The organism is Cognatishimia maritima (assembly GCF_900129685.1).
Classification (GTDB): domain Bacteria; phylum Pseudomonadota; class Alphaproteobacteria; order Rhodobacterales; family Rhodobacteraceae; genus Cognatishimia; species Cognatishimia maritima.
The window spans coordinates 481,656-537,691 of sequence record NZ_FQWM01000002.1; the positions used below are offsets into that span (position 1 = coordinate 481,656).

Annotated in this window: 57 protein-coding genes (2 of these 57 cut by a window edge); 19 read left to right on the forward strand and 38 right to left on the reverse strand. The window is 56.5% G+C overall.

Translation table 11 applies throughout. The annotated features are described in order from the left end of the window. Positions 1-774: the 3' portion of a bifunctional glutamate N-acetyltransferase/amino-acid acetyltransferase ArgJ gene (argJ, locus tag BUA39_RS07805; RefSeq protein ID WP_072792492.1), read on the forward strand. It extends 456 nt beyond the left edge of the window; 774 of the gene's 1,230 nt are visible here — the last part of the coding sequence; its start codon lies off the left edge, out of view; the stop codon is at positions 772-774. A 9-nt stretch (positions 775-783) separates the two neighbouring features. Then, positions 784-1,182 (forward strand): (deoxy)nucleoside triphosphate pyrophosphohydrolase, encoded by a 399-nt coding sequence (locus tag BUA39_RS07810; RefSeq protein ID WP_072792494.1) that lies wholly within the window; start codon positions 784-786, stop codon positions 1,180-1,182. A 422-nt stretch (positions 1,183-1,604) separates the two neighbouring features. Here BUA39_RS07810 and infB read toward each other — a convergent pair whose 3' ends face one another. From infB to rimP, 4 genes are read right to left on the reverse strand one after another with little or no spacing between them, the layout of a single operon-like run. Continuing rightward, on the reverse strand, positions 1,605-4,100 hold the full coding sequence (infB, locus tag BUA39_RS07815) for a translation initiation factor IF-2 (protein WP_072792495.1): 2,496 nt from the start codon (positions 4,098-4,100) through the stop codon (positions 1,605-1,607). After that, positions 4,097-4,729 carry an RNA-binding protein gene (locus BUA39_RS07820; protein ID WP_072792496.1) on the reverse strand — a complete coding sequence of 211 codons (633 nt, stop codon included), beginning with the start codon at positions 4,727-4,729 and terminating at the stop codon, positions 4,097-4,099. Before BUA39_RS07820 ends, infB begins: the two co-directional genes overlap by 4 nt. Positions 4,730-4,753: 24 nt before the next feature. Next, a complete protein-coding gene (gene nusA, locus BUA39_RS07825; RefSeq protein WP_072792497.1) occupies positions 4,754-6,379 on the reverse strand; it encodes a transcription termination factor NusA in 1,626 nt (541 codons plus the stop codon). A 4-nt stretch (positions 6,380-6,383) separates the two neighbouring features. After that, positions 6,384-6,971 carry a ribosome maturation factor RimP gene (gene rimP, locus BUA39_RS07830; RefSeq protein ID WP_072792498.1) on the reverse strand — a complete coding sequence of 196 codons (588 nt, stop codon included), beginning with the start codon at positions 6,969-6,971 and terminating at the stop codon, positions 6,384-6,386. 147 nt (positions 6,972-7,118) lie between these two features. Between rimP and BUA39_RS07835 the strand changes: the two genes are divergently transcribed. Next, positions 7,119-7,931, forward strand: coding sequence for a hypothetical protein (locus tag BUA39_RS07835; RefSeq protein ID WP_131814578.1), 813 nt, complete (start codon positions 7,119-7,121; stop codon positions 7,929-7,931). Here BUA39_RS07835 and BUA39_RS07840 read toward each other — a convergent pair. The 3 genes from BUA39_RS07840 to pip form a co-directional block, all read right to left on the reverse strand. After that, positions 7,880-8,506, reverse strand: a complete 627-nt coding sequence (locus tag BUA39_RS07840) for a CDGSH iron-sulfur domain-containing protein (RefSeq protein ID WP_072792500.1) — start codon at positions 8,504-8,506, stop codon at positions 7,880-7,882. The genes BUA39_RS07835 and BUA39_RS07840 overlap by 52 nt on opposite strands. Before the next feature lie 75 nt (positions 8,507-8,581). Further along, positions 8,582-10,093 carry an ABC transporter substrate-binding protein gene (locus BUA39_RS07845; protein ID WP_072792501.1) on the reverse strand — a complete coding sequence of 504 codons (1,512 nt, stop codon included), beginning with the start codon at positions 10,091-10,093 and terminating at the stop codon, positions 8,582-8,584. Between the two features lie 78 nt (positions 10,094-10,171). Beyond that, positions 10,172-11,143, reverse strand: a complete 972-nt coding sequence (pip, locus tag BUA39_RS07850) for a prolyl aminopeptidase (protein ID WP_072792502.1) — start codon at positions 11,141-11,143, stop codon at positions 10,172-10,174. A 49-nt stretch (positions 11,144-11,192) separates the two neighbouring features. Between pip and ubiG the strand changes: the two genes are divergently transcribed. Further along, positions 11,193-11,939, forward strand: a complete 747-nt coding sequence (gene ubiG, locus BUA39_RS07855; protein WP_072792503.1) for a bifunctional 2-polyprenyl-6-hydroxyphenol methylase/3-demethylubiquinol 3-O-methyltransferase UbiG — start codon at positions 11,193-11,195, stop codon at positions 11,937-11,939. A 29-nt stretch (positions 11,940-11,968) separates the two neighbouring features. Here the strand turns inward: ubiG and BUA39_RS07860 are convergent, their stop codons facing one another. The 7 genes from BUA39_RS07860 to BUA39_RS07885 all read right to left on the reverse strand — a co-directional run bounded on the left by BUA39_RS07860 (position 11,969) and on the right by BUA39_RS07885 (position 15,306). Then, on the reverse strand, positions 11,969-12,346 hold the full coding sequence (locus tag BUA39_RS07860; RefSeq protein WP_072792504.1) for a helix-turn-helix domain-containing protein: 378 nt from the start codon (positions 12,344-12,346) through the stop codon (positions 11,969-11,971). An 11-nt stretch (positions 12,347-12,357) separates the two neighbouring features. Continuing rightward, the gene (locus tag BUA39_RS07865) at positions 12,358-12,660 is read right to left on the reverse strand and encodes a type II toxin-antitoxin system HigB family toxin (protein ID WP_072792505.1); all 303 of its coding nucleotides are present in this window, start codon (positions 12,658-12,660) and stop codon (positions 12,358-12,360) included. Positions 12,661-12,850: 190 nt separating this feature from the next. Further along, positions 12,851-13,009, reverse strand: coding sequence for a hypothetical protein (locus BUA39_RS16785; protein ID WP_165610498.1), 159 nt, complete (start codon positions 13,007-13,009; stop codon positions 12,851-12,853). Continuing rightward, positions 13,006-13,458 (reverse strand): MarR family winged helix-turn-helix transcriptional regulator, encoded by a 453-nt coding sequence (locus BUA39_RS07870; protein ID WP_072792506.1) that lies wholly within the window; start codon positions 13,456-13,458, stop codon positions 13,006-13,008. The genes BUA39_RS16785 and BUA39_RS07870 overlap by 4 nt, the downstream gene beginning before the upstream one ends. Then, positions 13,439-14,278 (reverse strand): carbon-nitrogen hydrolase family protein, encoded by an 840-nt coding sequence (locus tag BUA39_RS07875; RefSeq protein WP_072792507.1) that lies wholly within the window; start codon positions 14,276-14,278, stop codon positions 13,439-13,441. The genes BUA39_RS07870 and BUA39_RS07875 overlap by 20 nt, the downstream gene beginning before the upstream one ends. Continuing rightward, on the reverse strand, positions 14,278-14,535 hold the full coding sequence (grxC, locus tag BUA39_RS07880; RefSeq protein WP_072792508.1) for a glutaredoxin 3: 258 nt from the start codon (positions 14,533-14,535) through the stop codon (positions 14,278-14,280). Before grxC ends, BUA39_RS07875 begins: the two co-directional genes overlap by 1 nt. A 36-nt stretch (positions 14,536-14,571) precedes the next feature. Further along, complete coding sequence (locus BUA39_RS07885; protein WP_341349541.1) at positions 14,572-15,306, reverse strand: ComF family protein; 735 nt, start codon at positions 15,304-15,306, stop codon at positions 14,572-14,574. Positions 15,307-15,318: 12 nt separating this feature from the next. Between BUA39_RS07885 and BUA39_RS07890 the strand changes: the two genes are divergently transcribed. Continuing rightward, positions 15,319-16,140 carry a methyltransferase domain-containing protein gene (locus tag BUA39_RS07890; protein ID WP_072792762.1) on the forward strand — a complete coding sequence of 274 codons (822 nt, stop codon included), beginning with the start codon at positions 15,319-15,321 and terminating at the stop codon, positions 16,138-16,140. A gap of 85 nt (positions 16,141-16,225) precedes the next feature. Further along, complete coding sequence (gene hemH, locus BUA39_RS07895) at positions 16,226-17,272, forward strand: ferrochelatase (protein WP_072792509.1); 1,047 nt, start codon at positions 16,226-16,228, stop codon at positions 17,270-17,272. A gap of 88 nt (positions 17,273-17,360) precedes the next feature. On the opposite strand, the gene BUA39_RS07900 is transcribed toward hemH, so the two are convergent. Both BUA39_RS07900 and BUA39_RS07905 read right to left on the reverse strand, forming a co-directional pair. Beyond that, positions 17,361-17,540 (reverse strand): hypothetical protein, encoded by a 180-nt coding sequence (locus BUA39_RS07900; RefSeq protein ID WP_072792510.1) that lies wholly within the window; start codon positions 17,538-17,540, stop codon positions 17,361-17,363. Between the two features lie 143 nt (positions 17,541-17,683). After that, on the reverse strand, positions 17,684-18,283 hold the full coding sequence (locus BUA39_RS07905) for a L,D-transpeptidase (protein ID WP_072792511.1): 600 nt from the start codon (positions 18,281-18,283) through the stop codon (positions 17,684-17,686). 154 nt (positions 18,284-18,437) lie between these two features. On the opposite strand from BUA39_RS07905, the gene dalA reads away from it, so the two are divergent. Further along, entirely contained in the window at positions 18,438-19,025 is a 588-nt protein-coding gene (dalA, locus tag BUA39_RS07910) for a divisome-associated lipoprotein DalA (protein WP_341349542.1), read from the forward strand. A 53-nt stretch (positions 19,026-19,078) separates the two neighbouring features. Here dalA and BUA39_RS07915 read toward each other — a convergent pair whose 3' ends face one another. From BUA39_RS07915 to hslO, 7 genes are all read right to left on the reverse strand, one after another. Beyond that, on the reverse strand, positions 19,079-19,570 hold the full coding sequence (locus tag BUA39_RS07915) for a L,D-transpeptidase family protein (RefSeq protein WP_072792512.1): 492 nt from the start codon (positions 19,568-19,570) through the stop codon (positions 19,079-19,081). Between the two features lie 75 nt (positions 19,571-19,645). Then, on the reverse strand, positions 19,646-20,860 hold the full coding sequence (locus tag BUA39_RS07920) for a class I SAM-dependent RNA methyltransferase (protein ID WP_072792767.1): 1,215 nt from the start codon (positions 20,858-20,860) through the stop codon (positions 19,646-19,648). A gap of 37 nt (positions 20,861-20,897) precedes the next feature. Further along, on the reverse strand, positions 20,898-22,754 hold the full coding sequence (locus BUA39_RS07925; protein ID WP_072792513.1) for an ABC transporter ATP-binding protein: 1,857 nt from the start codon (positions 22,752-22,754) through the stop codon (positions 20,898-20,900). Beyond that, positions 22,751-24,595, reverse strand: coding sequence for an ABC transporter ATP-binding protein (locus BUA39_RS07930; RefSeq protein WP_072792514.1), 1,845 nt, complete (start codon positions 24,593-24,595; stop codon positions 22,751-22,753). Before BUA39_RS07930 ends, BUA39_RS07925 begins: the two co-directional genes overlap by 4 nt. Positions 24,596-24,800: 205 nt before the next feature. Further along, positions 24,801-25,964 carry a CCA tRNA nucleotidyltransferase gene (locus BUA39_RS07935; protein WP_072792515.1) on the reverse strand — a complete coding sequence of 388 codons (1,164 nt, stop codon included), beginning with the start codon at positions 25,962-25,964 and terminating at the stop codon, positions 24,801-24,803. After that, entirely contained in the window at positions 25,961-26,557 is a 597-nt protein-coding gene (locus BUA39_RS07940) for a CoA pyrophosphatase (RefSeq protein WP_072792516.1), read from the reverse strand. Before BUA39_RS07940 ends, BUA39_RS07935 begins: the two co-directional genes overlap by 4 nt. Continuing rightward, positions 26,554-27,543: an Hsp33 family molecular chaperone HslO gene (hslO, locus tag BUA39_RS07945; RefSeq protein ID WP_072792517.1), complete on the reverse strand. Its 990-nt coding sequence runs from the start codon at positions 27,541-27,543 to the stop codon at positions 26,554-26,556. Before hslO ends, BUA39_RS07940 begins: the two co-directional genes overlap by 4 nt. A gap of 79 nt (positions 27,544-27,622) precedes the next feature. Between hslO and BUA39_RS07950 the strand changes: the two genes are divergently transcribed. After that, positions 27,623-28,072, forward strand: a complete 450-nt coding sequence (locus BUA39_RS07950; protein ID WP_072792518.1) for an NUDIX hydrolase — start codon at positions 27,623-27,625, stop codon at positions 28,070-28,072. Here the strand turns inward: BUA39_RS07950 and BUA39_RS07955 are convergent. Next, complete coding sequence (locus BUA39_RS07955; protein WP_242648556.1) at positions 28,053-29,345, reverse strand: PP2C family protein-serine/threonine phosphatase; 1,293 nt, start codon at positions 29,343-29,345, stop codon at positions 28,053-28,055. The two genes, BUA39_RS07950 and BUA39_RS07955, sit on opposite strands and share 20 nt — an antisense overlap. Before the next feature lie 148 nt (positions 29,346-29,493). Here BUA39_RS07955 and BUA39_RS07960 point away from each other — a divergent pair, with 148 nt between their 5' ends. Then, positions 29,494-29,814, forward strand: coding sequence for an Hpt domain-containing protein (locus tag BUA39_RS07960; RefSeq protein WP_072792519.1), 321 nt, complete (start codon positions 29,494-29,496; stop codon positions 29,812-29,814). 15 nt (positions 29,815-29,829) lie between these two features. Here BUA39_RS07960 and ilvA read toward each other — a convergent pair whose 3' ends face one another. Then, complete coding sequence (gene ilvA / locus BUA39_RS07965) at positions 29,830-31,068, reverse strand: threonine ammonia-lyase IlvA (protein ID WP_072792520.1); 1,239 nt, start codon at positions 31,066-31,068, stop codon at positions 29,830-29,832. A gap of 139 nt (positions 31,069-31,207) precedes the next feature. Between ilvA and BUA39_RS07970 the strand changes: the two genes are divergently transcribed. Continuing rightward, the gene (locus tag BUA39_RS07970; RefSeq protein WP_131814579.1) at positions 31,208-32,134 is read left to right on the forward strand and encodes a hypothetical protein; all 927 of its coding nucleotides are present in this window, start codon (positions 31,208-31,210) and stop codon (positions 32,132-32,134) included. A 56-nt stretch (positions 32,135-32,190) separates the two neighbouring features. Here BUA39_RS07970 and BUA39_RS07975 read toward each other — a convergent pair whose 3' ends face one another. Further along, positions 32,191-32,817 carry a hypothetical protein gene (locus tag BUA39_RS07975; RefSeq protein WP_131814580.1) on the reverse strand — a complete coding sequence of 209 codons (627 nt, stop codon included), beginning with the start codon at positions 32,815-32,817 and terminating at the stop codon, positions 32,191-32,193. Positions 32,818-33,079: 262 nt separating this feature from the next. Here BUA39_RS07975 and BUA39_RS07980 point away from each other — a divergent pair, with 262 nt between their 5' ends. Then, the gene (locus BUA39_RS07980; protein WP_072792523.1) at positions 33,080-34,309 is read left to right on the forward strand and encodes an argininosuccinate synthase; all 1,230 of its coding nucleotides are present in this window, start codon (positions 33,080-33,082) and stop codon (positions 34,307-34,309) included. Positions 34,310-34,587: 278 nt separating this feature from the next. Continuing rightward, positions 34,588-35,205: a peptide-methionine (S)-S-oxide reductase MsrA gene (gene msrA / locus BUA39_RS07985; protein ID WP_242648564.1), complete on the forward strand. Its 618-nt coding sequence runs from the start codon at positions 34,588-34,590 to the stop codon at positions 35,203-35,205. An 8-nt stretch (positions 35,206-35,213) separates the two neighbouring features. On the opposite strand, the gene BUA39_RS07990 is transcribed toward msrA, so the two are convergent. Both BUA39_RS07990 and BUA39_RS07995 read right to left on the reverse strand, forming a co-directional pair. Further along, entirely contained in the window at positions 35,214-36,089 is an 876-nt protein-coding gene (locus tag BUA39_RS07990; RefSeq protein ID WP_072792773.1) for a ribokinase, read from the reverse strand. Positions 36,090-36,167: 78 nt separating this feature from the next. Further along, complete coding sequence (locus tag BUA39_RS07995; RefSeq protein WP_072792525.1) at positions 36,168-38,423, reverse strand: NADP-dependent malic enzyme; 2,256 nt, start codon at positions 38,421-38,423, stop codon at positions 36,168-36,170. Between the two features lie 177 nt (positions 38,424-38,600). Between BUA39_RS07995 and mutS the strand changes: the two genes are divergently transcribed. Further along, entirely contained in the window at positions 38,601-41,225 is a 2,625-nt protein-coding gene (mutS, locus tag BUA39_RS08000) for a DNA mismatch repair protein MutS (protein WP_072792526.1), read from the forward strand. A 2-nt stretch (positions 41,226-41,227) separates the two neighbouring features. Here mutS and BUA39_RS08005 read toward each other — a convergent pair whose 3' ends face one another. Genes BUA39_RS08005 through hrcA form a run of 3 tightly spaced genes read right to left on the reverse strand, consistent with a single transcriptional unit; the run spans position 41,228 to position 43,962 of the window. Next, complete coding sequence (locus BUA39_RS08005; RefSeq protein ID WP_084604818.1) at positions 41,228-42,274, reverse strand: TPM domain-containing protein; 1,047 nt, start codon at positions 42,272-42,274, stop codon at positions 41,228-41,230. A 59-nt stretch (positions 42,275-42,333) separates the two neighbouring features. After that, positions 42,334-42,888: a nucleotide exchange factor GrpE gene (locus BUA39_RS08010; protein WP_072792528.1), complete on the reverse strand. Its 555-nt coding sequence runs from the start codon at positions 42,886-42,888 to the stop codon at positions 42,334-42,336. Between the two features lie 9 nt (positions 42,889-42,897). Continuing rightward, positions 42,898-43,962, reverse strand: coding sequence for a heat-inducible transcriptional repressor HrcA (hrcA, locus tag BUA39_RS08015; RefSeq protein ID WP_072792776.1), 1,065 nt, complete (start codon positions 43,960-43,962; stop codon positions 42,898-42,900). 123 nt (positions 43,963-44,085) lie between these two features. On the opposite strand from hrcA, the gene rph reads away from it, so the two are divergent. From rph to BUA39_RS08035, 4 genes are read left to right on the forward strand one after another with little or no spacing between them, the layout of a single operon-like run. Next, positions 44,086-44,799: a ribonuclease PH gene (gene rph / locus BUA39_RS08020; RefSeq protein ID WP_072792529.1), complete on the forward strand. Its 714-nt coding sequence runs from the start codon at positions 44,086-44,088 to the stop codon at positions 44,797-44,799. Continuing rightward, positions 44,796-45,407 (forward strand): RdgB/HAM1 family non-canonical purine NTP pyrophosphatase, encoded by a 612-nt coding sequence (gene rdgB / locus BUA39_RS08025; RefSeq protein WP_072792530.1) that lies wholly within the window; start codon positions 44,796-44,798, stop codon positions 45,405-45,407. Before rph ends, rdgB begins: the two co-directional genes overlap by 4 nt. Positions 45,408-45,414: 7 nt before the next feature. Continuing rightward, positions 45,415-46,572: a radical SAM family heme chaperone HemW gene (gene hemW, locus BUA39_RS08030; protein WP_072792779.1), complete on the forward strand. Its 1,158-nt coding sequence runs from the start codon at positions 45,415-45,417 to the stop codon at positions 46,570-46,572. Positions 46,573-46,576: 4 nt separating this feature from the next. Beyond that, positions 46,577-46,930 carry a YbaN family protein gene (locus BUA39_RS08035; RefSeq protein ID WP_072792531.1) on the forward strand — a complete coding sequence of 118 codons (354 nt, stop codon included), beginning with the start codon at positions 46,577-46,579 and terminating at the stop codon, positions 46,928-46,930. Positions 46,931-46,951: 21 nt separating this feature from the next. Here BUA39_RS08035 and BUA39_RS08040 read toward each other — a convergent pair whose 3' ends face one another. From BUA39_RS08040 to hemJ, 7 genes are all read right to left on the reverse strand, one after another. Further along, positions 46,952-47,842, reverse strand: a complete 891-nt coding sequence (locus BUA39_RS08040) for a ParB/RepB/Spo0J family partition protein (protein ID WP_072792532.1) — start codon at positions 47,840-47,842, stop codon at positions 46,952-46,954. 23 nt (positions 47,843-47,865) lie between these two features. Beyond that, entirely contained in the window at positions 47,866-48,669 is an 804-nt protein-coding gene (locus BUA39_RS08045; RefSeq protein ID WP_072792533.1) for a ParA family protein, read from the reverse strand. After that, positions 48,662-49,285, reverse strand: a complete 624-nt coding sequence (gene rsmG, locus BUA39_RS08050; RefSeq protein ID WP_072792534.1) for a 16S rRNA (guanine(527)-N(7))-methyltransferase RsmG — start codon at positions 49,283-49,285, stop codon at positions 48,662-48,664. The genes BUA39_RS08045 and rsmG overlap by 8 nt, the downstream gene beginning before the upstream one ends. Further along, positions 49,282-51,147 carry a tRNA uridine-5-carboxymethylaminomethyl(34) synthesis enzyme MnmG gene (mnmG, locus tag BUA39_RS08055; RefSeq protein WP_072792780.1) on the reverse strand — a complete coding sequence of 622 codons (1,866 nt, stop codon included), beginning with the start codon at positions 51,145-51,147 and terminating at the stop codon, positions 49,282-49,284. Before mnmG ends, rsmG begins: the two co-directional genes overlap by 4 nt. Positions 51,148-51,159: 12 nt before the next feature. After that, entirely contained in the window at positions 51,160-52,464 is a 1,305-nt protein-coding gene (mnmE, locus tag BUA39_RS08060) for a tRNA uridine-5-carboxymethylaminomethyl(34) synthesis GTPase MnmE (protein ID WP_072792535.1), read from the reverse strand. Between the two features lie 6 nt (positions 52,465-52,470). Beyond that, positions 52,471-53,742, reverse strand: a complete 1,272-nt coding sequence (gene rho / locus BUA39_RS08065) for a transcription termination factor Rho (RefSeq protein ID WP_072792536.1) — start codon at positions 53,740-53,742, stop codon at positions 52,471-52,473. 120 nt (positions 53,743-53,862) lie between these two features. Continuing rightward, the gene (hemJ, locus tag BUA39_RS08070) at positions 53,863-54,312 is read right to left on the reverse strand and encodes a protoporphyrinogen oxidase HemJ (protein WP_072792537.1); all 450 of its coding nucleotides are present in this window, start codon (positions 54,310-54,312) and stop codon (positions 53,863-53,865) included. Positions 54,313-54,729: 417 nt separating this feature from the next. Between hemJ and BUA39_RS08075 the strand changes: the two genes are divergently transcribed. After that, complete coding sequence (locus BUA39_RS08075; RefSeq protein WP_072792538.1) at positions 54,730-55,329, forward strand: Maf family protein; 600 nt, start codon at positions 54,730-54,732, stop codon at positions 55,327-55,329. After that, a protein-coding gene (locus tag BUA39_RS08080) for a shikimate dehydrogenase (protein ID WP_072792539.1) crosses the window boundary here: on the forward strand, positions 55,326-56,036 show its 5' portion. 123 nt of this gene lie beyond the right edge of the window; the window shows 711 of its 834 coding nt (coding positions 1-711); its start codon is at positions 55,326-55,328; its stop codon lies off the right edge, out of view. Before BUA39_RS08075 ends, BUA39_RS08080 begins: the two co-directional genes overlap by 4 nt.

Here is a 56,036-nt window from a genome sequence, read left to right on the forward strand (position 1 = left end):
ATCGAAGGCGCGGCGCAAGCGATCCGCACCACGGATACCTTTGCCAAAGCCTCTGCCCGGACCTTAGAGGTCGGTGGCAAATCTGTGAAAATCGCAGGCATCGCCAAGGGGTCAGGCATGATTGCGCCGGATATGGCGACGATGCTGGTTTATATCTTTACGGACGCAAAAGTCTCCCAGCCGTTGCTGCAGCAAATCCTGTCTGAACTGACCGATGTGACCTTCAATTGCATCACGGTTGATAGCGATACCTCGACCTCTGACACCCTGTTGCTGGGCGCGACCGGCACATCCGGTGTGGAGATCACAGAAAGCCGTGGGCCTTTCCGCGACGCCCTTGAAGCGGTCATGCTGGAGCTTGCGCATCTGGTCGTGAAAGACGGCGAAGGGGCCACCAAGTTCGTCGAAGTCCAGATCACCGGAGCCGTGAATGACGCGGATGCCAAAACCCATGGTCTGGCCATTGCCAATTCGCCCTTGGTGAAAACCGCCGTTGCAGGTGAGGACGCCAACTGGGGCCGTGTTGTCATGGCCATCGGAAAATCCGGCGCGGCGGCGGACCGTGATCTTTTGTCGATCCGGTTCGGCGATATCATTGTTGCCGAAAAGGGCTGGGTCGCGGAAAGCTATTCCGAGGACGCAGGCGCCGCCTATATGAAGCAGGATCACCTTGTCATTGGTGTCGATCTGGGGCTGGGTGACGGCAAGGCCACTGTGTGGACCTGTGACCTGACCCATGGCTACATCTCGATCAACGCCGACTATCGGTCTTAGGTGTCTGGCATGAAAACCGTTCTTGTCTCTGCTGTTGCCCTCATTGACCCTGACGGGCGCGTGCTGCTTGCGCAACGCCCCGAAGGCAAATCCATGGCGGGGCTGTGGGAGTTTCCCGGCGGCAAGATCGAACCAGGCGAAACGCCTGAGGCGGCGCTGATCCGTGAATTGCATGAGGAGCTGGGCATCAACACTTGGGCCAGCTGCCTCGCCCCGCTGACTTTTGCGAGCCACAGCTATGACGATTTTCATCTGCTGATGCCGCTCTTTGCCTGCCGCAAATGGGAGGGCACACCGCGCGCTAAAGAGGGACAGATCCTAAAATGGGTGATGCCCAAAAACTTGCGAGACTACCCGATGCCTGCCGCTGATGTCCCCCTGATCCCGATTCTGCGCGATTGGCTGTAAGCGCTTTCAATCCCAAATTGTAAATTGACACTTAAGGTTAGAAACCGCTGATTTTTCTTGGAAATCAGCGGTTTTTGCTTAACGTAACAGCAATGTGACAGAAAACTGGGCTGTCCATTAACGCTACACGACCTAAATTATCTATATGTCAATCAATCTGGGGGATTGGACATGTTAAGAACAATCATGGTTGGCAGCTGCATTTCGGTGCAGGGCCTATTCGTCAAAACCCTACCCAACGGGCGAATTGTTGTGCGCGTCGGCAGCCAGACATTTCAGGGACGGCCTGTTTAGGCCTTCACATCCTAACACACTCTTGGAGGGCGCTTTCGTTGTTGCGAAAGCGCCCTTTTCATTGCGAGTTCCAAATGAAAAAGCCCGCCAATTTGGCGGGCTTCGTTTTTCGTCATTGAGGCTTTGTTTTAGTCGAGCGTGCGCTCGACCTCTTCGCGCTCAAAGATCTCGATCACGTCGCCTGCGCGAATGTCATCGTAGTTTTCAAACGCCATACCGCATTCCTGACCAGAAATCACTTCGGCGACTTCGTCTTTGAAGCGCTTCAATGTCTTCAGCGTGCCTTCGTGGATCACCACGTTGTCGCGCAGCAGGCGCACACCTGCAGACCGACGCGCCACACCTTCGGTGACCAGACAGCCAGCAACCTTACCAACGTTGGACACTTTGAAGACGTCCTTGATGGTCGCATAACCGATGAAGTTCTCTTTGATTTCCGCAGAGAGCAGACCAGAGGCCGCCGCTTTCACATCATCAACGAGGTCATAGATAACCGAGTAGTACCGGATCTCGACGCCTTTTTGGTTCGCGGTGTTGCGCGCAGAGGCATTCGCACGGACGTTAAAGCCCATGATCGGCGCACCGGAGGCTTCGGCCAGACCAACGTCGGTTTCGGTGATCGCGCCCACACCATGGTGCAGCACGCGCACGCGAACCTCGTCGTTGCCGATTTTCTCCATCGCCTGAACGATCGCTTCGGCAGAACCCTGAACGTCAGCTTTCACCAGAATGGGCAGTTCAGAGACATTCTCGTCTTCTTTTGCCTTCTGCATCAGCTGTTCCAGCGTGGTCGCTGCACCGGCCGCTGCGCGTTTGTCCTTCGCAGCTTTCTGGCGGTATTCCGCAATCTCACGTGCCTGCGCATCAGTCTCGGTCACGTTCAGAACGTCACCTGCTTCTGGCGTGCCATTCAGACCCAGAACTTCAACCGGAACCGAAGGCCCAGCTTCTTCAACGCGTTCGCCTTTGTCGTTGATCAGCGCACGGACCTTACCGTACTGCTCACCCACAACGAAGATATCACCCTGACGGAGCGTACCTTTCTGAACCAGAACGGTCGCAACCGGGCCACGGCCCACGTCAAGCTGCGCTTCGATCACAGCACCCTGTGCCGCACGATCTGGGTTGGCTTTCAGTTCCAGAATTTCGGACTGCAGAGCAATCGCTTCCAGCAATTCATCCAGACCCTGGCCGGTGATAGCAGAGACTTCAACGTCCTGAACCTCACCAGACATCGCTTCAACGATCACTTCGTGCTGCAGCAGTTCTGCGCGCACTTTGTTTGGATCAGCCGCTGGCTTGTCACATTTGTTGATCGCCACGATCATCGGCACTTCGGCCGCTTTCGCGTGGTTAATCGCTTCGATGGTCTGTGGCATCACAGAGTCATCCGCCGCAACAACCAGAACAACGATGTCCGTTACCTGCGCACCGCGCGAGCGCATCGACGTAAACGCCGCGTGGCCCGGAGTATCGAGGAAGGACAGGGTTGTGCCACTGTCGGTGGTCACCTGATACGCACCAATGTGCTGAGTGATGCCGCCGGCTTCGCCTGCAACCACTTTCGCGTCACGGATCGCATCAAGCAAAGATGTCTTACCGTGGTCAACGTGACCCATAATGGTGATGACCGGCGGACGTGGCTTCAGATCTTCGTCTTTTTCTTCGACGTCGGTGATAGCATCTTCAACGTCAGAATCGGAAACGCGCACCACTTTGTGGCCGAACTCTTCGATGATCAGTTCCGCAGTATCTGCATCAAGCGTTTGGTTCTGCGTGACCATCATGCCCATATTCATGAGCGACTTAACGACGTCGGCAACGCGTTCCGCCATACGGTTTGCCAGTTCAGAGACAATAATCGCCTCTGGCAGCTGAACGTCACGGATCACCTTTTCACGCTCGACCGCGCCACCCATTGCCTTTTGACGCGCACGCTCTTGCTTGCGCTTCATGGCGGCCATGGATTTCTGGCGACCGCCAGCTCCACCTGTTGCCTGGCTCAGTGTCAGCTTGCCGGAACGACGCCCATCATCGCGACCACGGTTCCGACCGCGCTCTTCGCGCTCCCGTTCCGCTTTGCGAGGTCCGGCGCTTGGCGCTGGTTTATGAGACACTTCACGCTTAGGTGCATCAGTTTTCGGAGCCGCTTTAGACGCCGCTGCCTCTGCTGCAGCGCGTTTTTCGGCCTCTTGGGCCTCCAGACGCTTCCGTTCTTCTTCTTCGGCTTTCGCGCGGGCGCGTTCTTCGGCTTCGCGTTGCTCACGCTCTTTTGCCTCAGCTTCCGCACGACGGCGGTTGCGCTCTTCTTCGCGTTCTTTTTCTTGTGCAGCGCGGCGTTCGGCGTCTTCGGCCTCACGTGCTTTTGCAGCCTGCAGCGCCTTCAGACGACGCTCCATCTCTGCTTCGGAAATACCCGCAGGGCGTTTGGACGGGTCACCACCCGGACGACCAGAGCTAACCCCCGGTTTCGCTGCACCCGGTTTCGGCACCACAACGCGCTTGCGTTTGGTTTCCACCACGACGTTCTTGGTCCGCCCATGGCTAAAGCTTTGCTTCACGTTGCCCGGACGGGCACCCGCTCCACGTAGACCCAGAGTTTTTTTACCGTCGTTATCGCTCATCTAGCTGTCTTACCCTTTCCGACGGCCCCTGCCGCCGTAATTTCGCGTACGCCCTTTAGTCGTTGGGCTTCCTCTACAACTCTTTTTGTGAGTCCACCAGACGCAAGCGCCCCATGTATCACAGTTTGTCGCCCAAATGCCAATCCTAGCTCCTCCTGCGTCAGCCAACCGATGTAGCTGCCGTAGTGAGGCGTGCTGAGTTTCGACTTTCCACGACCAGAGCCGTCGATTGCTTGAATGAGGACTTGCGCCACCTCTTTGGAGAGCCAGTCCTTTACCTTTTCGTATCCGACAACCGCGTCGCCGGATTTGCGCGCCATGCTGATCAAGTCGACCACCCGGCGTGCCAGTTGTTTTTCAACCTCATCCACGAGGCCGTCAGGCACCTTGACCTGCTGCTTTGCCGCGCGCGCGAAAGCACCTTTAGAAGCTGCTTTTTCAATCGCGGCGCGATCCGCAGAAACCCACATGCCACGGCCGGGCAATTTGCCCAGAATATCTGGAAACACCGTGTCATCCGGCCCGACAACAAACCGCACCAGCCCGTATTTGGGCTGGGTATCGCCAGTAGCGATACATTTGCGTTCCGGACCGTCTTCCCGGTTTTTCGGCTGACCACCGCGTGACATCTTGATGCTTTCCTGACCCTTGGCTTACGCTTCGGCTTGCGCTTCTGCGTCGCCGTCTTCGGCGTCGGCATCGTCTTCGGATGCAACCAGATCATCCGGATCAACCCAGCCAAGAACCACACGAGCGGTCATAACCATATCTTGTGCTTCCTCAAGGGTCACACCGAAAGGTTCCAGAACACCGTCATCTTTGACGCGCTGCCCGTCGACGGTTGTCCAGCCACCGGCCAGTTCCCAGTCTGCACAGGTTGCGAAATCCTCGAGCGTTTTCACGTCGTCTTTCGCCAGCGCCTCTACCATTTGGGCTGTCAGACCTTCGAATGCAATCAGGCTGTCCTCGGCGCCCAAAGCGCGCGCCGCTTCCAGGGCTGCCGCTGCCGCCGCTTCAAGGTGATCACGCGCACGGGCCTGCAGTTCGTTTGCGGTGCCTTCGTCGACACCGTCAATCACCAGCAGTTCGTCCAACTCGACATAAGCAACCTCTTCGAGGTTCGCAAAGCCTTCGGACACCAGCAATTGCGCGAAGAATTCGTCGATATCCAGCGCTTCTTGGAAAAGCTTGGTACGCGCTTCGAATTCTTTCTGACGACGCGCGGATTCTTCCGCCTCGGTCATAATGTCGATGTCGAGGTTCGTCAGTTGCGATGCCAGACGCACGTTCTGACCGCGACGGCCAATGGCCAAGGACAGCTGTTCTTCGGGCACGACAACTTCGATCTTGCCCGCTTCTTCGTCCAGAACCACTTTGGTGACTTCTGCAGGTTGCAGCGCGTTCACTAGGAAAGTTGGCTGGTCTTCATTCCAAGGAATGATGTCGATCTTTTCGCCCTGCAGTTCGTTCACAACGGCCTGCACGCGGGAACCACGCATACCAACACAGGCACCGACAGGGTCGATGGAGTTATCATAAGAGATCACAGCAATCTTCGCACGAGACCCCGGGTCACGCGCAACGGCTTTGATTTCGATGATACCATCATAGATTTCGGGCACTTCCATTTTGAACAGTTCTGCCATGAATTCTGGCGCTGTGCGGGACAGGAAGATTTGCGGGCCACGCGTTTCACGGCGCACATCTTTGATGTAAACGCGGATGCGGTCATTCGGGCGATAGCTTTCGCGGCCGATCTTTTCATTGCGGCGCAGGATGGCTTCGCCACGACCGATATCGACAATCACATTGCCATATTCTTCGCGTTTCACCAGACCATTGATAATGGTGCCAGCCTTGTCTTTGAATTCTTCGTACTGACGATCACGTTCAGCTTCACGAACCTTTTGCAGGATCACCTGTTTCGCAGATTGCGCCGCGATCCGGCCCAGTTCAACCGGCGGGATTTCTTCGACGTAAGTGTCGCCAACCTCTGGGTTTTCCAGATATTGCTTGGCTTGCTCGACAGTGAACTCCGCCTGGTAGTTTTCCAGTTCTTCGTCTTCGACAACCGTGCGCACGCGGGTAAAGGTCGCTTTACCGGTCTTGCGGTCAATAGAGACACGAATGTCCATTTCCGCGCCGTAGCGGGACTTCGCCGCACGTGCCAGCGATTCTTCCATCGCTTCGACGACCAACCCAGGGTCGATCATTTTCTCGCGGGCCACCGCTTCGGCGGTTTGCAAAAGCTCCAGCTGGTTTGCAGAGGTAATTGCCATGTACTCAGTCCTCCTCAGAACCGGTGTCGGTTTCGATCTCGTCAAAAGTGTCTTCATCCAGATTGCCCGCCGCTTTGCGCTGCTTCAGCATTTCGGCAATCAACTCATCAGTCAGAACCAGCTTGGCATCGGCCAGCCAGTCAAATTTCAATCCAACGGTTTGCACACCGTCAGCGCCCTGTTCGATATTGATCAGGACTTCATCCTCTTCGACGCCCGCCAGAATGCCGCGAAAGCGTTTCTGCCCGTCAATCAATTCAGAGGTTTCGATCTTGGCGTCATAGCCTTCGAAAGTGTCAAAGTCTTTCAGGCGCGTTAGCGGGCGGTCGATGCCAGGGCTGCCGACTTCAAGCACATAAGAATCGCTTAGCGGATCTTCGACATCCAGAATGGCGCTGACTGCGTTGCTGATCTCTGCACATTCGTCCACAGCAATGCCACCCTCTGGGCGCTCTGCCATGATTTGCAGCGTATGCGTTTTGCCGCCCTGCAGACGCAGGCGCACCAATTCAAACCCCATATCTTCGATCACAGGCGCGACGATCTCAGCCAAACGGCGATCAATCGCGGATTTTGCAATCAGGTTGCTCATATGCGTGTCCAATACCTGTTCAAACACAAAAAAACGGGCCCGCGGCCCGTCGATCTTTCTCGGTGGAGCGTCAGACCCGAGGCCCGCCGCGCCGCTGTTGAGGGGGATATACGCACAAACATCTGAGTCTGCAAGGGGGTGTGGCCGGTGTCTTTGACGCTGCGCCAAGGGCGTGGGTCGCAGATCAAAAACATGGCTAAGATTTCGGTAACACATTTGGGTCACTCTCGCCCTATGCGGCACGACACGAACGATCCCTTTCACGTGACATATTTCAACATCCGGCAGTCTTTGGGTGTGATCGCAATGATCTTTCCACTGGGCCTTTTGCTGGGTGGCTATATCACCGAAGGCCACGTTTTACCGTCGATCAGCGACTATTATTTTTCCTCTATGCGAGACTTTGTTGTCGGGGCCCTGGTGGCGATTGGTCTTTTTCTGATGGCCTATCGCGCAGAACGTCGGCCTGACACCGACTGGCTGGATACCCTGACAGGTCTGGGTGCCGGGGCAGCGGCGATTGGCCTCGCGCTTTTTCCGAACAAACCCCACGCCACCGGGGTTGAGACGTTTTTCCATGCCATCATGGACGACCGGATCAGCGTTGCCTTGCACTTTCTATCAAGCTTCGTGTTTCTGACCACACTGACACTATATTGCCTTCGTATCTTTGCCCGCGCCGCACCGGTGGGTGAGCGCCGGTTCTACCAAATCTGCGGCTGGACCATTGTTGCATCAGGTATCATTGCCACTTTCGCCAGCTTCGTGCGCGCCTTTGATTGGTTTCAAGCGCAGGCAATTGTCGAACACCTGAACCTGATTTTCTGGCTAGAGGCGGCTGGCATCTGGGCCTTCTGCGCGGCGTGGCTACTCAAGGGCCAAACCGAGCGACGCGCGGCGAGCGTACCTCAGTCTGCGTCGTCCCGCCACTTGGCGTCCCGGTGGGTGCCGTCGCAATAAGGCTTGTTCCCCGACTTGCCACAGCGGCACAGCACATATTTGCGATCCGACATGTTTTCAGCCTGCGGCGGCACGGGCGAGGCGACATCCAATACCCAATAGGGGCCGTTCTTTTGAATATGGATATGCGGGCGATCCGCCGTCAAATGCGCGGGATCGGTATCAGCCAGCGCCAGCGCGCCTGACGGGCAAGCGGCGATGACGGCGCGAACTTCATCAACTGTGCCATTGTCTGGCTGCACCCAAGGACGTTCGCTTGCATTAAAGATATGTTTCGCCAACCGACCGCATTCCGCCGCATGTGCACAAAGCAGCGGGTTAAAGGTGACGGACACCTCCTTGCCCTCATAGGTCAGCAACCGATCCCGCCCCGCCGGAGTACCGCCGCGACTTTGGAAGCCGTTGTTATTGTGGCTGCCATCACAGAAAGGCTTGTTTTTGCTGCCGCCACAGCGACACAGGGCCATCACCGGCTTTGCCTCAACCATCGTGCCGTCTGACATGCGTATATGGGTCACGCCTTTGACCACAAGCGGGCCGTTCTCGCGCTCTTCAATTATTGGGGTTTCAGACATTTTGGACCTCCTCAAATCCATCACGACGCTTGTGGCTTAGTTCAAGCGTAGATCGTTGAGGCTGCCCCCAACGCGTTATGCGAACCACCAGCGTTCAATCATGCGCCCGCTATCAAGCGCAAAGAGATTGCCAATCGCCGGACCATGCGCCAACCGCGCGTGGTGGGCGTCTGCAAAATTCGCATAGGCCGGGATCAAAGCGCCGCCCTCATCCGCCATCAACGCTTGCATCTCTTGGTAGATCGATTGCCGTTTGACCGGCGACAACTCTGCCCGCGCGCTCAGCATCAGGTGTTGGAAATGGGGATTGTGCCATTGGCTTTGGTTCCAGGCCCCTTCGCCCGCCATCGTCGAAAAGATCCAATCTTCAGTGACGCGCCCAGACCACACAGCAGGCTGCAAGGTCAGATCACTGGCTGCACTCGACGAAACGTTAATGCCCGATGCCTTGGTATGGGCCGCAAAGGACTCGGCCATGCGCCCCATTGCCGAATGGGCGCGGCTGGTTTCAGGAAGGGTGAGGTTCAGTTGCTTCACACCTGCCTTGCGCAGGTAATACCGTGCCTTCTCGGGATCAAAACGCGCCGCGCTTTCATTTGGCAGCAGATATTGGTTCAACGGACCAATCGGATGGTCCTGTGCAATGCGGCCGTGCCCAAACAAGGCCTGATCCACAATCGCCTGCCGATCCACCGCATATTTCAGCGCGCGCCGCAGGTTCACATCATGCGCTGGCGCCTGATCTGCACGCATCGCATAGCCAATGTGCTGGTTGCCCACCACATCGGTCAGGCGCAGCAGCTTGCGCTTGGCAAGCGTTGCCTTCTGCGCGAGATCAAAGTCACTGACCGCATCAACCTGCCCGGTCATCACAGCGCGGGCGCGGTCCTCTGCATCATTCAGGGCCACCAGTTCAACCGCGTCAAACCAGCCTTCTTTGCCGTCTTTATAATGCCCGCGCACCCGACCCAGCATGGCGCGTTTGCCTGGCTCAAATCCGATCACCTTGTAAAGCCCGGTGCCTATCCCTTGCAAAAGCGCCAGTTCCAGATTGTCAGACGGGTAAATGCACAGGTGATAATCCGCCATCAAGAACGGAAAATCAGCATTCGGCGCGGCCAGTTGGAATTCGATCTTATGACTGCCAAGCGCCGTCATTTCAGAAATCGCGGCAACAATGAACCGCACGGGCGAGTTCGCCGACTGATCCAGATGCAGCCGCAATGACGCAATGACATCCTCAGCTTCAAAAAGCTTGCCGTTGTGGAACTCAACCCCGCGACGCAGCGTGAACGTCCAGCGTTTGGCATCTGCACTGGCTTCCCAGCTTTCCGCCAACTCGCCGATCAGCTCCCCATTGGCGGCAACTTGCGTCAGCGTATCAAACACCGCGCCATGGCCTGCCATGATCATGAATTTCCCGCGATGGGTGCGACTGTCCCACTGATCAGAGGCATAGGCACCGCCAACCCCCAACCGCAACACCCCGCCGCGCTTGGCCGTAGCCCCCAAGGGCATGCCAGAGGCCGCAAGAACACCGGCAAGGGCACCGGTCTTCAATAGGTGACGTCTGTCAAGGCGGGTCATCAGATGGCTGTCCTAAGTCATTGGCGGGACTCAGCAAAGCGCGGATTGCGGGAATTTACAACCTCGCAATCGCAGAAACTACAGGTTTGCGAAGTCTTTCATCACCTGCACAAGTTCTGACGTAATGCCCGGCTCGCTTAACGCGTGGCCCGCATTCGAAATCATGCGCAGCCGCGCGTTTGGCCATTTCTTCGCCAGCGCATAGGCGGAATGGGGCGGGCAGATCATATCGTAGCGTCCTTGCACGATGATTCCGGGAATATGTGCGATGCGGTCCATATGCGCCAAAATCTGCCCGTCAAACTCCAGAAAACCCGCGTTGGTGAAATAGTGATTTTCCAACCGCGAAAACGCGCGCGCATATTCCGCATTGGGCGTGCCAGAGACACCATTTGAGGCCATGGAGGCCAAGGCGTTTTCCCACGCCGCCCACGCGCGGGCAAATTTCACCTCGGTCTCATGGTCGCCTGAGAAAAGCCGTTTGTGGTAGGCCGCGATCATGTCGCCGCGCTCGTCCTCTGGGATCAAACCTTCAAAACGATCCCACGTTTCGGGCCAGAATTTCCCGGCCCCGCCGCCATAGAACCAATCAAGTTCATCCTGCGTCATCAGGAAAATGCCGCGCAAAATCAGCGCGACAGGCCGCTCTGGGTGCGTCTGCGCATAAAGCAAGGCCAGCGTTGCCCCCCAACTGCCTCCAAAGACCACCCATTGATCAATGCCCAGCGCCGTGCGGATACGTTCGATATCGGCAACCAGGTGCCAGGTGGTGTTGTTCTCAATCGAGGCATGCGGCTTGGACCGCCCACAGCCCCGTTGATCAAACAGAATGACGCGATAGATCGCGGGGTCAAAATAGCGCCGCATCGCCGGGCTTGCGCCGCCCCCCGGCCCGCCATGAAAAACCACAACCGGAATGCCATCCGCGCGCCCGGATTGTTCGACATAAATCGTATGGCCATCGCCCATATCCATCATGCGCTGATCGAAAGGCTCGATCGGCGGAAATAAATTCTGAAGTGCGCGTTTATGACCCGAGTGTTTGTCCATATTCGATCTATATAGTATTGCGCGCCCAAATGAGCACATGGAGGCTAGAATGCAACCCACGATGACCACTGTCGACCCTGCCGAGGTCGCCAAGTTTCAGGCCATGGCCGCCGAATGGTGGGACCCGAACGGAAAATTCAAGCCGCTTCATATGCTTAACCCCTGTCGGCTGGACTATATCACACGTCAAATCGCCGCAGAATTTGATCGTGACCTTGCGTCGGACAAGCCCTTCGCCGGTCTGACCCTGCTGGATATCGGCTGCGGTGGCGGATTGCTCAGTGAACCGATGGCCCGGCTTGGGGCCACTGTCATCGGGGCCGACGCCGCCGAACGCAACATCCCGGTCGCGCAGGTTCATGCCGAACAATCGGGGCTAGAGATCGACTACCGCCACACCACCGCCGAAGCCATCGCCGAGGCCGGTGAGCAGTTTGACGTGGTGCTAAACATGGAAGTTGTCGAACACGTCGCCGACCCGCAGGAATTCATCACGGTCTGTCAGCAACTGGTGAAGCCGGGCGGGCTGATGATCTGCTCCACATTGAACCGCACCGGCAAAAGCTTTGGCGCCGCCATCATCGGCGCCGAATGGATCATGCGCTGGCTGCCGAAGGGCACGCATGAATGGCACAAATTCATCACGCCAGAAGAGTTGTATGGCATGCTCGAAAAAGCGGGGCTGCAGCCGGTGGACCGGAAGGGGTTTGTCTTCAATCCGCTGGGGTGGAGCTGGTCGATTTCGGAGCGGGATCTGAGCGTGAACTATGTGACGGCGAGTAGGAAGGGTGGGTAACTTGGACTCTCGCCGTGTTATGCACTTAGTTAGCGGTTATCGACTTCCAAATGATACGGAGCAACGAGGACATCGGCTGGGATTTTCCACTGCACTCGAACCTTTTGAATCATTGAAAGATTCAACCTCCGACTTTTTCGAAGAACTTCTGATGCTCTAGATTGCGAGCCAATTACAGAGCCAAAATCGGATTGAGTGAACCCATGCTCTTCCATAAAAATCCGAATAGTTTCTACCGGGTCGGGAGCCTCAATGGGATAGTTCTTCTCTTCGTAGTGCTCGACAAGAACACACAGGACATCAAGCCTGTCACCATTTGGGGTTCCGACTTTCGCCCCCCAAAGCATTTCGATCTCTTTGAGGGCATTTCTATGATCTTCCTTCGTCCGAATTGGATGAATGGACATGATTTTGCACCTTAATATGACGACACTGTAGCTGCATCGATCTTGTCATAGTCAGCATGCGTGCCAATAAACTTGATAAAGGCAATCTCGCGTTCAAAATCAAAAGCGACTATTAGTCGATAATCATTTCCCCTGATCTTGAAGCGAATACGGTCGTTACTAACAACCTTCGCCGACGAAAACGTTCCAGCTACATCTAGTGGTTTTTCCCACTTTGCGGATTTGGCGACGTGAAACCAAGTTTCAAGAGAGGCCTTCGACTCCGGATGCTTTGTATAGAATTCGATTAATGAACTTCTGGCAATGACACGCATTCAGCCGCTCCAAAATAAACATTCCAACGTCCTCTATGTTTGCCAATGAGGCCTAGTTATTCCCATTTTGGGAAAGCGTCAAGGAAATTTCCCAAAATGGGAAACATCATCCAAATAGGCTTGGAAACAATCACCCTAGAAAATTAATTTAAGACTACTAATTCTTCGGGGTGCTCTGGATAGATTTTATCTACCGCTCACAAAACCCTTCAGAATGCACCCAGCGCCCACCCTCTGCCGCGCAATCTTCGGCCTTATGCGCCCCGCGCAATGTCGGCACAGCGTAGACCAGCATGAACACAACCGCCGCGATTACGGCCAGCAGGTTCATGCCTTTACGGCCTTTCACCCGTCGTCCTCTAGCTTCACGCGCAACTCTCGTAGCACGGGCAACACGCCGCGCACGCGGTGGTCGCCGAGGTCGCTGACGACCTCACTCAGCAAGGGGGCAATCAGGGCCAATGCGGCATCGCGCGCTTGTTGACCGGCGGTGCTGATCGCTACCATTTTGCGGCGCGCGTCGTCCCAATCGGGGCGGATATGCACATAGCCTGCGGTTTCAAGCTTGCCCAATGTGTTGGTCATCGCCCCGCGCGTTACGTGAAAGGCCTTAGCCAGTTGCGCCGGGCTTTTTTCGCTATTGGTGTGGGCCAGATGGTTCAGCACGGAAAAATGCGACAACTCCATGCCTTTGGGCAGGGCTTTGCTCAACCGGCTGCGGGCCAATTGGTCAGCCATCAGGATTTCGCTAAAGAGCGAGACCGCCAAGGCGTTGGAGTCACTGGGGGTCTGGGCCATCAAAGTCCTTGTCATGCGTCAGAGACGGAATGCGTCTACGCGCTTCTGCCACTTTTTCACGATCCAGATCAACGTAGATCACGCCCGGGTCCGTGCCCGCATCGGCAATCACCTCGCCCCAGGGCGAAACCACAAGCGAATGCCCAAATGTTTTGCGCGTTGGTCCCCGGCTGGCAGAATGCGTGCGGGTTTGGGCCGGGGCAAGCACCCAGCACCCGGTTTCAATCGCCCGCGCCTGCAAGAGCGCATGCCAATGAGCCGCCCCCGTGGTGGCTGAAAAGGCAGAGGGCACCGTCAGCACTTCGGCGCCCGCCTGCGCTAGAGCGCGGAACAGGTAGGGAAACCGGACATCATAGCAAATTGAAAGGCCGAGTTTGGCAAAAGGTGTGACGGCAACCAAGGCCCTATCGCCGGGGCGATAGCCTTTGGATTCATGGTAGCTTTCCGTTTCCGACACGGTGACGTCAAACATATGGATCTTGTCGTAGCGCGCTTTGATGTCGCCCGCGGGATCAATCAGGAACTGGCGGTTCACAAAGCGATCGTCTGGGCCGTCTTGTTTCAGTGCCATGGAGCCGATTGTCACCCACAGCCCCAGCCGCGCAGCGGTATCACGCACTCCGCTGAGAAAGGCGTCTTCGCCTTCGGTGCGCAAAACAGACTGCTGATGCGTGCGGCTGCCAGACACACAATTCGTGACCTCTGGCGTCAGAACATAGCCTGCGCCATGGTCTTTCGCCTGCGCAAGCAGAGCGGTGACCTCCGCCAAGTTCGCGCTCGGGTCATCCGAAGACGTGATCTGCAGCAGCGCGGTTTTCATCACGCGGCCAGCAGCGGGTCCAGCTTGCCTGCACGTTCCAACATCATCATGTCATCGCAGCCGCCGATGTGTTGACCGTCGACAAAAATCTGCGGGAAGGTGCGCCCACCATTGCTGCGCTGGATCATCTCTTCTTTGCGCGCGGGTTCTTTCCAGCCGTCATATTCAACAAACGCCACGCCTTTTTGTTGCAACAACCGCTTCGCCGCCGCGCAATAGCCGCACATGGGCCGCGTATAAATTTCTATCTGTGCCATCGCCATTTCCTTCTGTCGCAATTAGTCATGCGTCATCTAGGGAAGCTTTGCAACGCGCGCTAGGGCGATCACATTCACTTGACTGGCGAAGGCCGCCAAACAGGCCTCTGACGCTGCGGCAAAGGTCGCGCCGCTGGTCATAACATCATCAACAAGCAATATATTGGCGTCTTTGATTTGCCGCGCGAATTTTGGGTTGGGCGCCATGCTGGCGCGGAGGTTGGCGATCCGCTGGGGTTTGGTCATCCCTTCCATCGCGCGAGTTGCACGTGTGCGGATCAGTAGATCGGGGATCAACTGAATGCCAAGCTGACGCGCGATCACATCCGCTAAAAGGACTGTCTGATTATACCGCCGACGCAATAGCCGCGACCAATGCAGGGGAACCGGACACAAGATCGTGTCCTTCGTGATCAAGGGTTTGGCGGCCTCCGCCATCCAATGCCCGGCAGGTCGCGCAAATTCGTGTCGATCCCCGTGTTTCAGGCGCAGCACCATCTGACGCGCGTGACCTTCATAAAGCAGCACCGCACGCCCCTGCACCCAAGCGCGCGGCGTGTTCAGGCAATCATCACACTGCACATGGGTGTCACTGAAATGACCCGGCAGCGGCATCCCACAGGCGTCGCAGGCGACGCCGCCAATAAAAGGCGTCGCCGCCCAGCATGTGCCGCAGAGGTGAAAATCCGTCCCGACCAAATCGCCACAACCCACGCAACGCGGTGGAAAAATCACCTGTAAGGCTGTTTGAACTTGCTGCTGAGTGATCATATGGTCCGCATCATGCAAAACGCTCCGCTTCTGACAGATCGTACCGCCTTGCTGGCGCATCGCGCTCGTGCCGACCACGAGGGCGACCTGTTCTTGCACACCAACGCAGCCGACGATCTGCAGGATCGCTTATCGATGGTTAACAGGACGTTTACCGCACCTGCGATTGTGACGCCTTATCCCGCGATTTGGGAAGGCCGTCTGCCAAATGCGGTGATTGTGCCGGATGAGGACGTCTTGGCCCTAACCCCGCGCGCCCATGATCTTGTCATCCACGCCATGGCCCTGCATTGGGCGAATGACCCGGTTGGGCAGCTGATTCAATGTCGCCACGCATTGAAAAACGACGGGCTGTTTTTGGCGGCGAGTTTCGGAGGCCAAACCCTGCAAGAGCTGCGCGCATCGCTTGCGCAGGCAGAATCGGAATTGACCGGGGGGCTTTCGCCCCGCGTATTGCCGATGGGAGAAATCCGAGACCTTGGCGGCTTGCTGCAACGAGCCGGGTTTTCCCTGCCGGTGGCCGATGGCCTCCCTCTCACCGCCAGCTATCAGACGGCCTTTCACCTGATGAAAGACCTGCGCGCGATGGGCGAAACCAACGCGCTGGTCAATCGCCGCCGGGCCTTTACGCGGCCCTCGATTCTGAGGCGGGCGGCAGAAATCTATGCCGCCAACTATGCCCAAGACGAGCGCATCACGGCGACCTTCGAGCTGATCTTTATGACCGGCTGGGCACCGGATGACAGCCAGCCCAAACCCCTCCGCCCCGGCTCTGCCGCACAACGTCTGGCGGATGCGCTGGGAACTTCCGAGGGGCGTTTACCCAGCGACTAACCCGCAGAATAACTGAAATCGCAATTGACCCATGGCGCGCAGGCGCTATCTCAGCACAGACCCAATTGAAGCCTAGGACGCCATCATGACCGACAGCCGCCCAGCCAACGCCCCCGCTGATCACCCAAAGATCGCGCGCGCCAAAACCGGTATCCTTCTGGCAAACCTCGGTACGCCTGATGACTACAGCTATTGGCCTATGCGCCGGTATTTGAACGAATTCCTGTCTGACAAACGTGTGATCGACTATCCGGCATGGAAATGGCAACCGCTATTGCAAACGATCATCCTGACCAAACGGCCCTTTACCTCTGGCGCGGCTTACAAATCGATCTGGAACCACGACCGCGGCGAAAGCCCGTTGATGACGATCACCAAGGACCAGACAGCCAAATTCGCAGAAGCCATGGCGGCGCGTTATGGTGATCAGGTCATGGTCGATTTCTGCATGCGCTATGGCAACCCATCGACCGAAAGCAAAGTCCGGCAGATGGTGGCAGCCGGCTGTGAACGCATTTTGTTTTTCCCGCTTTATCCACACTACGCCGGGGCAACCTCTGCGACGGCAAACGATCAGTTTTTCCGCGCTCTGATGAAAGAAGCCTGGCAGCCGGCGGCCCGCACGATTGAGCCTTACTTTGATCACCCCGATTATATTGATGCTTTGGCCGCATCGGTGCAAACCGCCTACGACAACCTGACCACTCGTCCCGATATTCTGGTCGTCAGCTATCACGGCATGCCGCTGCGCTATCTGATGCAGGGCGATCCGTATCACTGCCAATGTCAGAAAACGACGCGGCTGTTGAAAGAGAAGCTTGGCTGGGTGGATACCGACTTGATCACAACCTTCCAGTCCAAGTTTGGACCGGAAGAGTGGTTGCAGCCCTACACCGTCGAAGAGGTCGCGCGGCTGGCGCAGGCAGGAAAGAAAAACATCGCGGTGATTGCCCCCGCCTTCTCAGCTGACTGCATCGAGACGCTGGAAGAGATCAATGAAGAGATCAAAGAAAGCTTTGAAGAGGCGGGCGGAAAGGACTTCACCTACATCCCCTGCCTGAACGATGAAGACGCCCATATTCAGGCGCTGGTCCAAATCGCGCAGAAGAACCTGCAAGGCTGGTTGGACTAAGGTTTCGCAGATTCAAACGTTCAAAAACAAAAAAAGGGTGCCGACCAGCGGCACCCTTTTCTTTTCGGTGTTTCACCGGATGGCAGAATTAGTCTGCCATTGCCGCCGCAACAACTGCCAGGATCAGCAGAGGCACAACGAAGTTAGAAGAAGAAGACGCTGCTTCTTCCATAACAACTGGTGCTTCAACCATTGGCTCTTCCATGCCGCCTGCGAAAGCGGTGGATGCTGCTGCAGTCAGAGCTGCTGCGAGAACGAGTTTTTTCATAGTAACCTCCAAGTAGTTCACCTGCGACGCGTGCTTGCGACGCAAGTCCCCAAGACTTACCTCGTAGCTCAGGAGTAAACAGCAAAGCGTATGATTTGCAATTATAATCTCTGATCTGGACGAGGTGTGACGAGTGATTGGCGTCAAATTAGCAACACTTGTGTGCCAACTTTTGCCAGCTCAAAAAGCTCTGCAATGTGTTCATTGTAGAGACCCACACAGCCGTTCGAAGATCGGCGTCCGATCTTACGGGTATCATGCGTGCCGTGGATTCGGTAATAGGTCCAGCTTAGGTAAAGCGCATGGGTTCCCAGCGGATTATCCGGGCCCGGACCGACGTATTCTGGCCATTCTGGGTTCCGCTCACGCATCGCAGGCGTTGGACGCCAGCTTGGGCCTTCGACCTTGCGAATCACGCTTGTGCGGCCGCGGCGTGTCAGGTCTTCTGTCAGCGGGACAGAACTTGGGTACAGCTTGTAAGTGCCGTCTTCACCCCAGAAATGCAGCGCGCGGCTGGTGATATCCACCAAGATCGCGCCGTTGTTAAGATTGTCGAAATAAGGCTCCCACCGCATCGAGCGGAAGCTTGATGTATTGCGGCGCACCGTTTCCGTGATTTCGCGCTCCACCTCGGTGGTGGTGTCAGAGTTCACGTCTTGTGCAATCGCAGGCGCCCCTAGGAAAGCGGCCCCCGTTGCAAGAAAGGATCGACGTCCCAGCTGAAACTTGCGGTCATCGTTCATTGTTATTCGCCTCAGTATCTATGCGATTCGCCGCAATCTATGACTGGAATGCCGCAGTCGCAAATCAAACAAGCGTCATCTGGCCAATCACACAAGAATGTGGGCTTTTAACGCAACCTTCTAAGGTTTAAAGCGTTAGGACGGAAAAGGTTCCATGCGGAAAGGCAAAAAGATGCGATTGATTGCGGTAATACTGGCTCTGTTTACATTGGCTGCCTGCGCGACCACAGTTTCAGAACCGCCACTCGGGTCCGACGGGAAACCGCTGCCGCGTTTGTATAAGATCCGCTCTTCTGACACGTCTAAAATACAGTTCCGCATGCTGGACTCCGTAAACGCCTTGCGTACCGCAGCAGGACGTCAGGCAGTGGAAATGGATGCCAAGCTACTGGCCGCTGCGGCCACACACGCGCGGGACATGTCTATCCAAAACCGCCCTTGGCATTTTGGCTCTGATGGCTCATCACCAATCGACCGGGTTGCGCGTGTTGGCTACCCCGGCTTCCTTGTGGGGGAGGCGATCTCAGAGACCTATGAGACCGAACTCGACACGCTTGCCGCGTGGATGGAAGAGCCGGGCTCTCGTGCAGTCATCCTGGATCCTGTAGCAACTGATATGGGGTTCGCGTGGCATCAAGAAAGCAATGGCAAGATTTGGTGGACCCTTGTAATGGGCGCGCCCTCGTTGGTCCCAAATGACCGACTTGCTGAATTGTCGGATTCCCCGCTCGGTCTACAATAAGTTGGTCGGGCCAAGATCGGCCCGCACCCATGACCGTACACTGTTCCAGATGGTCACCTGAAGATCAGGATCGGCGTGTCCTCGCGCACCATGGAATAGATTTCCTGAATCTCTTTGTTGGTGACCGCAATGCATCCTGCCGTCCAATCGTCACCACCCTTGCGGTTTTGCCATGGACGACCGTGGATAAAGATATCGCCACCCGGATTGAGCCCGTTCCGCGCCGCATAGGCGCGATCCTGAGCATTCGGATATGAAATGCCGAGCGAGAGGTGGAACTGACTGTTGGGATTGCGTCGATCAATCCAGTAGACACCTTCCGGCGTTCGCCCGTCCCCGCGCCGTTCCTTGTGACCTTCAGGCGCGAAGCCCAGCCCAATATCATAGTGTTTCAGAACCTGATCTTCATGCATCAGGAACATCTTACGCTCTTCCTTATAGACAAGGATTCGCGTGACCTCTGGACCACCGTAGAATTGGAATTTTGACGAGGTACAGGCACCCAGCACCAGTACCACACTGATCATCAACGCGATTATTCGCATGTTTTTCTCTTTGCTGCTCTGCCCGCAATCTACCACATTTTTTGCAACGCGAACAGTATTTCATCGCAGCAGCGTTTACCGCCGAGAGAACTTGCCCACGACTTCAATGTGGCTCGACCAGCGGAACTGATCGACAACCTGCACCCACTCAAGCGCATAGTCCCCGCGGATCAGTGTTGCCGCATCACGCGCAAAGGTCACAGGGTTGCACGAAACAAAAGCGATATCCGGCACGTCAGAGCGCGCCAGTTCTATCGTTTGCGCTTCGGCACCCGCACGCGGCGGGTCAATCACCACGGCGTCATAGCGAAGATCGCTTGCAATAATCGGGTTGCGAAACAAATCGCGCGTTTCGGTTGTCACGCGTTTCAACCCCTTGGCCTGTCGCCACCCCTGATCCAGCGCCTTCATCATCGCGCGCAGCCCTTCAACGGCATGCACCTCGGCTTTTTCGGCCAGAGGCAGGGAAAATGTCCCGCAGCCCGCAAACAGGTCAACAACTCGCGGCGCTTCCCCGATGATCTCACGCACAGCGCGGAGCAACGCGGCCTCACCATGCGCGGTGGCCTGCAAAAATGCTCCAGGTGGTGGCGTGACCTTCGCCGCACCAAACGCCTGCCATGGCGGCGCAAGCGTTGCGATCACCTCGTCGTCCCACGTCAGCCGCGCGATCCCCAAACGCTGGGCAAGCAACCCGAGTTCCGCCTGAAACGGACCATCCAAGGGTTTGCCGCCCACGACTGCGAGATCAAGCCCTTCGGCCGAAAGCGTCGCCGTCACCGACAACGCGCCCTTGCGCGACGCACCGATCATTGCGAGGTCTTTGGCGATCTCTAAGGCGGGCATCAAGTCAGGATGCAGCACCTGGCAGTCTGGGATTTCAACGATGACGTCGCTGGCCCTTTGGTGAAAGCCTGCCATGGCCCCCTTTTTGGTGCGTCGTGCAGAAATCGTGGCCCGGCGGCGCGATTGGGGTGGCGAGGTTTCAATCGGCCGAAAGTCGATGACAATCCCCTGCGCAGCCAACGCCTGCCGTACAACGTCGACTTTCCAATCAGCCAAAAAGGCGTCGGACGCATGTTGCAATCCGCAGCCGCCACAGGATTTGAAATGCCGGCAGGGGGCTTTCACGCGATTCTCTGACGGCGTCAGCACCCGAATGTCGCGCAGGGTTGTCCCGTCTGCCGTGGCCTCAATGGTTTCTCCGGGGAGGGTCAAAGGCGCAAAGAAAGGTCCGTCGGCAACGCCGTCGCCCTGATGTCCGAGTCGGGTGATCACAAATTCCGTCATGTGGCGGCAATAGCCTGCGGTTTCCTGCATGAAAACCCTATTCGGCGGCCTCCGACCCCAGAAATCCGCCCGACTGCAACCGCCAGAAGCCTGCATAAAGCCCGTCCTGCGCCAGCAGCTCGTGATGTGATCCGTCTTCTACAATCTGACCTTGGTCCATCACAACAATGCGGTCCATCTCTGCGATTGTGGACAGGCGATGCGCAATCGCGATGACGGTTTTGCCTTCCACCACCTCATGCAGTGCCGCCTGAATTTCCGCTTCGACTTCGCTATCCAGCGCCGAAGTCGCCTCATCCAGCACAAGGATCGGCGCGTCTTTCAGAATTGCCCGTGCAAGCGCAATCCTTTGTCGTTGCCCACCCGAAAGCTTCACCCCCCGCTCACCCAAATGCGCGTCAAACCCGTTACGTCCATTGGGGTCTTGCAAGTCTGCCACGAACCCATCTGCGCGGGCCTTCTTCGTGGCCGCAAGCACCTCTGCCTGCGTCGCTTCTGGTCGGCCATATCGGATGTTGTCAAAGGCGGATCGATTGAACGTGGCCGTATCCTGCGTCACCATGCCGACCTGGCGGCGCAGACTGTCCTGCGTGACACCGGCGATATCCTGACCGTCGATCAAGATCCGCCCAGATTCAGGATCATAAAGCCGCAGCAGCAGCGACACCAAGGTCGACTTCCCGGCCCCGGATGCACCGACAACGCCCACCTTCTCTCCGGCTTTGATCGTAAGCGACACGCCAAACACGCCGCCCGCCTCACTGCCATAGGCAAAGCTGACATCCTCAAACCGAACTTCGCCGTTGTTCACTGCCAGTGGCTGCGCTTCGAGGCGATCCTGCAGCGTCAATGGCCGTGCCAAGGTGCGAATGCCATCTTCGACTTCGCCGATCTGGCCAAAGATCGACATCAACGTCCAACTGACCCAGCCCGTCATCTGCGCCAATCGGATGGCCATGGCCCCCAACGTGGCCAGCTCTCCGGTCGTCACACGCCCCGACTGCCAGCCGAGCAACCCAGCCCCGACCATCAATACCGGCAAAATCCCCGCCAAGAGGATCATCGATGCGCGCATGCCCACGGCCAACTGCGCCCATTCCAACCCGCGTTGTCGGTAAATTTCCGACTCTGCCAATACCGCTTGGTCTTCATGCTCTGAGGTCGCAAACAGTTTGACGGCGCGCATATTGACCGCCGTGTCCACAATTTGCCCGGTCACTCCGGCACGCGCGTTGGCGCGGGTTTTTGATCGCGCCCGGACACGCGGCAGAAAATACCGCAGCAGCAGAACATAGGCTGCAATCCATCCCAGAACAATCGCCCCAAGAACCGGATCAATCAGGCTGCCTAGCGCCAGCATGCTGATAAAGGTCGAGGTCGAAAACGTCCCCGCATTGATCACATCCGTGACAACTGCGGTCAAAGCGGACCCGGTTTGCAACTGCTTCTGCGCAATGCGTCCGGCAAAATCGTCATCAAAAAACTGGATCGGCTGTTGCGTCGTGTACCTGTTTAGCCGGATCACCACGCGATTGTGCAAATTCGGCGCGATGACCACGCTTTGAAATAGCGACGCGGCAGCAAAGACCAAGGGCCGAAAGACAAGTAGGAAAACCCCCGCAAACAGAAGCAAGCCACCGTTGTTGGCAAAGAAGTTCTCTGGGCCTTCAAGCGTGAGGTCCAAGATTTGCCCAAGCAGATACAGCACATAGGCCTCTGAAAACCCGGCGAGCGCATAGCCCACGAAAGCCACAACCAGCGCTGCGCCAAAGCCGTCCATCACCCAAACCAAAAACCGGCCCAGCGTCGCAGGCGGCGCGGATTTGGCCGGGCGCGCCGGATCAATCAGATCGCCGAAATACCGCACGATTGCGTTGCGTTTGTCCGTACTCATTCCGCTGCCTCTGCCGTGCCAAGGAAGCCGCCCGATTGCCGCTTCCAGAAGCTGGCGTATTGCCCACCTCGTGCCAGAAGGTCAGTGTGGCTGCCCTCTTCGACGATGCGGCCTTCATCCATCACAAGAATCCTATCCATCTGCGCAATAGTGCTGAGACGGTGCGCGATGGCAATGACGGTTTTCCCTGCCATCATGCCATAAAGCGTCTCTTGAATGGCGGCTTCCACCTCTGAGTCTAGGGCAGACGTCGCCTCATCCAAGAGCAAGATTGGGGCATCCTTCAAAATGACCCGCGCCAATGTGATCCGCTGCTTTTGGCCCCCCGACAGTTTCACCCCGCGTTCCCCTACATGCGCGTCATAGCCTTTGCGCCCCTGCAGGTCTTCTAGATCGAGGATAAACTCATGCGCTTCGGCCTTGCGCGCGGCTTCGATCATCTGCGCCTCAGTGGCATCGGGTTTGCCATAGCAGATATTGTCGCGGATCGACCGGTGCAGCAGCGAACTGTCCTGTTGCACCATGCCAATGCGGCTGCGCAGGCTGTCTTGCTGCACATGGGCAATGTCCTGCCCATCAATCAGGATGCGCCCACCCTCGGCATCGTAAAAGCGCAACAGCAGCTTGACCAAGGTGGATTTCCCCGCCCCGCTGCGCCCGACCAGGCCTATTTTTTCACCCGGCTCAATGGTCAGCGAAATACGGTCCAACCCGCCCAAACCACGGCCATAATGGTGTGATAGAGACTGAATCTCGATCTCGCCCGCTTTGAAGTTGAGCGGTTTTGCATCAGGTGCATCGACCAGATCAATCGGCTGCGCGATGGTCTCCATTCCTTCGGCGACCACACCCAACTGGCGGAAGAACGTGGTCAGCGCCCACATGATCCAGCCGGTCATGGCATTCAGCCGCAGCGTCAGCGCCGTTGCTGCCGCAACGATCCCGACAGAGGCACTGCCCTGCATCCAAAGCCAGATCGCCCAGCCGACGATGCCAAGGATCAGCAGCCCATTTAGCGCCACCAGCGCCACATCCATCACGGTGTAAATCCGCATCTCGGTCTGAAAGGTGCTGCGCGTGGATTCAATCGCCTCTTTGGCGTAATCAAGTTCGGTTGAATTCTGCGCAAAGAGCTTTACCGAAAGGATGTTGGTATAGGCATCCACCACTCGCCCTGTCACGGTTGACCGCGCATCAGACGCGGCCTTGGACGCCGGACCAACCCGCTTAACCGTCCACGCCACAAGCCATGCATAAAGCGCCAGCCAAATGACAAGCGGCAACAACAACCGAGGGTCCGCTTGGCTAAGAATGACCGCCGCGCCAACAATATAAGCCAGCGAAAAGGCGATCGCGTCAAAGACCTGAAAGATCGCTTCCCCTGCTGCCGGCGGCGTTTGCATGATCCGGTTGGCTATGCGCCCGGCAAAATCGTTTTCAAACCAGCCGACGGACTGCCGCAGCACATGTTTGTGTGCGCGCCAGCGGATCAGCGTGCCAAAGTTTGGTAAAATCGCATTGTTCAGAACCAGCACATCCAAGGCCTGCAACACAGGCCGGATCAACAGCACAAATACCCCTGCCCAGATCAGTTCGGTGCCATAGGTCGCCCAGACTTCTGCCGGATCACCCGCCAGCAAATCCACCAGGCGCCCCATGTAGTAGATCAGCCCGATCTCTACGACCGCAACCACCACGGACATGATCGCCGCGACCCAAAAGACCCGCTTAAATGGGCCCATATAGTCGCGCAAAAACGGCCACAGCTTGCGCGGCGGCGTATCGGTTTCGGCAAAGTCCTCATAGGGATCGACAAGATTTTCAAAGAAACGAAAAAACATGTAAAACTCACTCGGTATTCCTGATCAGGGTCAGGCAACATTTCGGATAAGCAAAAGGGTCGGCCAAAGCCGCGCAAGCGATCATTGACCCGGGTCAATGACGACTTAGGTAAACCAGGTCCGTCGATCCATTTGCATCTCCTCGTGAGCTGCAGCAAAGGTGGCGCAGGTCTCAGAATGAGTCAATATTTGAATTTTTAGCGCGTCAGCTTTTCAGCAGCGCGGCCTTTTCCAGCGTGAAATCAGAGGCAACCCATTTGCTTTCCAACGCCTTCAACCGCTCGCCCAACGCTTTGCCTTGAAAGGCTGGCATCAATTCTGCAGCGGTCACAGGAAACTTTGCCCCGGCCCCCCGCGCGATGTCGGCTTGATAGTTGGGCGGCAAGGGTTGCTCAAACACAGCAGATCGCAGCAAGACCACCGACAGCGCGGTTGCCGCATCATTGCGATAGGCGATTTCAGCTGCGTTTGATGGGACCCCAACCAAAGTCCGCATCAACAAAACCTGCGCGGCGTCTTTCTTGGACAAGCGCAGGCTTTCATCAATTCTCTCGCCACCCAACGCCGCCAGTCGCCGGATCGGGTCCGGCGCTACGCCGGCGTCCTGTTCAAAATGCACCAAGGGCGCGAGCGGTTTGTCGTCAGCACCGTCAACGATATATTGCAACACCCCGCACTGGCGCATCACCGCAACGGCAGGCGCGGGGTCGTTGGCCGACAAAAGTTTCAGCATCTCGGCGCCAACACGTTCGCGCGAAAGCGTCTCTAAACCGCTTGATAGGGACGAAATAGCGGCCAAAGTCTCTGCATCCCAGCCCAGCGCGGGATCGCCGTACCAGGCGTTAAAACGGAAGTAGCGCAGGATGCGCAGGTAGTCCTCTCGGATGCGCTGTTCGGCGTCGTCGATAAACACGAATCGACGCGCCGCAAGGTCTGTTAAGCCGCCTAGGGGATCTACGATCTCTCCGCTTGGCGTCGCATAGATGGCGTTCATCGTGAAGTCGCGCCGGTGCGCATCGTCTTCGACGTGGTCGGAAAAGGCGACGACCGCGCGCCGCCCATCGGTTTCGACATCTTTGCGGAATGTCGTGATTTCATGCGGGATGCCGTCGGCGACCACGGTGATCGTGCCATGGTCTGCGCCGGTTGGAATGGCTTTCAACCCGGCGGCATTGACCAATGCCATCACCCGATCCGGGCGCGCGTCGGTGGAAATATCGATGTCGGACACCGGGACACCCAAAAGCGCATTGCGCACGCAACCGCCGACAAGCAAGGCCTGAAAGCCTGCGTCGGTCAGCATGGCGCAAACGGTCTGGGTTGATGCCCGTGTCAGCCAATCGCCTGTGACCCTTGGCGCTTCTGTCATGCCGACACCCGCTCTGCCAGCCCCCGAAGAATGCGCGCGGTCGCCCCCCAGATGTAATAGGGGCCGTAGGGCACGGCATAATAGCGCCGAAGCTGCCCGCGCCAGCGGCGGCCTTCGATGACGTAACTCGAAGGCGTCACTAGATGGGACAAAGGCACGTGGAACACCTCGTCGACCTCACCGGATTCGGGGACAAAGTCAAAGGGCGCTTTGACCTCGGCCAAAACCGGCGTGACGGTGAAACTCGTCACGGTTTCATGGCTGGGCAGGGTTCCCAAAACGCGCACGTTTTCAGGCGATAGCCCGATCTCTTCCTGCGCCTCGCGCAGAGCGGCGGCGACAACATCCACGTCGCCCTCATCCTGTTTGCCGCCGGGAAAGGCGATCTGGCCCGGGTGGTGTTTCAAGTGCGACGCGCGTTTGGTCAGAATGACCTGCGCCGCCCCATCAATCATCTGCACCGGCACCAACACACCGGCCGGCCGCAGCTTGCGCCCAGCGGGCAGTTCCACACCGGGGTTCAGGTCAAAATCCGATGACGGCCCGCTGTCGCGCTGAAGCGCTGCCAAGAGTGTCGTCATCGAAGAACTCATTCTGCGGGTTTCTCTGCCTGAAAGCCCACCGTGGCCGGATCAAGATCGTAATGCGCTCCGCAGAACTGACAATCCGCCGTCACGCGGCCTTCTTCGGTGGTCATCTTTTCAATGTCCTTGGCCGAGTAGATCGACAAAGACTGCCGCACGCGATCCTCAGAACAGGAACAGCCAAAAGCCACCGATTGCGCATCATAGACCCGCGGCTCTTCCTCGTGGAACAGGCGCAGCAACAAGGTTGTCGGTGGCACGCTTGGGCCGATCAATTCCAATTCCTCGACCGTATCCAACAGGATATTCGCGCGGTTCCAGTTTTCTTCTTCGTCATCCTCAAGAAGATCGCTCGCCGTCAACTGACCTTTCTCGCCAGACCCGCCTTCACCGGTGACATGCATCGCAGCCTTCGGCATATGCTGCAGCATCACGCCGCCTGCACGCCAGTGTTCGCCCACGCCCGGTTCAATGGATTTGCCAAAGCGCAGCGAAAACCGCGTTGGGAGCTGTTCAGACTGGGCAAAATACCCCTCGGCACTGGCGCTGAGAGAGCCGCCGGTCAAAGGTGCAATTCCCTGATAGGGCTGCATGCCCTTGCCCTGGTCGATCAGCACCGCGAAATAGCCCGCGCCCAGTTGTTCAAACGGCGTGGCATCCGTCAAACGATCCGCATCAAAGCTGGCGTAGGCACGAATGCGGGCCGGTTCGCCCTCTTTCTGAGGCGCGTAGTAATCCGTTGCGATCATGCGCACAGGCCCGTTGGTCTGCACCTGCAAAGACAGCTTCCAACGCAGGCTGATGGTCTGCCCAATCAGAGCGGTCAGCAAAGCGATCTCGGCCACCAAGGCTTCCACGACGTCGGGATATTCATGCTGTTTCAGGATACCGTGCAGCACATTATCCAGCCGCGCAACGCGACCGCGAATGTCAGATTTATCCAGCTGAAACGGCAGGACCGTGTCGTCCCAGGCGATTCTATTTCCGAGGGTCATGGGGTTTCCTTACAGGCCTGATCTTGGCATACCGCAGCTATATAGGTGCGGCAAGTTGAACAAAAAGGGCTGGTAGCGCATGATCAGACGGTTTGGAACCCCACCTGAACCCGCGCGGCGCTATAAACACCGTCCCGGCGTCTATGCTGTGATCTTGGCCGGTGAGGATGTGCTTGTGACACGTCAAGAGCCGGTCGGGCGCATGGCGGAACCTGAAATTCAACTGCCCGGTGGCGGGATTGACCCGGGTGAGTCGCCCCTAACCGCGCTGCATCGCGAAGTCATGGAAGAAACCGGCTGGCGCATAGCCACCCCGCGCCGCTTGGGAGCGTTCCGGCGCTTTGCCTATATGCCGGACTATGACCTTTATGCCGAAAAGCTTTGCACAATCTACGTGGCCAGCGCCGTCAGGCCGCTTTGCGCACCCAGCGAACCGGGGCACACGGCCATCTGGATGCCGCGCGAAGCTGCGCTACAGGTCCTAGCCAACTCAGGAGACCGTTTTTTCCTCAGCCGAGCCCTTTTGTGACCCGCCCGACAGAAGGCGCAAATTCAAGCAACACGCCTGAAACATCGTCGGGGATCGTCCCGCTGCCCGCATAGGCCTGCAACCGCCAAAGAAACCCTTCCAGAAAATCCTCTCCGGTCTCGTCCGCCAGTTCAGATATCAGCGTGTTCAGACCATCATCATCCAGCAACGCGCCCTTGTCGTCGGGACACTCAATTGGCCCGTCTGATAGCATGAGCAATCGGTCACCGGCATTCAGCGTCAATTCGAACTCACCATAGTCAGCGCCCGGAATCAGCCCGACGGGCAGCCCGCCCTCGCCATGTTGTTCTATACGGCCATCGGCGCGCTGCACCAGCGGATGCGGGTGGCCTGCCTGAGACAAGCGCACAACACCGCTGTCCAGATCGACCTCTGCAAGGATCATGGTGAAATATTGCTCCGTCTCGATCTCATCCAGAAAGAGACTATTAAGCTGCTCTATCACCTGATGCGGCGGCAATGCATCAAAGCCGCCGCCCGAAGAAGGGATGAGCGCGATGTTCTGGTCGCGCGAAGTGGCGGACAAATAGCCCGCCAATCGGGCCGTCATTAAAGCAGAACTGATGCCATGCCCGCTGACGTCAATGGCATATAGGCCAATGCGGTTTTGCGATATCCTGTAGTGACCCACCAGATCCCCGCCAACATGCCCGCTGGGATGCAACAGAAACGACACCCGCCCGCGCGGAAACCGAATGACCCGATCACGCACCAAGGATTCCTGAAATTGCTTTGCCGCGCGCAGGTCCTTGTCCATCGCGTCGTGCACGGCCTGTAGTCTCGCCAATGCCACTGTGATATCCCGATGGCTGTCGGTCAGTTCCCGCTGCATATGCATGATCCGCGACGCCGCCGACATGCGCGCGCGCAGCTCGTGTGCATCGACGGGTTTCAGCAGGAAATCATCAACCCCCTGTTCAAGTGCGCCAACAACCGCATCCCGTTCAGAACGCGCAGTCAGCACCACGAAGTAGCAATAGTGGCTTGATCTGATCGCGCGCACGGCGTCGCACAGGGCCAACCCGTCCAGATCAGGCAGCATCCAATCTGACAGGATCAGGTCCGGCATAGTAGCGCGGCAATATTCCAAGGCTTCTGCCGCCGACCCTGCCTCTGATACGCGATAGCCATCCCGTTGCAGGGCCGCAGACAGAATGCGGCGCTGCAACCGGCTTTGATCAACCAAAAGCACGTGTTTGATCGCACCCGTAAACGGCTGGGGGCTTTCAGAGGTCAGTGCCGTATTCTTCACGGTGCAGGTCTTTCAATGCGCAAGTTGACGTCCCTGCCGATCATGCCCAGCGCGTCTTAAAGCCCGATGAAGGAATTTCCTCTGGTTTTAATCGTGAAAGTTACCGTTCTTTAAGGTCCGCGTCGCAGGTTAAGACAAAGGAGCGCCCATGATCGACTGGCCCCACGTTAGAAAGCTGCAGCAAGACGTCGGTGCAGACGATTTTTCCGAAATCGTCGCGCTATACTTTTCTGAGGTCGAAGATGCCTTTGATCGCATTCGGGAAAAGGGCCTGACCGCGACGGATATGCACCTGCTAAAGGGCAGTGCCGCGAATATGGGGTTTGTAGCCTTTTCCAAAGCCTGTCAGATCGCCGAACATGCGCTGCAAAACGCCGGGGTTGAATGTGACATCGACGCCGTCACCGACTCCTACAACGACTCGGTCAAAGACTTCTTGAACGGTTTGGAACAGGAGGCCAGCACATAGAGCACTTTTTCCTGATCAGATCAGGAACTGCGCCAGCATCTCATCATTGGTGATATCGGTATAGGTCATGCCCGCTGCATCCAAAGCGGCAAACAGCGCCGCGAAGTTTTCCGGCGCTTTGGTTTCGATACCAATCAAGACGGAACCGAAGTTGCGCGCGGATTTTTTCAAATACTCAAACCGCGCAATGTCATCCTCTGGCCCAAGGATATTCAGGAATTCCTTCAACGCACCGGGGCGCTGCGGCAGGCGCAGGATGAAGTATTTCTTCACGCCCGAATAGCGCTGCGCACGTTCTTTGACCTCTGGCAGACGCTCAAAATCAAAGTTCCCACCTGAGGTCACGCAGACCACCGTTTTACCTTTGATCTGATCGGTCACATCCGCCAATGCATCCACTGCCAAGGCCCCGGCGGGTTCCAAAACGATGCCTTCGACATTCAGCATTTCCAGCATGGTGGCGCAGATCCGATCCTCGGGCGCAGAGATCACGCGCTTGGGGTCCGTGCCCGCAAGATGTTCAAACGTCTTCTCGCCAATCCGCGCCACCGCCGCGCCATCCACGAAACCATCGACGCGCGGCAACGTCACCGGGGCGCCCGCGCTCAGGGCTGCGCGCAGGCTGGCGCCACCCGCAGGCTCCACCAGTGTGAACTGCGGTTTTGGGCCAAAGAATTCGGTCACACCAGACGCCAGCCCGCCGCCCCCAACGGGCAGGATCACATGATCTGGCACACCGCCCAACTGCTGCATGATTTCCACCGCAACCGAGGCCTGCCCCTCGATCACATCGGCGTCGTCAAAGGGCGACAGAAAGGTGCCGCCTTTTTCCGCGCAATAGGTCTGTGCGGCCTTTAGCGTGTCGTCAAAATAATCCCCGACGAGTCGCACCTCGATCGCGCCTTCCCCAAAGACTTTGGTCTTGAAAATTTTCTGCTGCGGCGTGGTCACCGGCATAAAAATCACGCCGCGTACACCGAAATATTTGCACATATAGGCGACACCCTGCGCATGGTTTCCAGCAGAGGCGCAGACAAACAAATCCCGCGTCGGATCAGCCTTCAAAACCTTGCGCATCGCATTAAATGCCCCGCGCAATTTATAGCTGCGCACCGGCGTAAGGTCTTCTCTCTTCAGGTAAATTTCAGCCTCAAATCGCTGCGACAGGTGGGCATTGCGCTGCAGAGGCGTCGGTTCAAAAACCTCCCGCATGGCAGTTTCAGCAAGACGGGCTTGGGTGCGAAAATCAGTCATGGCAGAGCATTGCCTGCGAACTTCCGCCACTGCAAGCCACGATTTTTCTTGGAACACATTTTTGCCCTCAAAACGTTATGCTTTTGCCTGCGAAATTTCGCAGACGTTAATGTCAGAAGATTTAGAAAGGCTGCAACCGATGAAACCTTTGAAGACGACACTCTCAGCTCTCGCCATTTCAGCCGTGACACTGGGCGCGGTTTCGGGCGGTGCCATTATGCTCAGCGCCGACGTTGTATATGCCAAAGGCAATGACAACGGGAACGGCGGCGGGAACGGCGGCGGAAATGGTGGTGGCAAAGACAAAAGCGACCGTGGCAATGGCAACAAAGGCAACGACAAGTCAGCGTCTAAAGGCGGTGGGTCATCGGCCAAAAAAGGCAACGGCGATGGCTTCTTTGGATTTCTGAAAAAGAAAGACAAAACAACCAAACAGCAAACAGCCAGCGTAAAGCCAAAAGCAGCCAAGGCCGAAAGTAAGCCCGAAAAAGCGGAAAACCGCGGCGCATTGGCCAGCGAACTGAAAGGCCTAAATGCCGCCCACGCCAGCCCCAACGCACTGGCCAACGCCAGCCCCAACAGTATGGTCGGCAAAGTCGCTGCCTATCAAACTGCGGTGAACAATGAAGCGGAGCGCGAGGCGCTTGAAGGTGAGTTGCTTCTGAAAGAAGAAGAACTGGCCGCCCTGATCGAAGCCTACGATGGCCGCACAAGTGAGGCCATCAATGCTGACATCCTCGCAAAGCAAACCGAACTGGATGGTCTTGATCCGGTTGCGGATGAAGCGGCCTACAATGCGCTTGTGGAGGAAATCGAAGATTTGAACGCTGAACTCGGCGGCGCGGTTGAATTCGAAACCGCCTCGTCCACTCTGGCTGATGATATCATGGGCCTTGAAACCCAGATCGAAGACCTCGGCCCAACGCCCGAAGACGCGCTGGCGATCGCAACAGACGGGCGCGAATTGTCACCCGAAGCGTTGTCCGAACTGCATCGTCTGCTGGGTCTTCCAGAGCCTGAGGTCGAAGACCTGGGTGAGCCGGAAGAAATGGCGGCGACGGAATAAACCGCCGAACATTAAAAGCAACGCCGCCCATGCCGGGCGGCGTTTTTCGTTACCAGTTAGAAGTCGCGGTTTTCGACCACAACGCCATAAATCGTGGTCAACACACTGATGCCGACCATCATGCTGATCCATGTCTGCACCATGACGAGTACAAGATAGAGGTACGTCGAAGATTCGACGGTCAACTCGACCAGCGCGCCGAAGACGCCGCTTGCGGCCGCCATCGCGATAACAAGAACCAAAATCGAACCTGAATATGGCCGCGTCGCGCGCCATGCATCCCCAATGGAAAGCGCCTCTTCGATTGCGACCGCAGGCAACGCCGGCGAAACGCGGTAGAACAGCCAAAGCCCAACAAGCGCGATGACAAGGGGCAAAACGATAGCCAAAACAAGGCTGTTTAAGCCTGAAAAAGCAAAAAATAGCGCCGCGGCGGCAACCACAGTTACAATGCCCACAATGATGGCAATCAAAACACCTTGCATGAAATAGGCGCCAACACGTCTGCCCATGAAGCTTGGGATGATGGCTCCCGAATCGTCTTCCTGGAGCACATAGCGATGCCACGCAACGGCCACCCAAGTCCCACTGAAAGTTTGCGCAATAAGATAGACGCCGATGGCCAGCCATGAAACGCCCTCGTCAGGCCCTAGCGTCGCTACGCCAGCGATTGATCCGCGCATGAAAACGCCAAATACCAACAGTACGGCAATCAGTGGCGATGAAATTCGCAGCGCGACCCGCCAGTTTCTCACAACCAATTTTATCGAATGCACAAGAATTCTCAGTCCAAGCACGTTAATCTCCCAATCTATCAAATACGTCAGACGTCGCGTTTTTACTTGGCTTTGGCAAGTGACTTCTCTCACACCGCTTGCCCCTTCGCTTAAAAAACGGTATCGGCGCTGCGTTGCCCTGCACGTTGCCCGTCTGAAGGAAAATCACATGTCCGCGCCCAAGAAAGTTGTTCTGGCCTATTCCGGTGGCCTTGATACCTCGATCATTCTGAAATGGCTGCAAACCGAATACGGTTGCGAAGTTGTCACCTTTACCGCTGACCTCGGTCAGGGCGAAGAATTGGACCCCGCACGCCAAAAAGCAGAGCTGCTGGGCATCAAGCCAGAGAACATCTTTATCGAAGACCTGCGCGAAGAATTTGTGCGCGACTTCGTTTTCCCAATGTTCCGCGCAAATGCCGTTTACGAAGGGCTTTACCTGCTGGGCACCTCCATCGCGCGCCCGCTGATTTCCCAACGACTGATCGAAATCGCCGAAGCGACTGGCGCAGATGCCGTGGCCCACGGCGCGACCGGCAAAGGCAACGATCAGGTGCGTTTCGAACTGTCAGCCTACGCGCTGAACCCAGAAATCAAAGTGATCGCCCCTTGGCGCGAATGGGATTTGACCAGCCGCACCAAACTGTTGGAATTCGCCGAAGCGCATCAGATTCCAATCGCCAAAGACAAACGTGGCGAAGCGCCGTTCTCTGTTGACGCGAACCTGCTGCACACCTCCTCGGAAGGCAAGGTTCTCGAAGATCCGGCCGTCGAAGCGCCAGAATACGTCTACCAGCGCACCGACCATCCCGAGAACGCGCCAGACTCGCCGGAATACATCGAAATCGGTTTTGAAAAAGGCGACGCCGTCAGCATCAATGGCGAAGCGATGAGCCCGGCAACGATCCTGACCCAGCTGAACGAGTATGGCCGCAAGCATGGCATCGGGCGCTTGGACTTTGTGGAAAACCGCTTTGTCGGCATGAAATCCCGCGGCATCTATGAAACCCCCGGCGGTGACATCCTGCTGGAAGCCCACCGTGGCATCGAACAGATCACCCTTGATAGTGGCGCAGGTCACCTGAAGGATTCGATCATGCCGCGCTACGCGGAACTGATCTATAACGGCTTTTGGTTCTCGCCAGAGCGTGAAATGCTGCAGGCGCTGATCGACAAAAGCCAAGAGCATGTCACCGGCACCGTGCGCCTGAAACTTTACAAAGGCTCTGCACGCACCGTTGGCCGCTGGTCGCCAAACTCGCTTTATTCCGAAGCGCATGTAACCTTTGAAGAAGACGCAGGCGCCTACGATCAAACCGATGCGGCAGGTTTCATCCAGTTGAACGCCCTGCGCCTCAAACTGATCGCCCAGCGCAACAAGCGGGTGTCTGGCAAGTAAGCCGCGCCACACAGACTATTTTAGCGAAGGCCTCTCCACCCCGGAGGGGCCTTTCATCTTTCCCCAAATACTCCTCAAATACTCTGGGGGGAGCGAAGCATTCGCTCGGAGGTAACGCCCCCAACGTGCATTTCAACGCATCACCAACGCGTGACGTCACGCGCCCGTGACTTGAGTGCCATCACCGACCTGTGCAACCTCCTCTTAACTTGAACGGAGGTTCCCCCATGGATCGTATGGCCAATTTCAAAACCTATCTGCTCGGCGGGCTGATTGCCATGGCCGCCTTGATGACCTGCGGCAAGGTACAGGCGGGCACCGAAAAGCTGATCGTTGCGGGCGGCTGTTTCTGGTGTGTGGAAAGCGACTTTGAAAGCGTCGCCGGGGTCAAAGGCGCGGTTTCGGGCTATATTGGCGGTTCCAAAGAAACGGCAGATTACAAGACGATCACCAAAGGCGGCACGGGCCATTACGAAGCGGTCGAAATCACCTTTGACAACAAGAAGGTCAGCCGGGACCAGCTGCTGCACATGTTCTTCCGCTCTGTCGATCCAACCGACGCAGGCGGGCAATTCTGTGATCGCGGCGACAGCTACCGCACGGCTATCTTTTACAAGAATGACGCCCAAAAGGCAGCGGCGACCGCCGCCAAATCTGCCGCGCAAAAGGCCTTGGGCCAAAAGATCGTGACCCCCGTACTGGCCGCCGGTCCTTTCTATAAGGCGGAAAAATACCATCAGGATTACTACAAAGGCACCAAAATCGTGCTGACGCGATTTGGTCCGAAAAAGCAATCCGAAGCCTACAAACGCTACCGTGTGGCCTGCGGCCGCGACCAGCGGGTGCAGCAACTTTGGGGCAAAGCTGCGCCCTTTGCTGCGAAATACGGCTCTTAGATCGAAGCTTAGAAAACCGCGTTCTGGACCTCTTTGAGGTCCGGAATGACATCCGCCGTGCCTTCGCGCGTGACCATCAGCGCGCCCGCCTTCATTGCCAAGCCAATCGCCTGCGCCATGGGCATGCCGCGATCCAGCCCCGCCAATAGATAGCCGGTGAAAGTATCTCCCGCCCCCGTCGTATCCACCACGTCCACCTTATGCGCGGCAAAATCTTGATCGGTGCGTTTGACGGTATTGATCCAACGGCACCCGTTTCCGCCCAGAGTGATGACAACATCCGCAACCGGCAGCGATTCTGGATTTAGCCCGGTGGCTTCGGTAAGCTGTGCGGCCTCGATTTCATTCAGTATGAGGAAATCAAGATAGGGCAGCACCGCTTGCACGGCCTCCGCATCAAAGGGCGCTGCCGCATAGGCGACATACATGCCCAGCTCATGCCCCATCTTGGCGGCATAGGCCTGTTGGTTGGTTTCATTCTGGATCAACAAGGTGTCGCCACGCGCGCTTTCACTCAGCGCTTTGCCAATCGCGCGGTCTGTGATGTCGTGATTGGCACCGGGAAAAAGCACAATTGCGTTTTCGCCGTCTTGATCCACGTTGATCACGGCATGGCCCGTCGCGACATCATCCAGCACCGCGATGTGCCGCGTATCAACACCGTACTCAAGCAACCGCTGCCGCGCCCAAGCGCCGTCTTGGCCGACGGCCCCGATATGCGACACCAGCGCCGCCGCGCGCGAGGCTGCCACCGACATATTCGCCCCTTTGCCACCCAAGCCTTTGGTTAGGCTGCGCGCCGCCAAAGTTTCGCCCGGTCCGGGCAAATGGGGGACATGGTAAAAGAGATCGGCATTGATCGAGCCAAGGTTGTAGATCGACATCAGACACTCATCATAACGGGACACCAAGACCGCCAATGTGCGGCGGTCTCAGATCGAGATCAAGCGCGAATAGGGATATCAGCCAACCTTGCAGGCTGCGAGAATCGCCATATTCACAATGTCATTTGCAGTCGAAGTGGTGGAGCAAATCTGGATCGATTGATCGACGCCTGACAAGATCGGGCCGATCACCGTCGCCCCCGCCATCTCTTGCATCAACTTGGTAGAGATGCTGGCCGAATGGCGCGCGGGCACCACAAGGATGTTGGCCGGACCGGTCAAGCGCTGGAACGGGTAAGCCTCCTGCGAGGCGGTGTTCAGCGCCACATCTACGGCCATTTCGCCTTCGTATTCGAAATCCACACCGCGCTTATCAAGCACACGCGGTGCAAGATGCATCTTTTCAGCGCGTTCAGACACCGGGTAGCCAAAAGTCGAGAAGCTGACAAATGCCACGCGCGGTTCTAGTCCCATGTGCCGCGCGACGCCTGCGCAGCGCTCTGCAATATTGGCGAGGTCCACTTCGTTTGGCCATTCATGCACCAATGTGTCCGAGATCAAGACCACGCGCCCATTGTGCAAAATCGCGGTCACGCCGACAGCCCCCGCTTCGGCATCGGCGTCAAAGACGTGGTTGATCAGTTCCATCACATGTGCCGACTTCCGGGTCGCGCCTGTAACCAAACCGTCGCCATGCCCATGCGCCAACATCAGCGCCGCAAAGACGTGCCGGTCGCGCGCCGCAAGGCGGTGCACATCGTGCCGATCGTACCCTTTGCGCTGCAGGCGCTTGTACAAGAAATCTTTGTAAGACCGCAGATGCATGGTGTTGGCAGCGTTGACAACTTCCAGTTCACCCACCGCGTCTTCCAACCCAGCGGCTGTCAGTTTTTCAGCGACATCCGCCTCGCGGCCCACAACCAGCGCCTTGCCCAAACCGTTGCGTTGATAGGTCACCGCCGCGCGCAATACCCGCGGGTCGTCACCTTCGGCAAAGATCATCCGCGCCTGCGCATTCCGCGCCCGCGCGTTCAGATTGCGCAGCATATTGGCGGTTGGGTCCATGCGGGATTTCAGATTGGCTTCATAGCCATCCATATCCACAATCGGCCGGCGCGAAACGCCGGTGTCCATCCCGGCCCGCGCAACCGCCGGCGGAATACGGTGGATCAAACGCGGATCAAATGGCGTCGGAATAATATAGTCCCGGCCAAAGGCCAGCTTACGTCCGTAAGCCATCGCGACCTCATCCGGCACGTCTTCGCGTGCAAGATCGGCAAGCGCCTCTGCGCAGGCGATTTTCATCTCGTCATTGATGGCGCGCGCGTGAATGTCCAAGGCCCCCCGGAACAGGTAAGGGAAACCAAGAACGTTATTCACCTGGTTCGGATAATCCGAGCGTCCGGTCGCGACAATCGCGTCTTCGCGCACGGCATGGGCTTCCTCGGGGGTAATTTCCGGGTCCGGGTTCGCCATGGCAAAAATCACCGGATCTTTGGCCATGCTTTCCACCATCTCTGCCGTCACCGCGCCCTTGACGGACACGCCTAGGAACACGTCGGCACCTTTCATGGCGTCTTCCAATGTGCGCAATTCGGTCTTGATCGCATGCGCCGATTTCCATTGGTTCATACCTTCGGTGCGACCTTGATAGATCACGCCCTTGGTGTCGCAAACGATGCAATTGTCATGCTGCGCGCCCATAGATTTCAAAAGCTCGATACAGGCGATGCCTGCCGCGCCAGCGCCGTTCAGAACAATCTTTACGTCTTCGATCTTTTTGCCAGATATTTTCAGCGCATTGATCAACCCCGCCGCACAGATCACGGCCGTGCCGTGCTGATCGTCGTGGAAAACCGGGATGTCCATCTCTTCCTTGAGGCGCTGTTCAATGATGAAACATTCGGGCGCCTTGATGTCTTCAAGGTTGATCCCACCAAAGGTCGGCCCCATAAGTTTCACGGCCTGACAAAAGGCATCGGGGTCTTCGGTGTCCAGTTCGATGTCGATCGAATTCACGTCGGCAAACCGTTTGAACAGAACAGCCTTGCCTTCCATGACCGGCTTTGACCCAAGCGCTCCGAGGTTCCCTAGCCCCAAAACCGCCGTCCCGTTTGAAATCACAGCCACAAGGTTGCCCTTGTTGGTATAGTCATAGGCCGTCGACGGATCCGCCGCGATTTCCTCACATGGGACAGCCACCCCGGGCGAATAGGCCAAGGAAAGGTCGCGTTGTGTTGTCATCGGCACGGTGGCCTTGATTTCGAACTTGCCGGGCGTGGGCTCCAGGTGGAATGCCAGTGCTTCTTCGCGGGTCACTTTGGTCTTTGTCATCGGGTCAATCCTTTAGGCGTCTCTTGCTCTTAGACAAGCAACAGGTGGGTCTCAACATGTTAGCGCCGAAACCCTTTGCGATTTCACCTTTCGCCCCCCGTCTCTCGTTTGCTACACCACGTGGAATACCATTTGGGGGAACCGGCCGTGAATACTGCCAAACCTGCTGTCACTCCAATGATGGCACAATATCTGGAAATCAAAGCGTCGCACCCGGATGCCTTGCTGTTCTACCGGATGGGCGATTTCTATGAGATGTTTTTTGACGACGCCGTCGCCGCGGCAGAGGCCTTGGACATCGCGCTGACCAAACGCGGCAAGCACGACGGCAATGAAATTCCCATGTGTGGTGTCCCGCATCACGCAGCCGAAGGTTATTTCCTGACGCTCATTCGCAAGGGATTTCGTGTCGCGGTTTGCGAGCAGATGGAAAGCCCGGCAGAGGCCAAAAAGCGTGGCTACAAAGCTGTAGTGCGGCGCGAAGTTGTGCGCCTCGTCACACCGGGCACGTTGACCGAAGACTCATTACTGGACGCCCGCCGCCACAACTTTCTGGCCGCCTTCGCGCAGGTCCGGGATGAGGCGGCTTTGGCCTGGGCTGACATTTCGACCGGTGCATTGCACGTGATGACCCTTCCCGTGGTCCGTTTGGGCGCAGAGCTTGCCCGCCTTGCGCCGTCAGAATTGCTGGTGGCCGAAGGATCAGAGGCGGATTTGGCTGAAATAGTCTCTGATATGGGCGTTGCGATGACAGAGGTATCGCGTGGATCATTTGACAGCACGGTGGCCGGAAAACGGGTTGCCGCGCTGTTTGGCACGCAGGATTTGGATGCCTTCGGCAGCTTTGCACGCCCTGAAGTTGGCGCGCTTGGGGCCATCGTCGACTATCTGGAGATCACCCAAAAAGGCAAACTGCCGCTTTTGCGTCCCCCGGTCAAAGAACTGACCGGCGGCAGCATGCAAATTGATGCGGCCACTCGGCGCAATCTTGAACTGACGCATTCTTTGTCAGGTGGCCGATCTGGCACCCTGTTGGCGACGATTGACCGAACGGTCACCTCGGCAGGCGCACGGCTGCTCGAGCGGCGGCTTTCCTCGCCCTCTTTGTCACTTGAGGCGATCACAAGCCGCCAAGAGGCCGTGACCTTCTGCATTGAAAACGCCCATCTGGCGCGCGAATTGCGGGACCAATTGCGCAAAGTGCCCGATCTGGACCGCGCGCTGTCACGTTTGGCGCTGGATCGGGGCGGACCGCGGGATATGGCTGCTATCCGCAATGGGCTGACGCAGGCTACGCAGATTTGCGCGTTGCTGGGCAGCTCTGACCTGCCCCCTGTGCTATCAGACACGCTGGCCAATCTGCAGGGTCACGATGGTCTTCTGACATTGCTTGATGAGGCCTTGGTCGCCGACCCGCCCTTGCTGTCCCGAGACGGCGGTTTCATCGCGCCGGGTTATGATGGCGACCTTGATGATGCGCGCAAATTACGCGACGAGGGCCGCAGCGTGATTGCGGGACTACAATCTCAGTACAGCGACTTTACCGGTATCCAGTCCCTGAAGATCAAACACAACAACGTGCTTGGTTATTTCATCGAGACAACCGCGAAACACGCCGACACAATGATGTCGGCCCCGCTATCAGAAACTTTCATTCACCGCCAAACCACCGCCAATCAGGTGCGTTTCACCACGGTCGAATTGTCCGAGCTTGAAACCAAGATCCTAAACGCAGGAAGCAACGCGCTAGAGATCGAAAAACGGCTCTATTCCAGCCTAAGACAGGCAATTCTCGACAAGTCGGCGCAGGTTTCCGCGGCCTCGCGGGCGCTGGCGGAACTAGATTTGCAAGCGGCGCTGGCCGATCTGGCGACGGCAGAAAACTGGACCCTGCCCGAGGTGAACAACAGCCGCGATTTTGACATCGTGGGCGGCCGTCACCCGGTGGTCGAAGCTGCCTTGCGCAAGCAATCCGGCGCGCCTTTTGTGGCCAACGATTGCGATCTTTCCGGCGGGGATGCCGCCAGTATCTGGTTGCTGACGGGTCCGAACATGGCGGGTAAATCGACCTTTCTGCGCCAAAATGCCTTGATAGCCTTGCTTGCCCAAATGGGCAGCTACGTCCCAGCCGAGACCGCCAAAATCGGCATCGTCAGCCAATTGTTTTCCCGCGTTGGGGCATCAGATGATCTGGCGCGCGGGCGCTCGACCTTCATGGTTGAAATGGTCGAAACGGCTGCGATCCTCAATCAATCTCACGACCGCGCGCTGGTGATCCTTGATGAAATCGGGCGCGGCACCGCGACCTATGACGGCCTATCGATTGCATGGGCTACCCTAGAGTATTTGCACGACGTCAACCAATGCCGCGCGCTTTTCGCGACGCATTATCACGAGATGACCGCGCTGGCCGGGAAGCTGTCTGGCGTTGAAAACGCCACGGTGACGGTCAAGGAATTTGAAGGCGAAGTGATCTTTCTGCACGAAGTCAAACGCGGCGCGGCAGATCGCAGCTATGGTGTGCAGGTCGCGCAATTGGCGGGCCTCCCCGCCGCGGTCATCAACCGTGCGCGCGACGTTTTGGACATGCTGGAAAAGAACGAACGCGAAGGCGGCTCACAAAAGGCACTGATTGACGACTTGCCCCTTTTTGCGGTCGCGCCGGAACCCACAGCGCCGCCCAAAACAGGCCCCTCGCCCATTGATCAACGCCTCGCAGAGATCATCCCAGATGACCTAACCCCCCGAGAGGCCTTGGATTTTCTCTATGAACTCAAAGGCTTGTCAATGTCAGGCGACTGATCTCACCAACTCCCGCTGGCCCCGCCGCCAGACGATGACCCGCCGCCAAAGCTACCTGAAGACGACGAAGACGAGCTTTTTAACTTCTTCGGTATGGTGACATGGGTGTGGTAGCGGTCATCACAATGTTTGCAGTGGTAATCGACCCGTTTCAGGCCGGTGCTGGATGTTGTTGCATGTTCAAGGATGGTCGATTCCCCCTCTAGCGTGCGGAAATTGCACGTCCGGCAGGCGCCAAAGCCAGAGAACCACGATTTGTAACTTTCAATCGTCCGGTGATCACATTGATCACACAGCCACACGTCATAATCGACGCTTTTCAACCGTTCTTCGAGTTTCTGTCCGTCCTTCAGATATGTGTCGTCCTCAAGTTCGCCGACACGCTGCATCTTTGTCCCATCGATCGGGCAGATCCGCGGTTTGTTACGCTTCCAGCGGCGAAACAAACGATAGCCAAGGCCGGCGACAAAAGCATAAAACACCGCGATCCAATCGCCAATCACGCCCAAGCCGAAAGAAAGCCGGTTCAATAGCTTTTCAAAGAAGCTCGCATTGAACTCACCGGGCCAGGACCCGCCCACTTCGTGGATGATGGCATCGACCCCACGGTTGATGCCTTTCTCATATTCGTCATCACGAAACAGCGGCACGATCTTGTCGTCAATGATCGCCGCCATGGCAGCATCCTTGCTGTCTCCATAGCCCGCGCCGACCTCAATCCGCATGACGCGATCCAATCGCGACACAAGAAACATGACCCCATCATTGCGCGCAGCGTCGCCGACGCCCCAGTAGTTGAACAACCCGGTGGCGAAGGGTTCAATCGCTCCGTCATGGCCGTAATCGCTCATTCGGTCGATGATCACGACGGTGAATTCAATATCTGTTTCTGTTCGAAGTTCCTTCAGCTTTTCACGAATGACCTCTTCTTCTTCGACGCTCAGAAGAGAGGCGAAGTCATTCACATAGGGTTCGGTGTAATCAGGATAAGTCTGCGCCCATGCCACTGTGGCGGTGAGCCAAAGAATACCAATTAACAGATACCGCAAAGAAAAAGCCCCCGAATGTTTGGGGGCTTTGTAGCAGAATTTTCAGAATTTGTAGAGGCTTAGCCGACCATAGAGCTAACGCCAACCTGCGCAGGGCGCAGCAGGCGGTCATGCAGCATAAAGCCTTCGGCGGAAACCTGAATGATCTCACCCGCTTTGGTGCCCGGCACCGGCGCTTCGAACATGGCTTCGTGCTGGTTCGGGTCAAACTTGTCACCGACTTCCGGCGCGATGATTTCCAGCCCGTGCTTTTTGAACACGTTCAGCAGCTCACGCATGGTCAATTCAATGCCTTCGATCACAGCAGGCGCAGCGGCCTTTTGTTCGTCGGTGATGGCTTCCATCGCGCGTTTCATATTGTCGTAAACCGGCAACATGTCGCGCGCCAGACGCGAACCGCCGTACATTTCGGCATCGCGGCGGGCCTTGTCGCCCCTCTTGCGCGCGTTTTCGGCATCCGCCAGGGCGCGCATCCAGCGATCTTTGTATTCGTCGCGTTCTGCCTTCAGCTCATCCAATGCGATGGCTTCATCTTCCAACTCATCCAGGTCCTGAAGCTCTGCTTCGGCTTCAGCGATATCATCCAGAAAATCGTCTTCTTTTGGCTCTGCCATATCTCACCTCTAGGTCCGATCGGAAATCAATTTCCCAACCAGCTGCGCCGTATAATCCACTATCGGCACGATGCGTCCATAGTTCAGGCGCTTGGGTCCGATAACCCCAACAGCACCCACAATCTTACGATCAGCGTTCATATATGGAGAGACCACCAAAGAGGAACCCGAAAGTGAAAAAAGTTTGTTCTCAGAGCCAATAAAAATGCGCACGCCGTCGCCTTGATCAGCCAATTCAAGGAATTCGGCAATATCACGCTTGCGTTCAAGGTCATCAAACAGGGTTCGAATACGCTCCAACTCCTCTTCGCCCTGCGCATCACCCAGCAAATTGGACCGTCCGCGCACGATGAGTCGCTCTTGGCTGCTGCCATCTTCGGCCCAGACGGCCAAACCACTATCAATCAGTGCCCGAGAGAGTTGGTCAATTTCCTGCCGGCGGCGGCTGATCTCATCGCGAATCACGGTTTGCAATTCAGATAGCGTGCGCCCTTCGATCAGGGCATTCAGGAAATTCGCCGCCTCCCGCATGCTGCTGGGGGTTTGACCCGGCGGCGGGGTAAAAAGACGGTTTTCGACATGCCCATCGGCCATGACCAGAACAACCAAAGCGCGGTCCTGCGCCAAGCTGACAAATTCAATATGTTTGATCGGCGCTTCGTGTTTCGGGGCCAGAACCAAAGACGCGCCTTGGGTGACGCCTGACAAAGCGGAACCAACCCGATCCAGCATCGAGCCGACATCACCCGCGTTTTTGCCAAGGGTTTCGTCGATCTTTTGCTGATCATCGCGGTCCAGATCGCGCACTTCCAGCAAGCCATCGACAAACATACGCAATCCCAATTGCGACGGGATGCGCCCGGCGCTGACATGCGGGGAATCAAGCAGGCCAAGAAACTCAAGGTCCTGCATCACGTTGCGAATGGTGGCCGCGCTGATCTTTTCTGAAAAGTCGCGGGTCAGCGTCCGGGACCCCACAGGATCACCCGTCGCCAAATAGCCTTCGACCACCCGCCGAAACACCTCCCGGCTGCGGTCGTTCATTTCACCTAGGATGTCATTACGCTCGCTCATCTGGACACTTACTTTAGACCGCCGCGACCGCGCCACAAGCAGAAAGGTCAATCGGGCTTGCCATTCGCCCGCCCTGCCCTGTATCCCATGCCCAAACTGTTATCCCGATCAAAGGAATTTCCCATGCGCCCTTCTGGCCGTCAGCTGAACGAAATGCGTGCCGTGTCGATTGAGACAAATGTCACCAAACACGCCGAAGGCTCTTGCCTGATCAAGATGGGCGACACCCACGTGCTGTGCACAGCCACTTTGGAAGAACGCGTGCCGCCGTTCATCAAAGGGTCTGGTCTGGGTTGGGTCACAGCGGAATACGGCATGCTCCCGCGCTCGACATCTTCCCGCATGCGGCGCGAAGCGGCGGCCGGTAAACAAGGTGGTCGTACAGTTGAAATTCAACGGCTGATCGGTCGTGCATTGCGTGCGGGTGTGGATCGTGTCGCCTTGGGCGAACGCCAGATCACCATTGACTGCGACGTGATCCAAGCAGACGGCGGCACCCGTTGCGCATCCATCACGGGAGGCTGGGTCGCCCTGCGTCTGGCGTTGAACAAACTGCTGAAAACCGGCGCAATCACCTCTGATCCGCTGATCTCTCCGGTCGCGGCGATTTCCTGCGGCATTTACGCAGGCCAGCCGGTTCTTGATCTGGACTATCCAGAAGATTCCGAAGCCGGCGTTGATGGCAACTTCATCATGCTCGGCAACAAAACCCTGATCGAAGTGCAGATGAGCGCCGAAGGCTCTGTTTTCTCCCGCGATCAGATGAATGAACTGATGGACCTTGCAGAGAAAGGCGTTGAAGAACTCGCCGCCGCGCAGTTGGAAGCCACTGCATGACCCGCAAGTTTAATGGCGACCGTCTTTTGGTCGCCACCCACAACAAAGGCAAGCTGGCCGAGATTACAGAAATCTTGGCACCCCACGGCGTGACGGTTGTGGGCGCCGGGGACATGAACCTGCCCGAACCGGAAGAAACCGAAGATACTTTTGTCGGCAACGCACGGATCAAGGCGCATGCGGCTGCCAAAGCCACCGGACTGCCAGCGCTTGCAGATGACAGCGGCATCACCATCGACGCGTTGAACGGCGCGCCGGGCGTCTACACCGCAGACTGGGCCGAAACCGAAAATGGCCGCGATTTCATGTTGGCGATGACACACGCCAATGATGAAATCACGGCCATTGGTCCAGACGCCCCACGCACCGCGCAATTCCGTTGCACCCTGGTGTTGGCTTGGCCAGACGGACACGACGAAGTCTTCGAAGGCGTGATGCCGGGATCGCTGACTTGGCCCATCCGTGGCGAAGGTGGCTTTGGCTATGACCCGATGTTTGTCCCTGAAGGTTTGGACATCACCTGCGCCGAAATGGACAAAGCCGAGAAAAATAAGATCAGTCACCGTGGACGTGCGCTGCAAGCCTTTGTGGCAGGCTGCTTTGGCTGAGGCCAACATAGACCCAGACTGGCAATCTGGTGGCTTTGGCCTTTATATCCACTGGCCCTTTTGTCAGGCCAAGTGTCCCTATTGCGACTTCAACTCTCACGTTTCGAGAAAAATAGATCAAAAACAATGGCTTAACGCTTATCTGGCTGAATTGGACCGCGTCGGATCAGAAACTTACGGTCGCGTACTGAACTCGGTTTTCTTTGGCGGCGGTACCCCGTCTTTAATGGACCCGGACGTGGTTGCAGAAATCCTCGCAAAGGTCCGCACGCTCTGGCCCGCAGCCAACGATCTTGAAGTCACGCTCGAAGCGAACCCCGGATCCGTCGAAGCCGGACGTTTCGCTGCTTACCGCCAAGGTGGGGTCAGCCGGGTCTCGATGGGCGTTCAAGCTTTGAATGATCGCGACCTACAACGGCTTGGTCGCATTCATACCGTCGACGAAGCCAAGGCGGCATTTGAGATTGCGCGCACCACTTTCGACCGTGTGAGCTTTGATCTGATCTACGCCCGGCAAGACCAAATTTTGGACGCATGGAAAACGGAATTGCGCGAGGCGCTTTCCATGGCGATCGACCACCTGTCGCTTTATCAACTGACCATTGAAACCGGCACCGCCTTTGGCGACCGCTACGCAAAAGGCAAATTGCGCGGCCTGCCCGAAGATGATCTCGCCGCCGACATGTACCAAGTGACGGGCAACATCTGCGCCGAGGCTGGGCTTGAAGGCTACGAAGTCTCGAACTACGCCAAGCCCGGATCGGAAAGTCGGCACAACCTGATCTATTGGCGCTACGGCGACTACATCGGCATCGGCCCGGGCGCACATGGGCGCCTCACCCTGAACGGCCAACGCTTCGCCACAGAATGCTGGCGCAACCCGACAAAATGGATGGAAGCCGTCGAAAGCCAAAACGCCGAAAACATCCGTCGCCCAATCCCGCTGGTCGATCAAGCCGACGAAATGATGATGATGGGCCTGCGCCTGTCCGAAGGTGTTGATCTGCGCCGGTGGGAGAAATTGTCGGGTCGCTCTTTACATCCTGACCGACTGACCCATCTGCAAGAGATCGGCATGATCCGTCAATCAGGCGATCGGCTTTTTGCAACGCGTGACGGACGTATGGTGCTAAACACCCTCCTGGCCGAAATATTGATGGAATAACGATATGAGGTATATCTGGGCACTCGCGGGACTAATCTCTGTATCTTTGGGCGTTCTGGGCATCCTCTTGCCGCTTCTGCCCACCGTACCCTTCTTACTTCTCGCTGCATTCTGCTTTGCCAGAGGCTCTGAGCGTTTGCATGCATGGATGCTGTCCCATCCCCGCCTTGGCCCTCCGATCCACAATTGGCAACAAAGTGGCTCCATCAGTCGAATGGCAAAAAAAATGGCCACGCTCTCTGTCGTGGCCGTTTTCGGGCTGTCTTGGGTGATCGGACTAAAGCCAACAGTCTTGGTTATTCAAGCGGTGACGCTAACTTGCGTTATGATCTTCATCTGGAGCCGCCCAGACGCATAAAGCGTCTCTAACGCGCCTAAATCACTGCGAAGTCAGGATGCGGCACAACTCGTCCAACTGCTCCATATCTTTGTATTTGATGGTGATCTGCCCAGATTCACCGCCTGCCTTGTGGTCAATTTGCACGGCCATACCAAGATTGGCAGACAAATCGCCCTCAAGCGCCTTGGTGTCTGCATCCTTCACAGGCTTTGGTTTTTTCGGTTTCTCCAAATCACCAGAGGCATATTTCTTCACCAACGCCTCAGTTGCACGCACTGACAGGCCTTCGTTCACGATCCGCTTTGCAATAACCTGCGCATGATCAGAGGTGATCAGTGCCCGCGCGTGGCCAGAGCTCAACTTACCTTCTTCCACAAGGTCCTGAATATCCTGTGGCAGGTTCAGCAAACGCAACAAGTTCGCAATGTGACTGCGGCTTTTGCCAAGTGCCTTGGACATCGCCTCTTGGGTATGGCCAAACTTCTCCATCAGCTGACGATATCCGGCGGCCTCTTCAACAGGGTTCAGATCAGACCGTTGTATGTTTTCAATGATCGCGATTTCCAGAACTTCGGTATCGTTAAAGTCCCGCACGATCACCGGCAGCTCATGCAACTGCGCCTTTTGAGACGCGCGCCAGCGGCGTTCGCCAGCAACAATCTCATATTTGCCATCCGACTTTTCGCGCACGATCAAGGGCTGAATTACGCCCTTTTCGCGGATCGAATTCGCCAGGTCTTCCAAATGCTCTGGGTCAAACCGACGGCGCGGCTGATCAGGATTTGGTTCAATGTTTTCAATTGGAACCAACAAATCAGGTCTGCGCGGTTCATCCGCGTTTGGGGCCGTTTTCGGGGCCTCATTCACATCCGCCATCAACGCAGACAATCCGCGTCCCAATCCCCGGGATTTGATTCTATTCTCGGCCATGCTCGCCCCCCAAATGACTATTCTTATGCAATGGCGCCGAAATGCTTATCCAGCATCTCCCGCGCGAGGGCGCGATAGGCTTCGGCCCCTTTTGAATTTGGATCATACTGCAAAACCGGCTGCGCGAAAGAGGGTGCCTCGGAAACCCTAACATTTCGTGGAATGCGCGTTGAATAAACCAGCTCCCCCAAATTATCGCGCGCGTCTTCTTCAACCTGTTGTGACAGATTATTGCGCGCATCGAACATCGTAAGCACGACGCCCTCAATCCGCAGATCGGGGTTTGCCGTCTGGCGCACCTCACGCACTGTCAACATCAACTGTGACAGACCCTCTAGGGCAAAGAACTCACTTTGTAGCGGTATCAACACAGAATGCGCCGCAACCATCGCGTTCACAGTCAGCAAATTCAAAGACGGCGGACAGTCGATCAGGATGTAATCCCAATCAAACGCATCCATCGCTGGTTGGCGCAGGGCATCGTGCAACAAGAAGGACCGCTTTTCGTTCGCCATCAGTTCCATATCGGCCGAACTTAGGTCAACGGTGGCAGGCACGATACCAAACCCCTCTGAGTCGAGCATCTGAATGACCTCAGGCAGCGCAACATCGCCCAAAATCAGATCGTATGTGGTATAGCGCCGTTCGTCGACGCCAAGGCCAGTAGAAGCGTTCCCCTGCGGATCAAGATCGACCAGCAATACACGAACGCCTTCTTCGACCAGAGCTGCTGCAAGGTTGATGGTTGTTGTGGTTTTCCCCACGCCGCCTTTTTGATTGGCAACCGCGATGATTTTTGGCCCGCTGCCTCGTATCGGATCAGACACGCGTAATATCCCCGACTTTCAGAATAACTGCACCCTCTTGGGTTTCACTTTTAATGGCCTCAGCCTGAAATGACCACGATTTCTCAGCGACTTGCACTTCTTTTTTCCAATTCACGCCCTTTGAGAACAGCGCCGTGCCATCTGCCTTCAAATGCCGCTCAGAGAAAGAAAATAGCGTATTAAGATCCGCAAGTGCGCGGGCAGAAATAACGTCTACTTGGGCGGGATCAGCCAATTCGATGCGCTTTGTGATGACGGATGCCGTTACCCCCGTCTCCCGCAGGACCGTGCGCAGAAAGGTGCACTTGCGTGTATCGCTCTCCATCATCGTCACTTTCCATGGTCGCTTTTGTTCAGCGTTCAAGATTGCTACGACAAGTCCAGGAAACCCTCCGCCACTCCCGATGTCCAGCCATGATCCGCCCTGTGCTGGCATCAGATCGAACAATTGTGCGGAATCAAGAATATGCCGCTTCCAAAGATCAACGAGCGTTGACTGTGCGACAAGATTGATCTTTGGGTTCCATTTTTGAAGAAGGTCGGACAGAGTCGCCAGGCGCTCCAATGTTTCACGTGAAACATCCAGGCGTGCTGTGGCAGAACTTGGAACTGTCATGCAGATTTTTCCTGACGCTTACGTTGGCGCAGTTTTGCCAGGAGCAATGTCAACGCCGCAGGGGTCATGCCATCCACACGCGCTGCCTGGGCAAGATTCGCTGGTGTTGCGCGGGACAACTTCAGTTTGAGCTCGTTCGAAAGACCCTCGATATCATCATATTTGAAATCTTTGGGGATCGGCTGCGCTTCGTCCCGGCGCACCGCTTCCACATCACTTTGCTGCCGTTGGATATAGTTCGCGTAGAGCGCATCTCGCGAAATCTGCTCTTGAATACTCGGTTCAATGTCCAAAAACTCGGGGTCCAATCGCACCAAATCGGAAAAAGAAATGTCAGGAAACGCCAACAATTGAAAAGCGCTGCGGCGCTGACCATCATTGTTCACGGAAAGGCCTGCGGTATTCGCCTGTTTCGGCGTGAACGTCTTGGTCTCCAATAGCCTCCGCGCGCGGGAGAGGCTTTCTTGCTTCTCGCTAAACACCTGTCTGCGTTGATCACCAACAAGACCAAGATCAATTCCCGTTGGAGTTAAGCGTTGATCTGCGTTGTCAGCCCGCAAGGAAAGACGGAATTCCGCACGAGAAGTAAACATGCGATAGGGTTCCGTTACACCGCGCGTGATCAGATCGTCGATCATTACGCCGATGTAGCTATCAGAACGCCCGAAATGGTGAGGGTCCTGCCCTTTCGCTGACCGCGCAGCATTCAGACCTGCGACCAGGCCCTGTGCCGCGGCTTCCTCATATCCTGTGGTCCCATTGATTTGACCCGCCAGGTATAGTCCTGGCACGTCACGCAACTGCAGGTCGGCTGCCAAACAGCGCGGGTCTACATAATCATATTCAATGGCATAGCCCGGTTGAAGGATCTTGGCATCCTCCAAGCCAAAAATCGAATGCACATACGCGTCTTGAACATCAACTGGCAGCGATGTTGAGATGCCATTTGGATAAACGGTGTAATCGTCTGCACCTTCCGGCTCCAAGAACACCTGATGCGAGGTTTTGTCTGCAAAACGCACGACCTTGTCTTCAATAGACGGGCAATACCGCGGCCCAATTCCATCGATGTGACCGCCGTACATTGCGGATCTATCCAGATTTTTGCGGATCAGCTCATGGGTCGCTTCATTCGTATGCGTGATTCCGCAGGAAATCTGGGGCGCAGTCACCGACCTGGACAAGAACGAAAACAGCACTGGGTCATCATCGCCTGGCTGACTATCCAGCAGGTCCCATTTGATCGTGCGCCCATCCAATCGTGGCGGTGTGCCTGTCTTCAATCGCCCAAGGCGAAGACCAAAACTATCAATTCGTTCTGCAAGTTTAACCGAAGGCTTATCGCCCATCCGCCCGCCCGGCTTTGAAACATCGCCGATATGGATGACGCCTCGTAAAAATGTTCCGGTGGTCAACACAACCCCGTGGGATCTGATTTCCGAGCCATCTGCGAGGACAATGCCGCTGACACGTTCGCCCTCCATGATAAAGTCGGTTGCTTCGCCTTCAATAATCGTCAGATTTGGGCAGCTTTGCATTTCTCGCAGCATTTCAGCGCGATAGATCTTACGATCCGCTTGCGCGCGCGGGCCTTGAACTGCAGGACCTTTGCGTCGGTTCAAAAGACGGAACTGAATGCCAGCAAGATCGGCGACGCGGCCCATGACGCCATCTAAAGCGTCAATCTCACGTACAAGGTGTCCTTTGCCCAATCCACCGATTGCCGGATTGCAGGACATAACGCCAATCCCGCTCATGGTCAGTGTCACCAGTGCGGTTTTTGCACCTGTCCGCGCAGCGGCGTGGGCTGCGTCGCACCCAGCGTGCCCTCCCCCAACAACGATGACGTCAAAATGTTTCACGTGAAACACTCCCTACTTTCCGATGCAGAAGCTGGAGAAAATCTCATCCAGCAAGTTTTCAACATCAACGCGGCCAACTATCGAATCCAGCGCGCGAATCGCAGTGCGTAGTTCTTCTGCCGCTATATCATATTGATCGGGGCCAAGCGCTAGCACAGCCTGCGCTGCGTTTAGTGACTCCGTCGCGCGGATCATCGAAACTCGGTGTCGCTCTCTCGTTGCGATGCCGAGGTTCCCGGTTCTCTCCGCCAAAGTGGCCTGGACACCTGCAATAAGTTCCTGCACGCCTTGACCCGATTTCCCTGACACCGCGAGGCCGTCGGGGGCACCTTCCAGTGTATCCGCCTTTGCGGTCGCCACGATATCCTCAGGCTCCGGCGCTATCTCTGGCACATTACCGCCTTCTACCAAAAAAATTCTCAGGTCTGCTTGCTTCGCCCGCTTCTTTGCCAGTTCGATGCCAATTCCCTCGACATGATCATCTGTTTCGCGCAAGCCTGCGGTATCAAGCAGCGTGACGGGCAATCCGCCAAGGTCCATGCGCACTTCGATTACGTCGCGCGTCGTCCCAGCGAACTCCGAAGTAATCGCCGCATCGCGACCGGCGAGCGCGTTCAGAAGTGTGGATTTGCCAACATTGGGTGCGCCAACAATCGCAACCTCAAATCCCGTGCGAATGCGTTCGGCTGTGTCCACGCCAACGATCTGAGTGCCCAATTGCTCAGCGACGCCTGCGAGCAAGGCATTCACCTCTGGCGTGACATCCACCGGAACGTCTTCGTCTGCGAAATCTATGGTCGCTTCGATCAAGGCGGCGGCGCGGATCAGGTCTGCACGCCATTGCTCCGCAAGCTTGCCAAGATCACCAGACAGTACCCGCAGTGCTTGGCGGCGTTGCGCTTCGGTTTCGGCGTCTATGAGATCCGCAAGACCTTCGACTTGCGCGAGGTCCATACAGCCGTTTTCAAGTGCGCGGCGTGTGAACTCGCCTGCCTCAGCAAGGCGAAGGCCCGGCATGTCGCCAAGCACGCGCAATAGGCGGTTCACCACAGCGACCGAGCCATGTGTGTGCAGCTCCAGAACGGCTTCTCCGGTAAAGGAATTGCCCTCTGGGAAATACAGTATCAGAGACTGATCCACCCGGATTCCATCAGAATCCCGGATCAAAGCCAATGTTGCCAAACGCGGTTCTGGCAGCTGCCCACAAAGCGCCTGCGCAACTTGTGGCACGTCGGGACCAGACACCCGAACGACAGCGACCCCCGCTTTACCGGGGGCCGAGGCCAAAGCAAATATTGTGTCAGTGACAAACGTCATGACACATCACGCATTCATGGAATCGAAGAATTCGCCGTTGGTCTTGGTCTGCTTCAACTTGCCGAGCAGGAACTCGATGGCATCGGTTGTGCCCATGGGGTTGAGGATACGACGCAGCACAAATGTTTTCTGCAGGTCTTTCGCATCCACCAGCAGGTCTTCTTTCCGCGTGCCGGACTTGAGGATATCAATCGCAGGGAAGACGCGTTTGTCAGCTACTTTGCGATCCAGCACAATTTCAGAGTTACCGGTACCTTTGAATTCTTCAAAGATCACCTCATCCATGCGCGAACCGGTATCGATCAGCGCGGTTGAGATAATGGTCAGTGATCCACCCTCTTCAATGTTCCGCGCGGCACCGAAGAAGCGTTTTGGGCGTTGCAAGGCATTGGCGTCCACACCCCCGGTTAGAACTTTACCCGAGCTTGGCACCACAGTGTTGAAGGCGCGGCCAAGTCTTGTGATCGAATCCAAAAGGATCACAACATCTCGTTTGTGTTCAACCAGACGTTTGGCTTTTTCGATGACCATTTCCGACACGGCCACGTGGCGCGTTGCAGGTTCGTCAAAGGTGGAGGAGATGACCTCTCCCTTCACGGAACGCTGCATGTCGGTCACCTCTTCGGGGCGTTCGTCGATCAGCAACACAATCAGGTAGCACTCTGGGTGGTTCTTTTCGATGCTGTTCGCGATGTTCTGCAGGATCACGGTTTTACCGGTGCGCGGCGGCGCAACGATCAGCGAGCGCTGTCCTTTACCGATTGGCGCAACCAGATCGATCACGCGGGCCGATTTGTCTTTGATGGTCGGATCTTCGACTTCCATTTTCAGTCGCTCATCCGGGTAGAGTGGCGTCAAGTTGTCAAAGGCGATCTTATGACGTGCTTTTTCAGGATCTTCGAAGTTGATCGAGGCGACATTGGTCAAGGCAAAGTAACGTTCTGCATCGTCGGGGGCTTTGATCACGCCATTGATCGTGTCCCCGGTGCGCAGGCTGTGTTTGCGGATCATGTCAGGGCTGACATAGATGTCATCTGGACCCGGCAAATAGTTCGCTTCTGGGGACCGCAGGAAGCCGAAACCGTCTTGCAACACTTCCAGAACCCCGTCACCGGAGACTTCCCAGCCCTCGTCTGCGCGTTCGCGCAGGATCTGGAACATCATATCGCCTTTGCGCATGGTCGAGGCGTTTTCGATTTCCAGTTCCTCTGCCATGGCGAGCAGGTCTTTGGGGCTTTGAGCTTTCAGGTCAGAAAGCGCGAGTTTATTGTCGGACATAGACGCACCTAACGGGCCAATGGGGCCACGAATTCAAATTTTTCAGTCGGAAGACACATGGCCCGGACGGGCCTGTTGCCAGCAGAAATAGGTGGATTCCCCAGCCAAGTCAAACAGCGATCAGAATTTGATCACCACGGACAGCACAATCACAATCATCAATAACGTCGGCACTTCGTTCATCATCCGGTAGCGCCGGCCAGTCAATGCATTTTCGCCGCGCTCAAAGTCTTTACGCCGCGCCATGAGCCAGTGATGGAACCCCGTCATCGCAATGACCCCCAGCGCCTTTGTGTAGGGCCACAGAGCGCCCCAATCGACGATCCCGGGGGTGAACACCAACATGAGGCCAAAGACCCATGTCGCGACGCTGGCTGGCCCCATGATGAAGCGCAGGAGTTTATATTCCATGATCTGCAGCGTTTGATCGAGCTGATCCCCCTTCTTTGCCTTTTCTGCGTGATAGACAAAGAGCCTCGGCAGATAGAAAAGCCCTGCCATCCAGCTGATCACAGCCATGATATGAAAGGCTAGGGTCCATGGATAAAGCGAAGCGAGGATATCAGACATGGCTTGGACCCTTCTTTGCGAAGCCCTACCCAAATAAATAATTATTTATAAGAAAGGAAGATGATTTGGTAGGAAGCAAGTTTTCTGTGGATTACTGAGTTTTTCGCGTTTTTTCCACAGTTTTAAACCGGTGGGCAAAATTGAGACCGGACACGATGTCAAGCGATATGTCTAATTTTTAATGTTTAAAATCAAAAGGTTAAAAGGTAAGACAAAATCACATGATTGTGGATAACCTGTGGGACGAAATTTCGAGGTAGAGATTCCATCACGGGAGGAAGTTTTCCCAATCCTCAAAGGACGATTTTGGGAAATGGACCGTGAAACACATGAGTTATCTACGGGTTGCAGCCAGGCGCGATTTCTCCGACAAATCATACGCAGCTTTTACCTCCGACTATCCCTTAGGTTATCCACATGAGCCAACCACTGATCCTAGCAAGCGGGTCAAAAATCCGCGCTGAATTGTTGCGCAACGCAGCGGTGCCGTTTGAGGTGCTGACCGCCCCCGTTGACGAAGAGCTTATTCGCCAAAGTCTTGAGGCAGAGGGGACACGACCACGCGATATTGCGGACTCTCTGGCCGAAGCGAAAGCCCAGCGGGTCAGCGCCAAGGTACCGGGTGCGTTGGTCTTGGGATGTGATCAGGTGTTGGATTGCGACGGTGTTGTTTTCGCAAAACCACGCGACAAAGATGAGGCGCGCGTGCAGTTGCAGACCCTGCGCAACAAACAGCACGCTCTGCTGTCGGCTGCCGTGATTTATGAAGATCACAAGCCGGTTTGGCGGCATGTTGGGATGGTGCGGTTGCGCATGCGGAACTTCTCGGACGCCTATCTGGACGAGTATATCGAACGCAATTGGGACCATATTCGCGACACAGTTGGTTGCTACCAACTTGAGGCTGAAGGTGTGCGCTTGTTCTCTCGTATTGACGGTGATTACTTCACCGTGCTTGGCATGCCCCTGCTGGAAATCCTATCCTATCTGACCCTGCGCGGAGATTTGAAACAATGACATTGGCAAACATCCCCTTGGCGGCTGTGATCGGACATCCGATTGCGCATTCTAAATCGCCGATGTTGCATGGGTACTGGCTGAAAAAATACGGGATTGCCGGGCATTACATTCCCATGGATGTAAAGCCAGAAGATCTGGAAACCGTGCTGCGCAATATGCACAAAATGGGCTTCGTCGGGGCGAATGTCACCATTCCCCACAAAACACGCGCGCTGGATATTGCAGATCAGGTGACGGACCGCGCAACGCTGATTGGGGCGGCTAATACATTGATATTTCACGAGGATGGGAAGATCCTCGCCGACAATACGGATGGGTATGGTTTTATTCAAAACCTGCGTCAGTCGGCACCGGACTGGGACCCGACCGCAGGGGCCGCTGTTGTGCTTGGCGCGGGCGGCGCGGCGCGCGCTGTTGTCGCCTCGTTGCTGGATGTCGGCGTGCCGGAAATTTTCATCAGCAACCGCACACGGGTGCGCGCGGAACAATTGCGCGACGATTTTGGCGCGCGGTTGAAAGTCGTTGAATGGGTGAAAGCGGGTGAGGTTCTGGAAGACGGGGCAACCATTGTAAACACAACGTCGCTCGGTATGACCGGCAAGCCTGACCTCAAGGTATCGCTGGATGGTCTGCAACCCGGGAGCCTTGTGACCGATCTGGTTTATACACCTTTGATGACCCCCTTCCTGACAGAGGCCAAAGAG

Excerpts from the sequence above, each read along its gene's own strand:
- BUA39_RS07810 (WP_072792494.1), top strand. The coding sequence starts at position 784 with ATGAAAACCGTTCTTGTCTCTGCTGTTGCCCTCATTGACCCTGACGGG.
- infB (WP_072792495.1), bottom strand. The coding sequence starts at position 4,100 with ATGAGCGATAACGACGGTAAAAAAACTCTGGGTCTACGTGGAGCGGGT.
- BUA39_RS07820 (WP_072792496.1), bottom strand. The coding sequence starts at position 4,729 with ATGTCACGCGGTGGTCAGCCGAAAAACCGGGAAGACGGTCCGGAACGC.
- nusA (WP_072792497.1), bottom strand. The coding sequence starts at position 6,379 with ATGGCAATTACCTCTGCAAACCAGCTGGAGCTTTTGCAAACCGCCGAA.
- rimP (WP_072792498.1), bottom strand. The coding sequence starts at position 6,971 with ATGAGCAACCTGATTGCAAAATCCGCGATTGATCGCCGTTTGGCTGAG.
- BUA39_RS07840 (WP_072792500.1), bottom strand. The coding sequence starts at position 8,506 with ATGTCTGAAACCCCAATAATTGAAGAGCGCGAGAACGGCCCGCTTGTG.
- BUA39_RS07845 (WP_072792501.1), bottom strand. The coding sequence starts at position 10,093 with ATGACCCGCCTTGACAGACGTCACCTATTGAAGACCGGTGCCCTTGCC.
- pip (WP_072792502.1), bottom strand. The coding sequence starts at position 11,143 with ATGGACAAACACTCGGGTCATAAACGCGCACTTCAGAATTTATTTCCG.
- ubiG (WP_072792503.1), top strand. The coding sequence starts at position 11,193 with ATGCAACCCACGATGACCACTGTCGACCCTGCCGAGGTCGCCAAGTTT.
- BUA39_RS07860 (WP_072792504.1), bottom strand. The coding sequence starts at position 12,346 with ATGTCCATTCATCCAATTCGGACGAAGGAAGATCATAGAAATGCCCTC.
- BUA39_RS07865 (WP_072792505.1), bottom strand. The coding sequence starts at position 12,660 with ATGCGTGTCATTGCCAGAAGTTCATTAATCGAATTCTATACAAAGCAT.
- BUA39_RS07870 (WP_072792506.1), bottom strand. The coding sequence starts at position 13,458 with ATGGCCCAGACCCCCAGTGACTCCAACGCCTTGGCGGTCTCGCTCTTT.
- BUA39_RS07875 (WP_072792507.1), bottom strand. The coding sequence starts at position 14,278 with ATGAAAACCGCGCTGCTGCAGATCACGTCTTCGGATGACCCGAGCGCG.
- grxC (WP_072792508.1), bottom strand. The coding sequence starts at position 14,535 with ATGGCACAGATAGAAATTTATACGCGGCCCATGTGCGGCTATTGCGCG.
- BUA39_RS07885 (WP_341349541.1), bottom strand. The coding sequence starts at position 15,306 with ATGATCACTCAGCAGCAAGTTCAAACAGCCTTACAGGTGATTTTTCCA.
- BUA39_RS07890 (WP_072792762.1), top strand. The coding sequence starts at position 15,319 with ATGCAAAACGCTCCGCTTCTGACAGATCGTACCGCCTTGCTGGCGCAT.
- hemH (WP_072792509.1), top strand. The coding sequence starts at position 16,226 with ATGACCGACAGCCGCCCAGCCAACGCCCCCGCTGATCACCCAAAGATC.
- BUA39_RS07900 (WP_072792510.1), bottom strand. The coding sequence starts at position 17,540 with ATGAAAAAACTCGTTCTCGCAGCAGCTCTGACTGCAGCAGCATCCACC.
- BUA39_RS07905 (WP_072792511.1), bottom strand. The coding sequence starts at position 18,283 with ATGAACGATGACCGCAAGTTTCAGCTGGGACGTCGATCCTTTCTTGCA.
- dalA (WP_341349542.1), top strand. The coding sequence starts at position 18,438 with ATGCGGAAAGGCAAAAAGATGCGATTGATTGCGGTAATACTGGCTCTG.
- BUA39_RS07915 (WP_072792512.1), bottom strand. The coding sequence starts at position 19,570 with ATGCGAATAATCGCGTTGATGATCAGTGTGGTACTGGTGCTGGGTGCC.
- BUA39_RS07920 (WP_072792767.1), bottom strand. The coding sequence starts at position 20,860 with ATGACGGAATTTGTGATCACCCGACTCGGACATCAGGGCGACGGCGTT.
- BUA39_RS07925 (WP_072792513.1), bottom strand. The coding sequence starts at position 22,754 with ATGAGTACGGACAAACGCAACGCAATCGTGCGGTATTTCGGCGATCTG.
- BUA39_RS07930 (WP_072792514.1), bottom strand. The coding sequence starts at position 24,595 with ATGTTTTTTCGTTTCTTTGAAAATCTTGTCGATCCCTATGAGGACTTT.
- BUA39_RS07935 (WP_072792515.1), bottom strand. The coding sequence starts at position 25,964 with ATGACAGAAGCGCCAAGGGTCACAGGCGATTGGCTGACACGGGCATCA.
- BUA39_RS07940 (WP_072792516.1), bottom strand. The coding sequence starts at position 26,557 with ATGAGTTCTTCGATGACGACACTCTTGGCAGCGCTTCAGCGCGACAGC.
- hslO (WP_072792517.1), bottom strand. The coding sequence starts at position 27,543 with ATGACCCTCGGAAATAGAATCGCCTGGGACGACACGGTCCTGCCGTTT.
- BUA39_RS07950 (WP_072792518.1), top strand. The coding sequence starts at position 27,623 with ATGATCAGACGGTTTGGAACCCCACCTGAACCCGCGCGGCGCTATAAA.
- BUA39_RS07960 (WP_072792519.1), top strand. The coding sequence starts at position 29,494 with ATGATCGACTGGCCCCACGTTAGAAAGCTGCAGCAAGACGTCGGTGCA.
- ilvA (WP_072792520.1), bottom strand. The coding sequence starts at position 31,068 with ATGACTGATTTTCGCACCCAAGCCCGTCTTGCTGAAACTGCCATGCGG.
- BUA39_RS07970 (WP_131814579.1), top strand. The coding sequence starts at position 31,208 with ATGAAACCTTTGAAGACGACACTCTCAGCTCTCGCCATTTCAGCCGTG.
- BUA39_RS07975 (WP_131814580.1), bottom strand. The coding sequence starts at position 32,817 with ATGCGCGGATCAATCGCTGGCGTAGCGACGCTAGGGCCTGACGAGGGC.
- BUA39_RS07980 (WP_072792523.1), top strand. The coding sequence starts at position 33,080 with ATGTCCGCGCCCAAGAAAGTTGTTCTGGCCTATTCCGGTGGCCTTGAT.
- msrA (WP_242648564.1), top strand. The coding sequence starts at position 34,588 with ATGGCCGCCTTGATGACCTGCGGCAAGGTACAGGCGGGCACCGAAAAG.
- BUA39_RS07990 (WP_072792773.1), bottom strand. The coding sequence starts at position 36,089 with ATGTCGATCTACAACCTTGGCTCGATCAATGCCGATCTCTTTTACCAT.
- BUA39_RS07995 (WP_072792525.1), bottom strand. The coding sequence starts at position 38,423 with ATGACAAAGACCAAAGTGACCCGCGAAGAAGCACTGGCATTCCACCTG.
- mutS (WP_072792526.1), top strand. The coding sequence starts at position 38,601 with ATGATGGCACAATATCTGGAAATCAAAGCGTCGCACCCGGATGCCTTG.
- BUA39_RS08010 (WP_072792528.1), bottom strand. The coding sequence starts at position 42,888 with ATGGCAGAGCCAAAAGAAGACGATTTTCTGGATGATATCGCTGAAGCC.
- hrcA (WP_072792776.1), bottom strand. The coding sequence starts at position 43,962 with ATGAGCGAGCGTAATGACATCCTAGGTGAAATGAACGACCGCAGCCGG.
- rph (WP_072792529.1), top strand. The coding sequence starts at position 44,086 with ATGCGCCCTTCTGGCCGTCAGCTGAACGAAATGCGTGCCGTGTCGATT.
- rdgB (WP_072792530.1), top strand. The coding sequence starts at position 44,796 with ATGACCCGCAAGTTTAATGGCGACCGTCTTTTGGTCGCCACCCACAAC.
- BUA39_RS08035 (WP_072792531.1), top strand. The coding sequence starts at position 46,577 with ATGAGGTATATCTGGGCACTCGCGGGACTAATCTCTGTATCTTTGGGC.
- BUA39_RS08040 (WP_072792532.1), bottom strand. The coding sequence starts at position 47,842 with ATGGCCGAGAATAGAATCAAATCCCGGGGATTGGGACGCGGATTGTCT.
- rsmG (WP_072792534.1), bottom strand. The coding sequence starts at position 49,285 with ATGACAGTTCCAAGTTCTGCCACAGCACGCCTGGATGTTTCACGTGAA.
- mnmE (WP_072792535.1), bottom strand. The coding sequence starts at position 52,464 with ATGACGTTTGTCACTGACACAATATTTGCTTTGGCCTCGGCCCCCGGT.
- rho (WP_072792536.1), bottom strand. The coding sequence starts at position 53,742 with ATGTCCGACAATAAACTCGCGCTTTCTGACCTGAAAGCTCAAAGCCCC.
- hemJ (WP_072792537.1), bottom strand. The coding sequence starts at position 54,312 with ATGTCTGATATCCTCGCTTCGCTTTATCCATGGACCCTAGCCTTTCAT.
- BUA39_RS08075 (WP_072792538.1), top strand. The coding sequence starts at position 54,730 with ATGAGCCAACCACTGATCCTAGCAAGCGGGTCAAAAATCCGCGCTGAA.